General features: G+C 60.9%; 37 protein-coding genes and 1 tRNA gene (2 of these 38 cut by a window edge). 25 read left to right on the top strand and 13 right to left on the bottom strand.

From position 1 onward, the window contains the following. Positions 1-54: the 5' portion of a transcription elongation factor GreA gene (greA, locus tag VHX65_10955; protein HEX3999061.1), read on the bottom strand. Its footprint begins 423 nt before the window's first position; the window shows 54 of its 477 coding nt (coding positions 1-54); its start codon is at positions 52-54; its stop codon lies beyond the left edge, outside the window. A gap of 456 nt (positions 55-510) precedes the next feature. Between greA and VHX65_10960 the strand changes: the two genes are divergently transcribed. The 6 genes from VHX65_10960 to VHX65_10985 all read left to right on the top strand — a co-directional run bounded on the left by VHX65_10960 (position 511) and on the right by VHX65_10985 (position 6,435). Beyond that, positions 511-1,710 carry a GIY-YIG nuclease family protein gene (locus tag VHX65_10960; protein ID HEX3999062.1) on the top strand — a complete coding sequence of 400 codons (1,200 nt, stop codon included), beginning with the start codon at positions 511-513 and terminating at the stop codon, positions 1,708-1,710. 188 nt (positions 1,711-1,898) lie between these two features. Beyond that, a tRNA-Thr gene (locus VHX65_10965) sits at positions 1,899-1,972 on the top strand. A 59-nt stretch (positions 1,973-2,031) separates the two neighbouring features. Beyond that, positions 2,032-3,348, top strand: coding sequence for a DNA-directed RNA polymerase subunit alpha C-terminal domain-containing protein (locus VHX65_10970; protein ID HEX3999063.1), 1,317 nt, complete (start codon positions 2,032-2,034; stop codon positions 3,346-3,348). Positions 3,349-3,508: 160 nt separating this feature from the next. Further along, positions 3,509-3,799 carry a PAAR domain-containing protein gene (locus VHX65_10975; protein HEX3999064.1) on the top strand — a complete coding sequence of 97 codons (291 nt, stop codon included), beginning with the start codon at positions 3,509-3,511 and terminating at the stop codon, positions 3,797-3,799. A 392-nt stretch (positions 3,800-4,191) separates the two neighbouring features. Next, positions 4,192-4,857 carry a hypothetical protein gene (locus VHX65_10980; protein ID HEX3999065.1) on the top strand — a complete coding sequence of 222 codons (666 nt, stop codon included), beginning with the start codon at positions 4,192-4,194 and terminating at the stop codon, positions 4,855-4,857. Positions 4,858-4,962: 105 nt separating this feature from the next. Next, positions 4,963-6,435 carry a hypothetical protein gene (locus VHX65_10985; GenBank protein HEX3999066.1) on the top strand — a complete coding sequence of 491 codons (1,473 nt, stop codon included), beginning with the start codon at positions 4,963-4,965 and terminating at the stop codon, positions 6,433-6,435. Here VHX65_10985 and VHX65_10990 read toward each other — a convergent pair. From VHX65_10990 to VHX65_11000, 3 genes are all read right to left on the bottom strand, one after another. Continuing rightward, positions 6,432-7,292: an alpha/beta hydrolase gene (locus VHX65_10990; GenBank protein ID HEX3999067.1), complete on the bottom strand. Its 861-nt coding sequence runs from the start codon at positions 7,290-7,292 to the stop codon at positions 6,432-6,434. The two genes, VHX65_10985 and VHX65_10990, sit on opposite strands and share 4 nt — an antisense overlap. A gap of 89 nt (positions 7,293-7,381) precedes the next feature. Next, positions 7,382-7,714 (bottom strand): hypothetical protein, encoded by a 333-nt coding sequence (locus VHX65_10995; GenBank protein HEX3999068.1) that lies wholly within the window; start codon positions 7,712-7,714, stop codon positions 7,382-7,384. Between the two features lie 252 nt (positions 7,715-7,966). After that, a complete protein-coding gene (locus VHX65_11000) occupies positions 7,967-10,384 on the bottom strand; it encodes a CARDB domain-containing protein (GenBank protein HEX3999069.1) in 2,418 nt (805 codons plus the stop codon). 805 nt (positions 10,385-11,189) lie between these two features. Here VHX65_11000 and VHX65_11005 point away from each other — a divergent pair. The 3 genes from VHX65_11005 to VHX65_11015 all read left to right on the top strand — a co-directional run bounded on the left by VHX65_11005 (position 11,190) and on the right by VHX65_11015 (position 20,352). Continuing rightward, positions 11,190-12,575: an efflux RND transporter periplasmic adaptor subunit gene (locus VHX65_11005; GenBank protein HEX3999070.1), complete on the top strand. Its 1,386-nt coding sequence runs from the start codon at positions 11,190-11,192 to the stop codon at positions 12,573-12,575. A 269-nt stretch (positions 12,576-12,844) separates the two neighbouring features. Continuing rightward, a complete protein-coding gene (locus VHX65_11010; protein HEX3999071.1) occupies positions 12,845-16,660 on the top strand; it encodes an efflux RND transporter permease subunit in 3,816 nt (1,271 codons plus the stop codon). A 134-nt stretch (positions 16,661-16,794) separates the two neighbouring features. Then, positions 16,795-20,352: an efflux RND transporter permease subunit gene (locus VHX65_11015; GenBank protein HEX3999072.1), complete on the top strand. Its 3,558-nt coding sequence runs from the start codon at positions 16,795-16,797 to the stop codon at positions 20,350-20,352. 295 nt (positions 20,353-20,647) lie between these two features. On the opposite strand, the gene VHX65_11020 is transcribed toward VHX65_11015, so the two are convergent. Together VHX65_11020 and VHX65_11025 are read right to left on the bottom strand one after the other, a co-directional pair. Next, positions 20,648-21,928, bottom strand: coding sequence for a Gfo/Idh/MocA family oxidoreductase (locus VHX65_11020; GenBank protein HEX3999073.1), 1,281 nt, complete (start codon positions 21,926-21,928; stop codon positions 20,648-20,650). 167 nt (positions 21,929-22,095) lie between these two features. Continuing rightward, positions 22,096-23,256, bottom strand: a complete 1,161-nt coding sequence (locus VHX65_11025; GenBank protein ID HEX3999074.1) for a DUF1570 domain-containing protein — start codon at positions 23,254-23,256, stop codon at positions 22,096-22,098. Positions 23,257-23,598: 342 nt separating this feature from the next. Here VHX65_11025 and VHX65_11030 point away from each other — a divergent pair, with 342 nt between their 5' ends. From VHX65_11030 to VHX65_11050, 5 genes are all read left to right on the top strand, one after another. Further along, a complete protein-coding gene (locus tag VHX65_11030) occupies positions 23,599-24,594 on the top strand; it encodes a sugar phosphate isomerase/epimerase (GenBank protein HEX3999075.1) in 996 nt (331 codons plus the stop codon). A gap of 119 nt (positions 24,595-24,713) precedes the next feature. Continuing rightward, positions 24,714-25,196, top strand: a complete 483-nt coding sequence (locus VHX65_11035) for a hypothetical protein (GenBank protein HEX3999076.1) — start codon at positions 24,714-24,716, stop codon at positions 25,194-25,196. Between the two features lie 128 nt (positions 25,197-25,324). Beyond that, positions 25,325-25,936, top strand: coding sequence for a thiamine pyrophosphate-dependent enzyme (locus VHX65_11040; GenBank protein HEX3999077.1), 612 nt, complete (start codon positions 25,325-25,327; stop codon positions 25,934-25,936). Positions 25,937-26,076: 140 nt separating this feature from the next. Beyond that, positions 26,077-27,264 (top strand): aminotransferase class V-fold PLP-dependent enzyme, encoded by a 1,188-nt coding sequence (locus tag VHX65_11045; protein ID HEX3999078.1) that lies wholly within the window; start codon positions 26,077-26,079, stop codon positions 27,262-27,264. A gap of 126 nt (positions 27,265-27,390) precedes the next feature. Then, positions 27,391-27,723 carry an iron-sulfur cluster assembly accessory protein gene (locus tag VHX65_11050; protein ID HEX3999079.1) on the top strand — a complete coding sequence of 111 codons (333 nt, stop codon included), beginning with the start codon at positions 27,391-27,393 and terminating at the stop codon, positions 27,721-27,723. 133 nt (positions 27,724-27,856) lie between these two features. Here the strand turns inward: VHX65_11050 and VHX65_11055 are convergent, their stop codons facing one another. The 3 genes from VHX65_11055 to tatC all read right to left on the bottom strand — a co-directional run bounded on the left by VHX65_11055 (position 27,857) and on the right by tatC (position 36,128). Further along, a complete protein-coding gene (locus tag VHX65_11055) occupies positions 27,857-28,843 on the bottom strand; it encodes a phosphoglycerate dehydrogenase (GenBank protein ID HEX3999080.1) in 987 nt (328 codons plus the stop codon). Between the two features lie 47 nt (positions 28,844-28,890). Then, positions 28,891-34,599, bottom strand: coding sequence for a hypothetical protein (locus VHX65_11060; protein ID HEX3999081.1), 5,709 nt, complete (start codon positions 34,597-34,599; stop codon positions 28,891-28,893). A gap of 401 nt (positions 34,600-35,000) precedes the next feature. Then, positions 35,001-36,128 carry a twin-arginine translocase subunit TatC gene (tatC, locus tag VHX65_11065; GenBank protein HEX3999082.1) on the bottom strand — a complete coding sequence of 376 codons (1,128 nt, stop codon included), beginning with the start codon at positions 36,126-36,128 and terminating at the stop codon, positions 35,001-35,003. A 408-nt stretch (positions 36,129-36,536) separates the two neighbouring features. Between tatC and VHX65_11070 the strand changes: the two genes are divergently transcribed. Together VHX65_11070 and VHX65_11075 are read left to right on the top strand one after the other, a co-directional pair. Beyond that, complete coding sequence (locus tag VHX65_11070; protein HEX3999083.1) at positions 36,537-37,238, top strand: DUF6690 family protein; 702 nt, start codon at positions 36,537-36,539, stop codon at positions 37,236-37,238. Between the two features lie 481 nt (positions 37,239-37,719). Continuing rightward, positions 37,720-39,183, top strand: a complete 1,464-nt coding sequence (locus VHX65_11075) for an MFS transporter (GenBank protein ID HEX3999084.1) — start codon at positions 37,720-37,722, stop codon at positions 39,181-39,183. 153 nt (positions 39,184-39,336) lie between these two features. On the opposite strand, the gene VHX65_11080 is transcribed toward VHX65_11075, so the two are convergent. Then, positions 39,337-39,981, bottom strand: coding sequence for an isoprenylcysteine carboxylmethyltransferase family protein (locus tag VHX65_11080; protein ID HEX3999085.1), 645 nt, complete (start codon positions 39,979-39,981; stop codon positions 39,337-39,339). A 335-nt stretch (positions 39,982-40,316) separates the two neighbouring features. Between VHX65_11080 and VHX65_11085 the strand changes: the two genes are divergently transcribed. The 3 genes from VHX65_11085 to VHX65_11095 all read left to right on the top strand — a co-directional run bounded on the left by VHX65_11085 (position 40,317) and on the right by VHX65_11095 (position 44,723). Continuing rightward, positions 40,317-41,348, top strand: a complete 1,032-nt coding sequence (locus tag VHX65_11085) for a methyltransferase domain-containing protein (GenBank protein ID HEX3999086.1) — start codon at positions 40,317-40,319, stop codon at positions 41,346-41,348. Between the two features lie 203 nt (positions 41,349-41,551). After that, entirely contained in the window at positions 41,552-43,927 is a 2,376-nt protein-coding gene (locus VHX65_11090; GenBank protein HEX3999087.1) for a hypothetical protein, read from the top strand. A 34-nt stretch (positions 43,928-43,961) separates the two neighbouring features. Beyond that, positions 43,962-44,723, top strand: coding sequence for a class I SAM-dependent methyltransferase (locus VHX65_11095; GenBank protein HEX3999088.1), 762 nt, complete (start codon positions 43,962-43,964; stop codon positions 44,721-44,723). A 367-nt stretch (positions 44,724-45,090) separates the two neighbouring features. Here VHX65_11095 and VHX65_11100 read toward each other — a convergent pair whose 3' ends face one another. Further along, positions 45,091-46,062 carry a methyltransferase domain-containing protein gene (locus VHX65_11100; protein ID HEX3999089.1) on the bottom strand — a complete coding sequence of 324 codons (972 nt, stop codon included), beginning with the start codon at positions 46,060-46,062 and terminating at the stop codon, positions 45,091-45,093. A gap of 336 nt (positions 46,063-46,398) precedes the next feature. Here VHX65_11100 and VHX65_11105 point away from each other — a divergent pair, with 336 nt between their 5' ends. The 6 genes from VHX65_11105 (at position 46,399) to VHX65_11130 (ending at position 55,103) form a co-directional block, all read left to right on the top strand. Beyond that, positions 46,399-47,451 (top strand): NAD-dependent epimerase/dehydratase family protein, encoded by a 1,053-nt coding sequence (locus tag VHX65_11105; GenBank protein ID HEX3999090.1) that lies wholly within the window; start codon positions 46,399-46,401, stop codon positions 47,449-47,451. Between the two features lie 10 nt (positions 47,452-47,461). Next, entirely contained in the window at positions 47,462-48,367 is a 906-nt protein-coding gene (locus tag VHX65_11110) for a glycosyltransferase family 2 protein (protein HEX3999091.1), read from the top strand. Between the two features lie 229 nt (positions 48,368-48,596). Then, the gene (locus VHX65_11115) at positions 48,597-50,309 is read left to right on the top strand and encodes a hypothetical protein (protein ID HEX3999092.1); all 1,713 of its coding nucleotides are present in this window, start codon (positions 48,597-48,599) and stop codon (positions 50,307-50,309) included. A gap of 46 nt (positions 50,310-50,355) precedes the next feature. Then, positions 50,356-52,326, top strand: a complete 1,971-nt coding sequence (locus VHX65_11120) for a hypothetical protein (GenBank protein HEX3999093.1) — start codon at positions 50,356-50,358, stop codon at positions 52,324-52,326. A 152-nt stretch (positions 52,327-52,478) separates the two neighbouring features. After that, a complete protein-coding gene (locus VHX65_11125) occupies positions 52,479-54,272 on the top strand; it encodes a hypothetical protein (GenBank protein HEX3999094.1) in 1,794 nt (597 codons plus the stop codon). Between the two features lie 9 nt (positions 54,273-54,281). Beyond that, entirely contained in the window at positions 54,282-55,103 is an 822-nt protein-coding gene (locus VHX65_11130; protein ID HEX3999095.1) for a class I SAM-dependent methyltransferase, read from the top strand. A 183-nt stretch (positions 55,104-55,286) separates the two neighbouring features. Here VHX65_11130 and VHX65_11135 read toward each other — a convergent pair whose 3' ends face one another. After that, positions 55,287-56,213, bottom strand: a complete 927-nt coding sequence (locus VHX65_11135; protein ID HEX3999096.1) for an ABC transporter ATP-binding protein — start codon at positions 56,211-56,213, stop codon at positions 55,287-55,289. A 50-nt stretch (positions 56,214-56,263) separates the two neighbouring features. Then, positions 56,264-57,671 carry the 3' portion of a hypothetical protein gene (locus tag VHX65_11140; GenBank protein ID HEX3999097.1) on the bottom strand. The gene runs 1,019 nt beyond the window's last position, so the window shows 1,408 of its 2,427 coding nt (coding positions 1,020-2,427); the start codon falls outside the window, past its right edge — the gene reads right to left on this strand; the stop codon is at positions 56,264-56,266.

The raw sequence follows: 57,671 nt of genomic DNA on the forward strand, positions 1-57,671 counted from the left end.
CTCGGCCTTGAGCTTGTCGTAGCCGGCACGAGTCATCGGAATCAGGTCGGACATGGTTTCCTCGTCACGCGAGCGCAAAAAAACACGGCCTCCCCACCATGGGGAGACCGAGAGAGATTTATTTTGATCGACCGCGACTGGCCTGTAAAGCGGTGGCCGTAGAGCATGCGGCAATAATTTCTCGGTCAGGCCGGCGCAGCGGGGAGCGGGATCGTTCCGCACAAAACGGATATTCTTCTTGCGAATGGGTTGCCGCCGCTAGCCTCTTCGGGCTTGGCCAGCCGTGCTCTCCCGGGGAACGACAAGCGAGCCGCGGTCGATGGCAAATCGTTTGCCGCGCTCTTACAATGCCGGCACCGCATCGTGTACCTTGTGGAGGCGCAGGCAGGCGCCACGGATCGATTTTCAAACGTCCACGGAGGGCGTGCGGTGTCGCGGCTGGAAGAGAAACAGTTTACAGGATTCGGGCGGTGCCGGCTTTGGCCGCGGATTCGATCGGCGGTGGGCGAAATGGCGCTCGGCGATTCGCTGCGCGATGCGCGGCGAGCGGTGCGGCATCTGTGCCCTTCGCACGCCGGTGTCTACGGCATGCTCGATGCCGACGGCCATGTGATCTACATCGGCAAATCGAAATCGCTGCGCCATCGGTTGCTCAGCTATTTGCAAACGGAGCAAAGCGATCCGCGAGCGGCCCGGATTGTCCGCCACACGGTGCGGCTGGCTTGGGAAACGGCGCCGCACGAGTTGGCCGCGCTGCTGCGCGAATTGGAATTGATCCGCCGCTATCGGCCCGAGTTCAATGTGGTCGGGCAACCGGGGCAATTCCGCCGCGTCTATGTTTGCCTCGGACGGTCGCCCGCGCCGCTGGCGTATGTCGCTCCGCAGCCGAGCTCACGGGCAGAGCATGTGTTTGGGCCGGTGAGATCGAAGCGCATCTTGCGAGACGCGGTGCGCCGGCTGAACACCTGGTTTCGCCTGCGCGATTGCGACGAACGTGTGCCGATGCTGTTTGCCGATCAATTGTCGCTGTTCGACGTCGATCGGGCGCCGCGTTGTCCGCGGCACGAGTTGGGCACTTGTCCGGCGCCGTGTGCGGGCGTTTGCACGCGGAAGGCCTATTTTCGCAACGTCGCCGCCGCCCGCGAATTTTTGGAAGGAGACGACGTTCGCCTGCTCGATCGGCTCGAGCAGCGCATGCGGCGAGCGGCTCACCAGCAGGAATACGTTCGGGCCGCGAATTGGCGCGACATCTGGCTCCCGCTCGCCTGGCTGCACGAGGAACTCGATCGCTTTCGCGAGGCGCGGCGCAATTATTCGTTCGTCTATCCGCTGCGCAACGCCGGCCGAAACTATTGGCTGTTGGTCGACCGCGGGCAGGCGATCCGGGGCTTCCGCGCTCCACACGACGCGGCTTCGGCCGAGCGTGCTGCGATTCGGTTGCAGCAGGTGTTTTTCGACGGAGAACGCGCTGCGAAGCCGGATCTTTCCGCGGAACAAGCGGAATCGCTACAAGCATTTCACACTTCGAACGGCGAACTGGATGTTTACGATCCCGAAAATGTCGCATTGATGATCGCTTGGTTCCGACGTCGCCCCGAAGAATTGCAAGCAACGCTCCAGCCGCTTTCGGCACAAGCCATCTGCCGCGAACTCTCAGTCACAGCGTTGGCCGGCCGATCGCACCCCGCTTTACGCTGCCCGGATGATTGAGTAGACTTGTCCATTTGACAGCCTAATCTCCAAGGGGCCGTTGGTATCACAGACATCCGCCGCTTATCCCGGGGGTGTCGTTTTGGTTTAGAAGGCCAGCAGCTGTCGCAAAGAGGGGGCGGGGCGCTCGGCGGAGAAATGGGGAAAACGGCCATGAAATGCGGTTTTGTTCGAGAAAAACAATATTTGCCAGCGTAGCTTCAATTGGCAGAGCACCGCATTCGTAATGCGGGGGTTAAGGGTTCGACTCCCTTCGCTGGCTCTTGTCACAATCGGTTTTGGTGTTTGCTTCAAAGCGTGGAGATTCGGTCGATGACTCAAATGGCTACGGCAAATGTCAAACAACTCGTGCTCACTCAGGGCACTTTCGGACCACACGAAATCAAGGAGATTTCTGAAGCGCTCAGCGAAGATCCGCAAAACCATCGGGCCCTTCGCGAGGCGGTCAACGAAATGGAGGCCGGCGAAGACCGCAGCCCCGCGGCGGCCGTGCGATTGGGCGTCTGCCAGTATCTGCTCGGCCGATACAATCAGGCTTACGACACGCTGAAGACGGGCGATGGCGGCGCGCTGGCGCACTTTTACCTCGGCAAGACCTACGTCGCGCTTGAGGAATACGAGCCGGCACAGCATAGTTTCACCGCCGCGGCCAAGGCCGGCTACGACGCCGATATCTGTGCCCTGGCGCGAGTGGACGTGCTGCGCACGTCGGCCAGTGCCAAAGGGGCGATGGAGGTGCTCGACAAAATGCATGGGGCCGTCGAGCAAACCGCCGAGTATCTCTACCAGCGGGCCGCGACGGTCGCCGCGCTGCATGGCAGCCCGAGCGAAGTGGTCGCCCTTTATGAGCGCGCCATCGAAGCCGACCCCGCCCATTCCGGAGCGTTGTTCGGCTTGGCGATGGCCAACGATCGCAATGGCAACGACGACACAGCGATGGATCTTTACGAGCGCTCCGTGGTTCGATTTCCCGCGCACGTCGGCTCGCTGCTGAATCTGGGCATTTTGTATGAAGATCGGCAGCAATACGAGCGGGCCCAAAACTGCTACCAGCGGATTTTGGATTCGTTTCCGAGCCATCCGCGGGCTCGGCTGTTTTTCAAAGACGTGCAAGCCTCGCGGAGTATGTTCTACGACGAAGACGCCCAGCGCCGCCGCGATCGGCTCAGCCAAGTAATGAGCGTGCCGGTCACGGATTTCGAACTGTCGGTTCGTAGCCGCAATTGCCTGCAGAAGATGGGCGTCATGACGCTCGGCGATCTGGCCCGCACGACCGAAGCCGACCTGCTGGCGAGCAAGAATTTCGGCGAAACCTCGCTGGTCGAGATTCGCGAGATGATGGCTTCAAAGGGGCTGCAGCTTGGCCAGATGGCGCTGGAGCAGCGCGAACCGGAGCCGCTGTTCGAGCCGGAAACGATGTCGCCCGATGAACAGGCCCTTTTGGAACGGCCGATTTCCGATCTCAATTTGTCGGTTCGTGCCCGCAAGTGCATGGTGCGGCTCGGCATCAATACGATCTCGGAATTAGTCCGCCGCACGGGCGACGATCTGCTGGAATGCAAGAATTTCGGCGTGACCAGCTTGAACGAAGTGCGTGAAAAACTGACCGCCCGCAATCTCAAACTCCGCGGAGACTGAAAGAAGGCTACAGGCTTAAGGCTACAGGCTTGAGACCGTAAGAAAAGCGGCCTTTGGCCGCCGCTTCCCTCAAGCCTTCAACCTGTAGCCTTCAACCTGTAGCCTTCAGCCTGTAGCCTTCAGCCTGTAGCCTTCAACCTGTAGCCTTCAGCCTTTTTCCATGCCCCCTGCCGCTCGCGTTACCGACATGCATGTTTGCCCGGCATTCAACGGGCCGGTGCCGCATGTCGGCGGGCCGCTTCTGCCGCCGGGAGTGCCGACGGTTTTGATCGGCAATTTGCCGGCTGCCATCATGAGCAATAAGGCGGTTTGCGTCGGGCCTCCCGACACCGTCATCAAAGGCTCGGCCACCGTCATGATCGGCGGAAAGCCGGCCGCTCGCATGGGCGACTCCTGCGCCCACGGCGGGACGATCGTCTTGGGATTGCCGACGGTGATGATCGGCGGCTGATGCAGCCGCGCTCTTGCCCCCTCCGGAAACCGCATTTCCACGAATGCCATTTAGCCTTTGCGTGTAGCGCATGCTCCGGTCGTGCTGGGTTTTGTTTCCAAAGATGCTCGATCAGCACACCGGGCCGAAGCGTTAGCGAGGGACGCTGCTGACAGGCGTTATTTCTCTTCGCTGCGGCGTTCGCGGAGATGTGGAATCGAGGACTTGTGCAAAACCAACAAGTGGATGGACCGTGTTACGGCGATTCATCCTCGCTGACGCTTCGGGCTAGTGTTTTGAGACAAAGCCCGGCGCTGTCGGCTGGTGCGGCCAGTGCAGTCGGCTTAGAATGGACGCGCGTTGCAGACGCTTCTTCCAACTGCAAGATCCGCAAATTCGAAAGGCGGCCTACGATGATTCTTCACCCTTGGCGACAATGCGTCCGATCGTGCAGTACGCGCCGCGGCCCGTTGGTCATCGCGGCCCTGGCTGCCGCGATCTGTTGCGGATTTCAAACCGCGAGCGCCGATGAACCGGCGAAAACCCCGGCTCTCGACAAGCCCATCGCCGGCGAGGCGAAAACCGACCATAAGATCGACCTGGCCGATGGGAGGATCGTGCTGACCGCGCCGGAATCTTGGGTACGCAAAACGCCCCGCGTCCGATTCATCGACCACGAATTCGCAGTGCCAGCCGCGAAAGGCGACATGCAGGATGGCCGCGTCACCGTAATGGGCGCCGGCGGAAGCATCGAGGCAAACATCGATCGCTGGATCGGGCAGTTCAAACAGCCCGACGGTTCGGAAACCAAGAACCGAGTTCCCGAAGCCGATCGCAAGCAAAAGATCGCCGGGTTCGAGGTCGAGATGATCGATCTCTCGGGCACTTATCATGACATGCCCGCCCCGTTCGATCCCTCGAGCAAGGCCGTCGACCACGCCGACTATCGCATGCTGGCCGCGATCGTTGTCGCGCCGAAGCTGGGCAACTATTTCATCAAGTTCTACGGCCCGAAGCAGACCGTGGCCGACCACGCGGAAGAGTTCCGCAAGATGATCGCCGGCATGAAAAAAGGCTGAAGGCTACAGGGAAGCGGCTGAAGGCTACAGGCTTGAGGCTACAGCAAGTGAGCAGACGCCCCGGTTGTCTTCGTACCTTCAGCCTTCAGCCTGTAGCCTTCCGCCATGAAAATCCAGCAGTTTCTCGAACATCACGGCATTGCCCACAATCCTTTTGCCGAGGAAGATGCGCAAACCGATCCGGTGTTCAAGGAACATTGCATCGCCAGCATGTACCACCCCGCGTGGGACAAGATCTACGGCAATCCCGCCGATCCCGCCACCTCGGTCGTGTTCGGCGAAAAAGGCTCGGGCAAGACGGCGATCCGTCTGCAAATTGCCCAGCATCTGGCGGAATACAACCGCACGCATCCCGGCGCGCGGCTTTATGTCGTCGAATACGACGACTTCAACCCGTTTCTCGATCGCTTTCAAGACAAGCTCGGCAGTCGGCGCTCGCGGCGCATTGATCGCATGCTGGCCCAATGGCGGCTGTGGGACCACATGGATGCGATTCTCACGATCGCCGTCACTCGCTTGGTCGACGACATTCTTTCCGGCCGCCAACCGTCGAGCGCCGCCGATTGGCTCTTGGATCACCATCAAGCCCGCGATCTTTTGCTGCTAGCCGCCTGCTACGATCAATCGCTTGCCGAAACACGCAAAGGGCGCTGGAATCGGCTGCGCCGGCGCTTGCGGTTCCATGCGTGGCGGGCGCAGTGGGATTTGGCGCTGGGAATTGTCGTGACGATCGCCGTCGCGGCGTTGATCATCGGGCTCGGGAAATGGACTTGGCTCACCACGCCATGGCCATATCTGCTCGCGCTGGCTGGCTGGGCGCCCCGATTATGGCGCACGTGGAAATGCTTGTGGCAGGCGCGCGGGATCTCGCGGCACGTGCGCGTCGGCAATCTCGACTTGAATTCGCTACGACAAATTCTGATGAGCTTCACCGCAGCCGATATCGCCGGCCAGCCGTTGCCGAACAAGGATCGCACCGACGATCGCTACGAACTGCTCGTGAAGCTGCAGGGGACGCTGAAATCGCTCGGCTACACGGGAATCGTCGTCCTGGTAGACCGCGTCGACGAGCCCCATTTGATCAACGGCTCGGCCGAACCGATGCGGGCCCTGCTCTGGCCGATGCTCGACAACAAATTCCTCAAGCATCCGGGGATGGGATTCAAGTTGCTGTTGCCGATCGAATTGTCGCGGTTCGTCGAGCGCGAGGAAAACGAATTTTTTCAGCGCTCGCGGCTCGACAAGCAAAACATGATTCCGTCGCTCGAATGGACCGGCGAAGCGCTCTACGACCTGGCCACCGCGCGTGTGGCCGCGTGCGCCAAACCCGGCGCCAAGCCGACGCTTGCGGAACTATTCGATCCGGCTGTAACGTCGCGGCGATTGATCGAGGCGCTGCGCACGCTGCGCGTGCCGCGGCACCTGTTCAAATTCATGTATCGCCTGCTAGTGGCCCATTGCAACGCGCACACCGACGACGATCCGGCCTGGCAGATTTCGGGCGAGATGTTCGAATCGACGCTGGCCGTTTACCGCCGCGAACAAGACGCATTCGACCGCGGCGTCGGAGTGGTTTAGCGCGGGTTCGGCTGCGAGCAATGTTCGACGATGAAATTGACGATGGGCGTCGGATCGTCGAGGCCGTGGGGATGGTGGCCGAGGCCGTGTTTGATCATCACGATCGCGGTGCCTCTGAGTTTGTCATAGCGGGCTTTTGCCACCGCTCCGTTTTCGAGATACGGCACGACGTCGTCGGCGTCGGCACAAAGCAGCAACAGCGGCACCCTGGCCTTCGCCAGCGGGGCTAGATTGTCGATTGGATTCTTGGCGTATGCCAGCGCATCGGCTTCCGACGCGAAGTGGTAGTCTTGGATCAGTTTTCGCCAATCATCGGGGCTGCCTTTACCTTTGCCCTTGCCGGCCGGCCAGCTTTTGAAATCCAACACGCCGTTGTCGGAGTAAATGCAGCCGACCTGATCCGGATTGGCGGCGGCCCAATTGAAGCAATAGAGCGCTCCGCGGCTGAGCCCCTCGAGCGCCGGCTTTTTCGACAAGCCATACTTCTCGGTCAGCTCCTTGTAGAACGCATTCCAATGGGCCATCGCATTCGGGCAACCAAAAGTGTTCCCGACATCGAGAAACGCGAGATGATAACCCTTCGCCAACAATGCCAGGTCGGTTTCAGGGCGGTGATCGAAGAACTCGGCCCGCCAAATCCACGGTTTGCCGCCGGCGGCTTCGTGCGGGCGCACGACGATCGCCCGGCAGCCATCGACGATGAAGTCGTATCGATCGAATCCGTGGTAGGAAGATTTCTCTCCAGCGAAACCGTCGGCCGGCGCAGGCGAGACCGAAGAGACAATGACAATTGCCGCAATCCATGCCACCAGCAATCGGTTTCGCGCGATACGGCGCGACGAATCGGCGTAAATCATCGTTGGCCTGCGGAGCATCGGGCCCTTGGAACGAACAACAGCAACGTTCGTTTTAGCTTGAGCCTCGGAGCAACGCAACGGGCCCGATTTCAGGCCGCCGCGCGGGGCACCAGCGGCACGACTTCGAGCAGATCCGCGCCGGCGGCGAATTCCACGCGACGAACACCATGCGCATGCACCAATTTCAATAGTGCCGCCAGGCGCTCGACATTGTTGCCGTCGAGCAATGGCCCGATCTCCGCTTGCTCGACATGGCGCCAACCGCGGGCGTGCCAAACGGGCACCGTGCAAGCATCGAACACATTCGGCGAATGCCGCAGCAAGCCATACGATCCCGGATATGCTTCGGCAAACAGCCGCAGTTGTTCGTCCAGGCGCTCGATGTTGTTGCCATGATGCGGTTGATGGGCAATTTGCTGCATTGGTAGCTCTCCACGAAAGACGGTTGGACTCGAAAGGATCGAAGATGATAGCCGACAATCGAAAATCGAACTACCCGTCCTTGTAAGAGTTCGGGTTGATCCACAGGCGAACAACGGGTGGATTTGGGCCGCTTGAGATACGGCAGCACGCGCGAAACCGCAAGCGAGCATCGCTACCAAGCGGCGGCCCGAAGCTCGCACGCGGTTTCGCGCGTCGGCCGACAATGCCGGCTCGGGGGCTCGTGCGGATCGTTACCGCCGCGTTCCGGCCGGCAATTGCGGCTGGTCGGAAGTGCCGGGCGATTGGGTTGCCGGATCGGGATTGCGGCGGGCGATCGCTTGATTGCCGCTTTGCAGATCCGAACCGCCGTCATTCGGATAGATCATCGTCTCTTCGGCGCTGACCAGCTTGGTGCTTAGCTCGCCGCACTCAACTTCCGCGCGAAACACTTGCTTGCCGTGTTTATCGGCTCGGGCGTGGATGCGATAAACCACCTCGCCGCCTACCGCGAGCGTGGCAAGCGGACGGAAGGCCACCACTCCGTTGGCAATATCGTGCGTGCCCCCTTCAGCCGAAATCGGTTCGATCCCTTCCGAAAAGTAAGCCACGACGCCCACCGATTCGGCACTCTTGGTGCCGCGATTCCGGACCCGCAATTCGTAAACCATCTCATCGCCGACCGCGATCGGGCCGGCCGGATCGGTGACATCCAGTTTCAAATCGGCCAAGGCTTCGACATTGGTGATGATGTCGGCCATGTCGTTCAGATCGCCGGCGGCGGTCGACATGACTTGCAATTTGTTGACGCCCGGTGCGGAAAGCGTGCAGCGAAGCTCGAGCATGAGTTCTTCGCCCGGCCGGAGCGTGGGCAGCGTCCAAACGACTTTTCCCTGTTCGGGCTTCCACTGGCCTCCTTGAGTTGCGGAGGCGAATCGAGCTTCGGGCGGTAGGGCCGCGAACACGTGCACATTTTCGGCCGGGGCGTTGCCCGGATTGGAGACTTTGATCGAGTAGCCTGCCATGGTGCCGGCGTAGCGTGATTTCGCTCCATCGACCGACACGGCGATCGACGCCCGGCGTACGAGCACATCTTGCGTCGCCTCGACCTTCAGTCCCGGTTCGGCGCTAGCGGCGGCATGGATCGTCACGGTGCCGCCCTGGCGAGCGGTGAGTTCCAATTCAATGACTTTGCTTTCGCCGGCCTTGAGCGAACCGAGCGGATGGCGCGACGGAGCGGCCGTCGAGTTGCCGACGGGCCACAAGTCGATCGCCACATTTTCCGCCTTGCCCGTCCCCGGGTTCGACAGCGTCAGTCGATAGAGCTTACTTTGGCCGTAGAGCACTTCATCTGGCCCGGCGATGTTCATCGTCAGCTTCGGCTCTTGCACGTCGACCATCGTTTGCGAAGCGGTCGGAGAGAATGTCCATTGCACGGCGAGATCGAACGGCCGGCCTTTCCGCGGCACGAGCCGGAGCGTCAGCGTTTCTTTGCCATGCGCTTCCAGCCGCGGAATTCGCCATTGGAATGGCTCGGTACCGTCGGCCAGCGACGGGCGCGTGGTCCCCGCCGACGATTGCGAACCGACCACGTCGGTCCAATCAGGAATCTTCACGCCGACGACCAAATCTTGTGCCGCAACGTCGCCGCCGTTGCTGAGGGTGACCGTATACAACGCTTCTTTGCCGATCACCACCGTGCGCGGGCCGGTCGTTTCGACGCTCAAGAGCGGGCTCTGCCGCTTGAACAACACGTTGTCGGAAGCGGCGGCGGTCGGCTCAGGTACGGCCAAATCTTCAGGGTTCACCACGGTTCGGCGAGACGACCGCAACGGCGACGAATGGCTCGAAGGGCTCGGTGCCGGCGTGGCGAACGAGTCGGACCGCGCCGGCGAGGCTTCCGCTTCCGGGCTGACGGGGGCCAAGTTCGGAGCCGAGTTCGCATCGCTGATCGCCAGCGGATGCGTCACCGCATCGTCGTCGGCAACGGCTTGCTGCCGCCGCGATGAAGGAGCCAGCACTGCCGGTGCAGCGCTCGGTCCTGCCGCCGATTCATCCCACGAATCGCTTTTTCCTTCGCTCATGGCCGGCTGCCGAAGCGCTTTGAGGCGCTGGGCAAGCGGCCGTGTGTCACGCGGAGCGATGTCTTCGGTGGGCTCGGCGACAGGGTCGGCCGCGGCCGCAACCGACGGGCCGGCGGCCGTGCCGCGCGTCACTGTCGGCTGCGAGGCGCTCACGCCGGCTTGGATCGAAACATTCATCGAGCCGCCGGCGGCCGGGCTACTCTTCGGAGGTGAAATCGAGACGGCATGGACCGGCTTCGGCGAAGACGGAACTGGTTCGGGCGTGCCGAGATGGCGGCGGACCATTTCGTTCGCCGACATTGGCTGCTGCACGGTGGACGCCGCCGAACTATTGGCGCCGGTCGTCGAGTTCGAATGTGCCTGGCTCCCACTGACAGACGAACTGCCGCTTGTGGATCCACTGGAGCTGCCGCCGGTTGGATTGTAGAGCGGAGCATCGTCGGTGAAGCTTTGGACGACGATTTCGCTGTCGACCGCCGGCGGCGCAAGCGGCTTTGCGTCCGGCGCGAAATCGCTGGCGGCGGCCGAGCCGCAAACCAACAAAGTGACCACGGTCAAAGCCGACCAACTCTGTCGTTTCGTAAACATAGGTAAGCTCATTTGGACTCGCTAGCACTTTCTAACTGGCCCGCTGTCTGTCTATATCGGCTAGCGAATCATTAGCTGATAAACCAATGATATTGGTTGTCGCAAATTAAATGCTTGCAACGATGGCCCTCCCCCGTGCGGAGAGGTTGCCGCGAACCGCAAAAGACTTGGAATCCTGTCCAAGCGGAACGGAGAATCGAATTCTCAATCAAAAACGGCAGTTTTGCTTGGTTTCAACACATTACCTGCCTTGCGAGGGGGGCATGGTTTCTCTTTCGATCGGCTCGGCTCCGGCCTCTGGGGCTAGTGAACGCAAAAAATTCGCGTTGCGCATCGAACGGCAACGCTTTGATGAAAGCGTGAATCTAAATTCAAGCCGGCCGAAGCTTTTGGTCGCCGCGAAAAATTACTCGAGCGGGAACAAAACGGATTCGTTCCCGCCTTTTTTGCTGCGCTAGCGAAACTCGGCAGCCCCGGCTGGTGTTTGGGTTTACGGGAGACCGCATAATGCGGTAGGCTTATCGCACGGATGCCGAATCGCCCACCACCCCCCGCCCAAGCCCAGGGAAGGCCGCCCTCGCCCGCCACTTGCGAAAACGTTCGACGGCCTTCCCTCGGTTTTCGGTCCACTCTGCGAAGACAAATTTTCGAGAACACGATGAATACAGAATGCTTGAACGCCGACGCGGCGAGAGAAATTGGAGTTCGCCCGGTGCGCGGTCCCAGGGAAGACCGGCAACACGGTGTTGAATGGGAAAGGGATAATTGGCCTTCCCTGGGCTTGCGGAGTTTGGGAGCGCGTGCGGTGGTGGCCGCGTTTCTGTGCGCGGCAGTTGCCGCGTGTGGCTGCGCGAAGACGCAGGGACAAGTCGCGGCGCCCGAGCCGCCGGCGATTCCTGTTGCCCATCCGGCGACGCACGAAGTCACCGACTTCGTCGATTTCACGGGGCAAACGGCGGCGGTGCAAACGGTGACGATCGTGCCTCGCGTTACCGGCTATCTCGAAAAGGAGCCCTTCAAGGAAGGGGCCGAGGTGAAGGCCGGCGATGTCTTGTTCGAAATCGATCCGCGCCCCTACAAGGCCCAGTTGGACCAGGCGCAAGGACAAGTGATTCTCAATCAGGCGCGACTCAAAGAGGCACAAGCCGACAATGCCCGAGCAAAGGCGCTGGCAAAAACCCCCGGAGCCATCAGCCAACAAGATCTCGATCGCTATCAAGCCGCGGAGGAAGAGGCCGAAGCATCGCTCGAAGCGTCCAAAGCGAGCCTTGAGGTTTACAAGCTCAATCTCAGTTTTTGCCAGGTCAAATCGCCCATCGATGGCCAGGTGAGCCGCTACTTCATGACGCCCGGCAATCTGGTGAATCAAGACCAAACGCAATTGACCACGATCGTGTCGCTCGATCCGATGTATGTCTATTTCAATATGGATGAAGTAACCCTGCTGCGGATTCGCCGCGCCATCGACGAAGGAAAAATCAAGCCGTATCAGAGTGGGCAGTTTCCTGTTTATATCGGCTTGCAAGGCGAAGATGGATTTCCACACGAAGGACGGGTCGATTTTTTCAATAATCAAGTCGATTCGACCACCGGCAGCATTACGGTCCGCGGCGTGCTGCAGAATCCGCCGCCGAAAGTCGGCCATCGGCTGTTTTCGCCGGGGATGTTCGTGCGCGTTCATCTGCCCATCGGCCAGCCGCACTCGGCGCTGTTGGTCATCGATCGCGCGATCGGATCGGACCAGGGGCTCAAATATGTCTATACCATGGATCCGAAGACCCATGTGATTCAACAGAAGACCGTCGATACCGGACCGCTCGAAGACGACGGCCTCCGCGTGATCGAGCCTGAACCAAAAGGCAAGGGCCTGACGGCCGACGACTGGGTTGTCGTCGGGGGCATTCAGCAGGTGCATCCGAAGACGGAGATTCGTCCCGACTTCGTGCAAATGCCGACGCTCGGCCCTAGCACGGCCACGGATTCAGGAGCGGCGGGCGGCGCGGCGACTTCCGGTACAGCGACTTCCGGTACAGCGACTTCCGGTACAGCGAATTCGCCGTCGAACGCGCCTGCCTCATCCGGTACTTCAACGGGGGCGATCAAAACACAGCAAAACGCCGAAACCCCTTCTCCGCCGGCCGAAAAAGCTCCGGCCACGCCGCCCTCGGCCACGCCGCCGCCGGCCCATTGACCGGCCGCAAATGAGCGGCAAGGCGCTAGCCGCCGGTCGTGGATCAAGTGGGCTGTCCACCGGCCCAAGCTTACCCAACGCCGAGAAAGACTAACCCGGTTTATTCGTGGCACCAGGAATTTTGTGGCGGGCTGCGAAATCGTAGCCCGAAGTGTTAGCGAGGGCGGGTCGCCATGGCTGCCTCGCTTACGCTTCGGGCGAGTGTTGCCACTTCCGATGAGTCGCTCGAATCACGCAACTTTGACGGACACCGCTGATCGCCGGCCATTATGATTTCCCGATTCTTCATCGATCGCCCGATCTTTGCCGCGGTGGTGTCGATCGTCATCACGCTCATCGGCGGGATCGCGCTCTACTTTCTACCGATCGCGCAATATCCGCGCATCACGCCGCCGGGCGTAAGCATCTCGATCAGTTATCCCGGCGCGAGCGCCCAGGTGGTCGCCGACACCGTCGCCGCGCCGATCGAGCAGCAGGTAAACGGCGTCGAAGGCATGCTCTACATGTCGTCGCAGATGGGCAACGACGGATCGTACACGCTCACCGTGACATTCGATATCGGCGTCGACCTGAACACGGCGCTCGTGATGGTGCAAAACCGTGTCGCACTGGCGATGCCGCAACTTCCTTCGCAGGTGCAGAACCAGGGAATAACGATCCGCAAGCGAACGCCCGACATCCTGCTGATCGTGAATTTCTATGCCGACCCGGATAAGCCGCAATACGACGACATCTATCTCAGCAACTACGCCACGATCTATTGCAAGGATGAACTGCTGCGCGTGCCGGGCATTTCGGACATGAGCTATCAGGGCGAGCGCGACTACAGCATCCGCGCTTGGCTCGATCCACAGAAACTGGCATCGCGCAACATGACGGCCCTCGACGTGGCCGCCGCAATCCAAGCTCAAAACGCCGATGCCCCGGCGGGCATGGTCGGCCAGATGCCGGCCCCGAACGGCCAACTCTTCACGATGCCGATCGATACTTTGGGCCGGCTTAGCACGCCCGAACAGTTTGGTGACATCATCGTCAAAGCCATGCCCACCGCTCTTCCGGTGCGAGCCACGGCTGCGGCTCCGCCGGTGATCGGAGCCGCGGGCTCGACGAGTGGCACGGCCGGCAGTGCATCGAGCAGTTCGAGCAGTTCAACATCATCGACCCCGACGACGGCCAGCAGCACGACACTGCTTCCGACTGTCGGTTCCACATCGTCGACGATCACGGGAACGACCGGCGGTAGCAGCAGCGGCATGACAACCACTTCCGGTTCTTCCGCGACGACGACCAACCTCGGCACAACCGGCGGCGCTACGACCGCCGGCGGCAGCACTACCGGCGGCGCGGCAACTGGCGGCGGCGGAACGGCGGCCGGCGGCGGCACCACCGGCGGCGGAGCCATGAGCGCCGGCGGCGGCACGACCGGCGGCGCTGGCGGCGGCGGCACGACTAGCGGCGGCGGGGCGACTGGCCCCGCGCTGAACGCAGCCGGAATGCCAATCACTGCCCAAACTCCTGGCGGCCGGCCCGCCGCCGGAATCGTTCGCCTCCGCGATGTCGCCCGGCTCGAAATGGGGGCGGCAAGCTACACGCAATCTTGCCTCTTCGATGGCAGGCCCTCCGTCGGCCTCGGCCTCTATCAGCTCCCGGGCACCAACGCGCTCGATGTCGCCAATCGCGTCCGCGCGAAAATGAAAGAGCTCGAATCTCGTTTCCCCGAGGGAATTCATTACGACATCGCGTACGACACCACGCCCTTCATCCGCGAATCGATCAACGACGTGCGACTGACATTTCTCGAAGCGGTCGCGCTCGTGGGAGTCGTGGTGCTCATCTTCCTGCAGAATTGGCGGTCGGTGATTATTCCGCTGATCGCCGTGCCCGTGGCAATCGTCAGCACATTCGGAGTGATGGCCGCCCTCGATTTCAGCTTGAACAACATTTCGCTTTTCGGCTTGGTGCTGGCAATCGGAATCGTCGTCGACGATGCGATCGTGGTGGTCGAAAACGTCGAGCGTTGGCTGGATCACGGGTTCAACCCGCGCGATGCCACGCGCAAGGCGATGGATGAAGTCACCGGCCCGATCGTGGCGGTGGCGCTGGTGCTGTGCGCGGTGTTCGTGCCGTGCGCATTCGTCGGCGGCATTACGGGGCAATTCTTCCGCCAATTTGCGGTGACGATCAGCGTGTCGACCGTCTTTTCGGCGATCAATTCGCTGACGCTCAGTCCGGCCCTCGCGGCCATTTTGCTCAAGCCACGCGGCGCGCGCCGCGATCCGCTGTCCTGGTTCGTCGATTCGATCGGCGGCTGGTTTTTTCGGGCGTTCAACGACGTCTTCGGCATGGTCACTACCGGCTATTCGTGGTCGATCCAGCGCATGATGCGTCTCAGTGGGGTCGTGCTCGTGGTGTACGGGCTGCTGATGGTGTTGACCTACGTCGTGTTTGTGAGCGCGCCGACCGGCTTCGTCCCGCAGCAGGATCAGGGGCGGTTAATCGTCAGCGTGCAATTGCCCGATTCATCGTCGTTGCAGCGGACGATGGCCGCCCTGCACAAAGTGGCCGACATCGCCATCCACACCAAGGGCGTTGCGCATTGCGTCGGAATCGGCGGCCTGTCGTGGATTGCGCAGGCCACGAGCCCGAATTTTGCCTCGATGTTCATCGTGTTGAAATCGTTCGACGAGCGGCGGCGGACGGGCCGGCCCGACACGGCCATCATGGCCGACTTGCGCCGCGAATGGTCGCAGCAGATCAAAGACGCCGTGGTGACGGTATACGGCGCGTCGCCGGTGCCCGGATTGGGCGTCGCGGGCGGATTCAAAGCCATGATCGAAGATCGCGGCGGGCGCGGGCTCGATTCGCTGCAACAGCAAACCGACACACTGCGGCGGAAACTTCAGCAGGGCGTGCCGGGATTGATCGGGGTCAACACGCAATTCCGCTCGAACACGCCGCAGTTGTTCATGGACATCGACCGCAAGAAAGCGGCCGCACTCGGCGTTTCGCTGAACGATGTGAACCAGACGCTCGACATCTATTTCGGGTCGCTCTACGTCAACAGCTTCAACGATTTCGGCCGCCATTGGCAAGTCACTGTTCAAGCGGAGGGCCAATTCCGCAACCGCATCGAAGACGTCAATCTGTTTCAGGTGCGCAACAATCTGGGGCAGATGGTACCGCTGGGCACGATCTGTACGGCCCACGAAATCGGCGGCCCGCTCATGGTGACGCGCTACAATCTTTACGAATCCGCCGCCCTCACCGGCAATTTGAAGCCCGGCTACAGTTCCGGCGAAGCGATCGCCGTGGTCGACAAGATCGCCAACGAATCGCTGCCGATCTCGATGCGCGCCGACTGGACGGAGCTGATGTTCATGCAGAAACGCGCGGGCAATACGTCGATTTATGTATTCGGGCTGTCGGTGATGTGCGTGTTCTTGGCGCTGGCGGCGCTTTACGAAAGCTGGTCGCTGCCGCTGGCGGTAATCCTAGTGGTGCCGCTCTGTTTGCTGTGCTCGGTGGCCGGCGTGCTGTATTCCAATCACGACGTGAATATCTTCGTGCAGATCGGGTTAATCGTGTTGGTTGGATTGGCGTGCAAGAATGCGATTTTGATCGTGGAGTTTGCCAAGCAGATGCACATCGATGAAGGCAAGCCGGTTTTCGAAGCGACCGAAGAAGCATCGCGGCTGCGATTGCGGCCGATTTTGATGACATCGTTCGCGTTCATCTTCGGCGTGATTCCGCTGGTGATCGCCAATGGCGCGGGCGCGGAAATGCGGCGCTCGCTCGGTTGGGCGGTGTTCAGCGGAATGTTGGGTGTAACGCTGTTTGGAATTTTCCTCACGCCGGTGTTCTTCTACGTGATTCAAGGACTCGGCGAGACGCGGCTGTTCGCCTCGGCCCGCGCGCATTGGATCGGATCGACCTTTGCCGGTGGATTGCTCGGCTTGCTGTTGGGTTTTCTGCTCGCCGCGATCCACATTGGCCGGACGCCCTGGATGCCAATCGTGCTCGGCAGTGCGGGCGTGTTGCTTGCGCTAACCCTTTTGGAAATGCGTCGGAGAATAAAAAGGCTGTGAGGCTGTGAGGTACGAAGAGACCTTCACGCCACACGTTGCCACCACAATCCTCGCAGCCTCACAACCTCACAACCTCACAACCTCACAACCTCATAGCCTCATAGCCTCATAGCCTCATAGCCTCATAGCCTCTTATGATTGCCGAATTTTTTGTCGATCGGCCGATTTTCGCGACCGTGATTTCGGTCGTGTTCGTGCTGGCCGGCCTCGTGGCGGTGTTTACGCTTCCCGTGGCCCAATATCCCGACGTCACGCCGCCGACCGTGCAAGTGACAGCCCTCTATCCCGGAGCGAATGCGGAAACGGTGCGCGACACCGTGGCCGCCCCGATCGAAGAGCAGGTCAGTGGCGTCGAAGGCATGATGTATATGTCGTCGCAATCGACGAACGACGGCGCCTACAACCTCACGGTCACCTTCAAGCTGGGCATGGATTCCGACATGGCCCAGGTGTTGGTGCAGAATCGCGTGTCGCTGGCGCTGCCGGTCATCCCGGCGCTCGTGCAGAACGAAGGGATCAACGTCCGCAAGATCTCGCCGAACACGCTCATGATCGTGAACCTGATTTCGACCAATGGCAACTACAACGACCTGTTTCTCAGCAACTACTTCACGATCGATGTGAAAGACGAGTTGGGGCGGCTGCCGGGCGTCGCGGGAATTTCCTACCTCGGCGAGCGCGACTACAGTTTGCGCGCCTGGCTCGATCCCGACAAGATGGCCGCGCTCAAGCTCAATGCGATGGACGTCGTCAACGCCATCAGCCAGCAGAATATCCAGGTTGCCGCGGGGCAGGTCGGCCAGCAGCCGGCCCCCAAAGGCCAGCAATTTCAATTGACCATCAACACCCTCGGGCGGCTGACCAACCCCGAGCAATTCGCCGACATCATCATCAAAGCCGGAACGCAAGGAAGCAGCACTGCCGGCTCGGCCGCCTCCGCCACAAGCGCGACGGGCACCGCCAGCAGCATTGGCACGTCGCCGGGCAGCGGAGGCGGCGGAGGAAATTCGATGGGCGGCGCCGCGCCGCCGTCGACCGCCATCGTGTATTTGAAAGACGTGGTCACGCGCACGGCCGACGGCAAGCCGCGCGTCGAACTCGGCGCCCAGCAATACGACCAATCGTGTACGCTCGATGGCCAACCGTCGGTGGCGCTCTCGATCTTTGCCCTGCCCGGGTCGAACGCGCTCGACACGGCGCGCAGCGTTTACGACAAAATGCACGAGCTCAAAACCCGCTTTCCCGACGGAGTGGATTATCGCATCGTCTACGACACCACCCCTTTCATCAGCGAATCCGTCGCCGAGGTCGGTTATACGCTGCTCATCGCCGTGATCCTCGTGGCCATCGTCGTGCTGGTGTTCTTGCAGGATTGGCGGGCGATGATTCTGCCGATGATCGACGTGCCGGTTTCGCTGATCGGCACGTTTGCCGTCATGGCCGCGCTGGGCTTTTCGCTCAATAATCTCACGCTGTTTGGCTTGGTGTTGGCGATCGGCATCGTGGTGGATGATGCGATCGTGGTGCTCGAGAATATCGAGCGCCAGATCGCCACCGGTCTCGATGCCCGCGCGGCGACGATCAAAGCGATGAGCGAGATCACGGGCCCGATTCTCGCCATCACCTTGGTGCTTAGTTCGGTGTTCATACCGTGCTGCTTTTTGGGCGGCGTGACCGGACAATTCTTTCGCCAATTTGCGGTCACGATCGCCGTCTCGACGATCATCTCGGCGATCAACGCCATCACCATGACGCCCTCGCGCGCCGTGGTGATCTTCAAGACCGAGGAAGGCGCCGACGGGCATCAACACCGGAAGGAAGCGCTCCCCTGGTGGTTCTTCGGCATCATCGGGGGGTTGCTTTCGGTGTGGCTCGGCGAAAAGTTTCTGCCAGGGCAATTCGGGATTCCCCCGCTTCCCGGCGAAGATGCGCCGCGCTGGATGCCATGGGCCGTCCACGCCGCCTATTTCGTCCCCGGCGCGATCGTCGGCGGCGTCCTCGGCTGGATTGTCATCAAACCCGTCAACGCCGTGTTGGGCTCGTTTTTCCGCGGCTTCAACCGCTTATTTGACCGGGTGATCGCTGCCTATGGCCGCACCGTGGGCGGACTGCTCCGCATGAGCGCGATCGTGTGCATGGTGTATGGCGGGCTGTTGCTGCTCACATATGTGCAATTTGTCCGCACCCCGACCGGCTTCATACCGCAGCAAGACAAGGGTTATCTGCTGCTCAATATTCAGCTACCCGACTCGGCATCGGTCGAGCGCACGCAACGGATGATGGGACGGATCGAAGAAGTCGCGCGGAATACCAAAGGCGTCGACCATACGGTCGGAATCTCCGGCCAGTCGCTGATCTTGAATGCCAATGCTCCGAATCTTGGCTCGATGTACGTGATGCTGAAGCCGTTCGACCAGCGGAACAGTTCCGATCTGACGGCCGACGCGATCGCGCGCAAGTTGACGGCCGCGGCTCGGAAGAATGTTCGCGGAGCCGTCGTGTCGGCCTTCGGCGCTCCGCCGATCGACGGTCTCGGCACCACCGGCGGATTCAAGCTGATCGTCGAAGACCGCGGTAACCTGGGCCTGGGGCAGTTGCAGGAAGTGAGCCAGCAGATCGTGGACCGCGGCAACCGTACCCATGGGCTCAAAGACATGTTCAACAGCACCGGCGCCAATACGCCCTGGCTGTATCTCGATATCGACCGCACCAAGGCCGAGGCGCTCGGTCTGTCGGTCGGCGATGTGTTCAACACGCTGCAAGTCTATTTCGGCTCGTATTACGTCAACAATTTCAACGAATTTGGCCGCACATGGCAGGTCAATGTTCAGGCGGATCAAAGCTTCCGCGCCAAAGTGCCCGCAGTGAAAAATCTTCAGGTGCGGAATAGTCAGGGGCAAATGATCCGGCTTGGCACGCTCTTGGATGTGCGCGACACGAGTGGGCCCGTGGCCGTGATGCGCTACAACCTCTACTCCGCCGCCGCGATCACCGGCGATGCCGGGCCCGACACCAGCTCCGGCCAGGCCGTCGATCTCGCGCAGCAAATTGCCGACCAGCAAACGCGGATGAAGCGATCGATGGTCACCGAGTGGACGGATCTGGCCTTTCTGCAAAACGAGGCCGGCAATTCGGCGATGTATTTCTTCGCGCTGGCCGTGATATTCGTGTTCCTCGTGCTCGCAGCGCAATACGAAAGCTGGTCGTTGCCGCTGGCCGTGATCTTAGTGGTGCCGATGTGCTTGCTCTGCTCGGTCTTCGGCGTGCAGATCGCGCACAACGACGTGAATATTTTCACGCAAATCGGCTTCGTGGTGTTGGTCGGGCTGGCCAGCAAGAACGCGATTCTGATCGTCGAGTTTGCGAAAGAGAAACGCGCTGCCGGCGAATCGGCCCGCGAGGCGACGCTCGAAGCCTGCCGCCTGCGATTGCGGCCAATTTTGATGACATCGTTCGCATTCATTCTCGGCGTCGTGCCGCTGGTGATCGCCGCGGGGGCCGGGGCCGAAATGCGGCGCACGCTTGGCGTGGCCGTGTTCAGCGGAATGCTCGGCGTCACGCTCTTCGGCATCTTCCTGACGCCGGTGTTCTTCTACGTCATCCAATGGTTCGCCGATCGCCGAAAGCCGGCCAATCATCGAACCGTGGAAAACGGCGACAACGGGCACAATGAGCTCAACCGACACACGTAAACATGTTGCCGCGTAAACATGGGGCGATGTCAACAGTGCCGCCGCTGCAACGCCGGTTCCCCTCTCCCCCTTCGTGGGAGAGGGGCTAGCCCGGTTATCCATCATGCCGCGAATTCGCGACACGCTGCGAAACAGTAGCCCGAAGCGTTAGCGAGGGTAAGCCTCGTTGGCTCCCTCGCTTACGCTTCGGGCTACTGTGGCGCCATGAATAATCCGGGCTTGGGTGAGGGGGGAAATCGCCGATCGACTCGACCCGAAAGAACAACGCCCGCTACCGTCCCGGCCGGCCTGTTGCTCAGGCAAACTTCGTCTTGCCCGGCATGGCCACTGGGGCGACCGGCAGCGGGCCCCATTCATATTTTGGCGGCGCCAGGTCTTCCTTGCTCGCCATTGCCTCTTCCCACGAGATCTTCTGGCCCGTATAAGCGGCCATCCGGCCCATGATTGCCATCATCGTGCTGCGGGCCATGTAGAGGCTGTTGTCGATTCGCCGGCCGGCACGGATCGCCGCAAACAATTCGTTATGCTCGACTTGATACATGTTCGGGCTCGGACCGGAATACGTCCATTTGTTCGGACCGAGAATCGAATTTTGCATCAATTGAGCCGAGCCCTTCGTGCCGATGACGTGATCGCTCACGTCGTCTTTGCAATCGGCCATTTGCCGGCAACTCGAAAACACCTTCGTCCCATTGGCGTATTCGAAGACGATCGCGAAATGGTCGTAAATGTTACCGAACATTTCATCCGTGCGCACTTGCCGGCCGCCGACGCCGATCGCGCTAGCCGGCGGCTCGTCGTGCATCACCCAAACCGCTTTGTCGAGGCTGTGGATGTGCTGTTCGGTGATGTGGTCGCCTGAGAGCCACGTGAAATAGAGCCAATTGCGCACCTGATATTCCATGTCGCTCCAGTCGGGCTTGCGGCCGTGATGCCAGAGCGTGCCGGTCAAATAGGTCGAATGAATCGCGGTGACATCGCCGATCGCACCGTTGTGGATGCGCTCGACGGTCGCCCGCTTCGGCGGATCGTAGCGCCAGCACAAACCGGAAACGAGATTGACGCCTTTTTTCTTGGCCTCCTCGGCCGTTGCCAAAACGCTGCGCACCCCGCCGGCATCGACGGCCACGGGCTTTTCGCAAAAGATATGCTTGCCCGCTGCAACGGCTGCCTTGAGATGCAGCGGGCGAAAATGCGGCGGCGTGGTGAGGATCACGACATCGACGCCCGCCCCGAGCACGCCCTGGTAGGCATCGAAGCCGTGAAAACACCGCTCCGGCGTCACGTCGACCTTCTTTTCGAAACCGCGCCGCAATTCGCGGAGGCTCGATTCCAGCCGGTCGGAAAACGCATCCCCCATCGCCACCAGTTTCACATTCTTGTCGGCATTTAGCGCTTGCGACGCCGCGCCGGTGCCGCGGCCGCCGCAGCCGATCAGGCCGACTCGTAGCGTATCGTCGACCGAGGCGTGCGCGCTACGGGCAATGCCGAGCGAGCCAACGAGCGAAGCCCCGGCGGCTGCGACGCTCGTGGTTTTCAAAAAATCGCGGCGATTGGGCGAGGCTGGATTCGGCATGAAATGTTCTCCGGAAATGCTTGTTTGGGGCGGAATGAATCGCGGGGTGGAAAACTCAAATCGTGGATCTATCAAACACAGCACACTAGCCCGAAGCGTTAGCGAGGGAAACGTCAAGCTGCGGCGCTCCCTCGCTAACGCTTCGGGCCAGTGTCGCCGGTCTCTCACTATCGCATCCGCTGCATATATTTCACGAACTCGGTATCGAGGCGGCCCAGATCGTTGCCGAAGGCGAGTTTGAACTCGGCGAGCCGTTGCTCCGGCGTTACCGTGAACAGCGCCTTCTTGGCCGCCATCGTTTCCACGAATTCCGTATACTGCTTCGGTTTTTGGTGGACCAGGAAATACGTCAGCGCCCAAGCTTCCGCATAGGCATCAAGGGCTTGGCGCGCGTCGCGAAAGCGATGGTCGTTTATCATCAGCGATTCCAACGACTTGGTCGGCCGCTCGCGTAAATACTGGCGAAACCGATCCAGCCGGGGGCGATTCACCGCGCCGACGGTTTGCCAGCCGCGTGAATTGTGCAGATCGGGCGTTTCGAAATAGAGCGCGATTCCCTCGCTGACCCACAGCGGCACATCGGCAAACCGCGCTTGCAGACCGCGATTGAACGCCAATTGGTGCGTCGCTTCGTGGATGATCGTGGCCACCATCGCCGCGGCCTCGGGCTGGGCAAGGAGCTGATTGATTTCGCCGGCCGAACCGCGGTGGCCGCCGAGCCGGCGCACCGCTTCGACACCGGTCAGATCGTACATCGTCACTCGGTTGCTGCGCAGGCTGTAGAAGCCGATGATCGATTTCGTCGCCTCGCCGATCTCCGCCTTGGCGTGCGCGGCATACGATTCCTGGTCGGGAAAAACGAGCACCACCAGCGGCAATTCCGGATCATGCAGCTTGACGCCGTGGCTCGGCCAATAGGTCGCAAAAGCGTTGTAAAGTCGTTCGTAAAGCGCCCCGACCCACTGGGCATACACCCGGCTCGTGCCGTAGCAGATGACGTAGTGGGCCGTTGCAAGAACCTGGAAGCCGGGCAGTTCGGCTTGCACGCGCTTGCCCGCCTCGGCGGCGGACAGCGGAGCAAACGCCTGATTGTCGTGCGTGTGGCTGACGATTTCGTTCGGCTCGATGTTCCAGAGCATTCCGTCGGGCGACAGGAGCATCAGCCCGCCGTCCTGCGCAGTGACCAGAAGCTTTCCGCCGATGGTTTGCTGCGATTTATCGCGCAGGAAAGTCACTTGGTCGTCGCCCGCCGCATTCCCATTTGCAACCGGCGCAAGTGCCGCAAGAAGGATCGCCGCGAGCACAAAATGGAATCGTGCTAGACGCATGCAGACGAGCCTGACGAGGCGGGAAAGCGGGGAGAGAATTTATGATCGCTAAATTATTGTAGCCGCCCGCGCCATGGGATAAAAGCGATTGGCGAATCTGCGCGGGTGGGATTGCCGGCGCAATCGGCACTTTCGTCCGCCTCCGGACGACAAAAGGCGCGAAATCTTCCGAACCGGACCGTTGCCATCCGCCGCGGATTTGCCACAATAGCCGGAAACAACGCCGCGGGCTCAAGCCTACAGGCCGCAAGCCGAAACGCGCCGCGCATGTCCTAATTGAGCCCGCCGCCCTCGTGCCTGTAGCCTTCCGCCTTCAGCCTCAAATCCCCGGAGCAAAATCGCATGACTCGCCCTATCACCTTGTTTACCGGCCAATGGGCCGATCTGTCGTTTGAAGACATGGTTCGCAAGGCAAGCGATTTTGGATATCGCGGCCTGGAATTGGCCTGCTGGGGCGATCACTTCGAAGTCGACAAAGCATTGGCCGACGACGGCTATTGCGCCGCCAAGCGCGATCTATTGGAGCGCTACGACTTGGAGGTGCATGCGATTAGCAACCACTTGGTCGGTCAGGCGGTGCTCGATCCGATCGACGAGCGGCACAAGTCGATTTTGCCCCCTTACGTCTGGGGCGATGGCGATCCGGCGGGCGTGAATGCCCGAGCCATCGAAGAAATGAAAAACACGGCCCGAGCCGCCCAGAAGCTCGGCGTGAGCATCGTCAACGGCTTCACGGGCTCGAGCATCTGGCACCTCAACTATTCCTTCCCGCCGGTGCCGCAGAAAATGATTGAGGCGGGTTTCGAGCTGCTCGCCGAGCGCTGGAACCCGATTCTCGACGTGTTCGGCCAGTGCGGCGTAAAGTTCGCCCTCGAAGTGCATCCGACGGAAATCGCGTTCGATCTCTACTCGGCCGAGCGGTCTTTGGCGGCCCTCGATCGTCGCGAGGAATTCGGCTTCAATTTCGATCCAAGCCATTTGCTATGGCAAGGCGTCGATCCGGTCGAGTTCATCCGCGCATTCCCCGATCGGATTTATCACGTGCACGTGAAAGACGCGATCGTGACGCTCAACGGAAAGAGCGGCATTTTGGGAAGCCATCTGAATTTCGGCGATCCGAGGCGCGGTTGGGACTTCCGTTCGCCCGGCCGCGGCGGCGTCGAATTCGAAGAGATCATTCGCGCTTTGAACCAGATCGGCTACGACGGACCGTTGTCGGTCGAATGGGAAGATGTCGGCATGGACCGCGAGCACGGCGCCCGCGAGGCCTGCGAATTCGTGCAGCGGCTCGACTTCACCCCGAGCAACGTCCAATTCGACGCCGCATTTGCGGAATAGGCTGCGAGGGGCGCGACGCTGTGAGGCTATCGGCCAACACCGTCCCGCTGGCTTCTACCGGCGGCCCATCCGCTTGCGCATCTCGAACCCCCTAACGCTAGCCCCCCTAACCCGAACCTATGCTCCCCGCTGCCGAAGTCGCTGCCTTGCTGGCCGAATTGGGAACGACGCATGTCGTGTGGCTTCCCGATTCGGGGTTAGGGCCATGGGAAGCGGCGCTCGAATCGTCGTCGGCATTTCGATTGTTGCGGGTTTGCCGGGAAAGCGAGGCGTGGGGATTGGCGGCCGGTTTGCTGCTCGGCGGTGCGCAGCCGATGATCGTGATGCAAACCACCGGCGTTTTCGATTCCGGCGATTCGTTGCGAAATTTCCTCTTCGACCTACGTCTGCCGCTGTTTGCCATCGTCGGGCATCGAAGTTACTTGGTGGAAAACACGACCGACACCGCCAAATATTTCGCCGAGCCGATTCTGCAGGCGTGGGGACTCGACTATGTGCTCTTGCCGCGAACTGACCAAACGCCGCAACTGCGCCACCACATTTTGAAATGTCGCGCGGCCGGAAAGCCCGGCATCGCGCTGTTGGCCGAAGGACGGATGTAAGCAGGCTGTAGGCTACAGGCTGTAGGCTGCCGGACGGATGACAGCACGGGGGTCTGCCAGGCGGACTCGGCTTGTTGCTCGCCTACGGTTCGCGCGTTGCTGAATCAAACCAAGGCCGGAAGCCCATCATGCAAACTTCGACCTCTGTCCCCGCTCGCCGCCAAATGCCACTGGTCGCCGCGCTGCAAGTTGTGCAGCGTCTGCGAACCGACGAGATTGTCGTCACGACGATGGGCACGGCTCGCGAATGGCCGCGGCTCTCGCACCATCCGTTGGATTTGCACTATCTCCCCTCGTCGATGGGCCAGTCGCCGACGGTTGCACTCGGACTGGCCATTGCCCAGCCGGCCCGCGAGGTGATTGCTTTCACCGGCGATGGATCACTGTTGATGAACCTCGGTTGCCTGGTGACGATCGTTGCCGCGGGAGCAAAGAACCTGACGTTGATTGTGATCGACAATGGCGTTTATGAGGTGACCGGCGGACAGCGGACGGCCGCCGCAATTGCCGGCGTCGATTTCGCCGCGATGGCCCGAGGAGCGGGGTTTGCGAGCGTCGAGCACTTCGATGATCTGGCCGTCTGGCAGGAGCAAGCGACAGCGGTTCTCAAGCGCCCCGGCCCGGGCTGCATCGTGCTTGCTGCGGAGCCGGTCCGCGGCGACTATTTTCTCAATGTCCCCGGGCCGATTGGCCCTCGGCTAGAAAAGCTCCGCGCGGCGCTGAGCGCGCCGCTTCGCTAGGCTGCCGCTGAAAAATAACTTCGGCATCTGAAATTCGGCGCGGGTGCGGAACCGTTCGGCACCGCCGGCAAGCGTATAATGCATTCGCTCATACGCGCGCACTTGTCCGATCCGTCTGATTCGCGTTAAGGTTCGTCCCGATGCAATTGCCTGTCTACATGGACAACCATTCCACGACCCGGGTCGATCCGCGGGTAGTGGCGGCGATGTTGCCCTATTTCAGCGAGCAGTATGGCAATGCCGGCAGCACCAGCCACAGCTTCGGCTGGGAGGCAAAAGAGGCCGTCGATCGGGCTCGCCAGGCGATCGCGGCCGCCATCGGGGCTCAGCCGCGCGAAATTGTCTTCACCAGTGGCGCCACGGAAAGCGACAATCTGGCAATTCGCGGCGTGGCCCAGCGAAATCGTTGCAAGGGAAACCACCTTATCAGTGTCGCCACCGAACACAAAGCGGTGCTCGACACGCTCGGGCATTTGGCGCGGCACGACTTCGAGACGACGCTCTTGCCGGTCGAACCGGGCAGCAGCGCTCGCCCCGGATTGATCTCGGCCGAGCAAGTGGCCGGCGCGATTCGCGACGATACGATCCTCGTGTCGGTGATGCTTGCGAACAACGAAATCGGGGCGATTCAGCCGATTGCCGAGATCGGGGCCGTCTGCCGCGCATCGGGCGTGCCTCTGCATTGCGACGCCACGCAGGCGGTCGGGCGAATTCCGGTCGATGTCGAAGCGTTGCAGGTCGACCTGTTGAGTTTCTCGGCGCATAAGATTTACGGGCCGAAGGGGATCGGAGCGTTGTACGTTCGCCGCCGGCCGCCGCTGCGGCTTGAATCGCAAATCGACGGCGGCGGGCAAGAACACGGCTTGCGCAGCGGAACGCTCAATGTGCCGGGGATTGTCGGCTTCGCGGCGGCGGTTGAACTTGCGTTGGCCGAGATGCCGACCGAAGCGGTTCGTCTGGCCGCGTTGCGCGATCGGCTATTCGCGGGGCTGCAGCGCGAACTGAGCGGCGTGGCGTTAAATGGCCCTGCCCTCGACCGGCCTGGGCTGCGGTTGCCGAACAATCTGAATGTCTCGTTGGCCTATGTCGATGGCGAGGCACTGTTGTTGAGCATGAAGGATCTGGCCGTCAGTTCTGGCAGCGCTTGCACCTCAGCCAACCCCGAGCCGAGCCATGTGCTGCGAGCTCTGGCGCTCGACGACGATCTCACTCGTGCCAGCTTGCGTTTCGGCCTTGGCCGGTACAACACCGATGAAGAAATCGACTTTGCTGTGCGCACGGTGGTTGAATCGGTGGTCCGATTGCGGCAGATGAGTAGTTTGGCGTAAGATGGATGACTGATCCGGTGGCCGACCCAGGCAAATCCGATTGTTGACTTGCTCCGCCGAATCCGGGTATATAATTTCGTTACTAGGGCGGTAGGTACGATCCAATCTCCTTTTGAGAGAGCCAAGATGTCAGTGATGCTAACCGAACGGGCCGCGAAGGAAGTTCAGAAGATCGTTGCAGACCAGAAGATGCCGGCCGAGACGATGCTCCGCATCGGCGTGGCGGGCGGCGGTTGCAGCGGATTCCAATACGCCCTCGGCTTCGACGACAAGTTCGACGCCAAGGAAGATGCAAAAAAGGACTGCTTCGGCGTCACGGTGGTCGTCGACAAGAAGAGCGACCTCTACCTCGACGGCACGACGGTCGACTTTTTCGAAGACATCAGCCGGCGCGGTTTCACGTTCGACAATCCGAACGCACAAAAGAGCTGCGGCTGCGGCAGTTCGTTCCACGCGTAAGCTGATCGGCAGCGCGAACTGCGTTCCACCGCGGTTAGGTGGCGGCATCAATCTCGCTTCAAGCCCAACGAAGGCCAGTAGCGCGGTCGCCAATGGCACGTGCGTTATGGGCTTTCGCTGGGCTTTTTTGTGGTCACCATTTCCAGCGTGGCCGGATTTCGTTGTTCACCACGCAGCCTTCGGGCCATCGGTTTTGGTAGAGCGCGACCAAGCCTTCGGCCGCCCGAGTGGCCATCGCCACGACCGACTCGTCGTCTAGCCCGGCCATGTGCGGGCAAAGCACGACGTTTTCAAGATCGAGCATCGGGTTATCGGGCTGCGGCGGTTCCTGTTGAAACACATCGAGCCCAGCCCCGAATAGATGGCCGCTTTTCAACGCCGCCACAAGGGCCGTTTCGTCGACCAGCCCACCGCGCGATGTGTTCAAAAGCACCGAGCCGGCCTTCATTCGCTCGAGCGACTGGGCGTTGATCATGAGCGCCGTCTGCGGCGTGACGGGGCAATGCAGGCTGACGATGTCGGCCGTGGCCAATAGCGTGTCGAGCGGCACGAGGCGCACACCCAATTTTGCGGTCGACGCAGCCTCAGCAACTGGATCGTGCGCGATCACGTTCAATCCCAGCCCGATGGCGCGCGGCGCGAGAGCCCGGCCGATTCGCCCAAGGCCGACGATGCCAAGCGTTCGACCGGCCAGGCGGGGCAAGAGCCGGCTTCGTTCCCATTTGCGAGCCCGCATCGATCGATCGCGAGCCGGCACGCCGCGAAACACGGCCAGCAGCAATGCGACCGTTTGCTCGGCAACGCAATCGTGATTCGTGCCCGCGGCAATCACCACCGCGACACCATGATCCGTCGCCGCCGCGACATCGATCGCATCGTAGCCGACTCCGTGCCGGGCAATTGCGCGCAGGCGCGTCGCGGCGATCACTTCGCGCGAATATGGTTCGACCGTGGCGAGCGTTCCGTCGATGCCATCCAGCAAGCGGATCAGTGACGCCGGCTCGAATAGCTTCGCGCCCTGGGGAAGATAAACGACCTCCATCCCAGCCGTTTCGAGCAGATCGCGATAGGGCCCCGGCGCGTGTTGAAGAATCGGCGAGGTGATTAGGATGCGAGGCATTGGAATCCAAGGGGAGAGATGCGACGGGACAACCGCAATCCATCGAGCTACTTCAGCACGATTTTCACCGGCTTCGGATTCAAGCCTGCTTCGACCGTAATATCCTCGTCGGTCTTGCGCTTCTTGTTGTGGATCAAGCCGGCGGCGGAGAGCTTGTATTTGCCGGGCGGCACCGTGGGAAACGTGAAATTGCCATGCTCATCGGATTTCACCGGATCGATTTTCACTTTCGGATCGCCGGTGAGCGTCAACGTGACGGCGGGAATCGGATCGGGACCGAAAAACACCGTGCCCGTCAGCCGCGATGTTTCGCTCGAGTCTTGTGTTTTCGCTTGATCCAGGGTGATCACATGGCACTTCACTTTCGTGAAAGCGCTTTCGTTTCCGACCTCGTCGGTCGCGCGAATCAAAAGCGTAACATCGCCCGGGTTGAGCAGTTTGGTCGGCAGCTTGGTCGTCCAATAGCCGGCACTATTGCGGTCCATCAGCACGGCCGGGGCGGTGCCGCCGAAATGCCCGGTTCCCAGCGGATCGAATGCCGCCTCGATTTTCGAAACCCCGCTCAACTCGTTGTCGGTGGCCCAAACCGAAACCTCTTCATCTTTCGGGCCGATCACGACCACCGGCGGCCGTAACTCGACGCGCTCGATCTGCGGCGGCGAACCATCGAGCACGATGTCGACTGGGTTGCTCCATCCAGGTTTGCCGCCCGCGAAAACGCGGCCCAGCAATTCCACGCGGGCATTGCGCAGCCCGGGCACCGGCACGGGGAACTGGTGGAAGTCGCCGACGCGGGCCTCGAGCGTCAGCAGGCCATCGGGCGCCACGCGGTCCAGCCCGATCGCAACTTGCCGGTCATTGTTCAGCCGAACGGTGCGGTCGCCGCGCAAATCGCGCTGGCGATTCACGTCGATCCCGATCTCCACCATGTCGTCCGGGTTGTCGAACGCCCCGAGCGGCGAATCGACCTCGAAATCGGCCGGCAAACTGTCGATCGGCGCCTTATATGCCGCACCGGATAACGGCAGGAGAATGCGAAATTCTCGCAAGTCGAGCGACTCGGCCACGTCAGGCGATTCCATGCCGATCGGCACCTTGAACACAAACCCACGCGGATAACCATCGATCGAAATGCGAACCGTCAAAGTCTTGCCGGGTTGGGGCACGACGTCGGCATACAGATTCGCCTCGTAGTCGGGGGCGAGCAGGTCGCCATCCAATCGCGTTTGCGTTCCGGCGGGCGGCGCCGGAACCAAATCGGCATGCACATGCACGATGCCTGGCGGCAGGAGTGATTTATCCTGCGGTTGGACCCGAATTCGCAGCCGGCCCGCGTCGAAATCGTAAGCCAGGTGGGCATGAACGAATCGCCGCGGCCGCTGCGGCGCGACATCGAGCCAGCGGACCGTCGTCAATTGCGTCTGATGATCCATGATTACCGCCACCAAACCGTGTTCGAGCGGCGTTCTGAGTGGCGCAAGCGGAGCGGGCGCGGCCTTGGCGTTGTCGCCGCCCGCACCGCCCTCTTCGCCAGCGGGCGGTGCGGCGTCGTCGGGCTTTTTCTCTCCCGGCGTTTTCGGCGGCGGCGGAAACGGAAGCGCAACCACGCGGCCACCCGTCGGCACTGCTATCTTTTCCAGCGACACCAGCGGCACCGTCGTGCCGAATCGGCTGAGCACGATTGCCGCGTCGCCGGCCGAAAGGGCCGTCGGCGGCGGGAGGACAACCGGGGCGTGTTCCGCACTCAGCAATTGCACATCGACCGTGCGATCCGTCAAACCTCGGTTCACGAGCCCAAGTCGATAAATCGTCTTCCGATTCGGGAATGGATTCAACTGCACGCGTGTTGCCGAGGGCGTCCATGTGCCCGGTGTGCCTTCAACCGCCAATTCCAAGGTTTCGGGCGGCGGGAGGATCACTTCAATCTCGTGCCGCAAATAGGCATCGGCGGAAATCGCTTTGACGATCAAGCGCGTCGACTGCCGGGCTCCCGGCTTGGCGCGAATCGTCAATCGGAACGGTTCGCTATCGCCGGCATGCAGCAATAGGCTCGACGCCAAGCCGAGGCGATCCGGTCGCAAGGGAAGTTGCTCGTCGGCGGCCGGACCCGTGGCGAGCGGCTCCGCCTCGAGTAGCGGCTGCTGATAAATTACCGGCTTCGTCGGCGGCGCCACCTCGATCATGTTGGGGTCGTAATCGACCATCAGCCATACCGGCGCCGTGTCGGCTCCGGTGCGGCGGACTACGATATCGGCGACTTGCTCCGGCATGGTGGTCAGGCCGACCGTTGTTGGACCGGTCAACTGCAGCGGCATGTCGCCCAGAATCGGCAGCGGCGGTTGATGCGGAATTTGCTCCGCTTGCAGACGATACGATCGAGCGGCGTCGGCGAGATAATCGGAATCGGCCGAAGGTGCATCGGCCGCGGCCGCCTCGAGCCGTTGCTCCTCCCATGCGAGAAGATCGAACATGTCGGTATTGCTCAGCGCGGCGATCGGGTTGGCATCGCTCAATTGCTTTACGTCCCGGGCATCGACCAGCTGCAGCGCTCGAACGGATTGGCGAAGTGTCGCAAGCCGCGTGGGGCGGCTGGCTCGGAGCGAGAGATCGGAATTTGCATCAATCGCAGTTTCGATTTGCCCAGGCAAGCCGCGATCGAATTCGCGCATCGCGGCGCCAAAATGCCGCGCTGCGAGCCACACCGCGTCGGACGCCTGTGCGGCGGATTGAGCGGCATCGGTGGCCTTCGCATCAGAGTGCTCCGCGCCGGCTGGATTTCCGGCGACTGGATCCTCGGCCGAACTAGCCGAACTCACTAACGGGTCGGCCGACGCCGCGGCGAGCGATTGGATCGCGGTGTGCAGCGCGGCGTAGGCATCTGCGAGCGGCGCGATCGCCTTTGCGGCCGGCGAATCGGCGGACCCGGTTGTTTCGCTCGCGCCCGTCGCCAACCGCGCGAGCATCAGCTCCAATCTGGCTCGCGATTCGACTTGACGCCATTGGTCGGGCGTCGCCGGCGGCGGCGGCTCGATTTCGCCTGGAACGAGGGCCGGACGGTAGCTTTTTGCAAGGCGCGTATCCGCGTCGCTGAGAGCGACTAGAAGTGTCTCGCGAATCTCGGCGTTCGGCAGCGGCGTAGAAAGCAGCGATTCGATGCGGCTCAGGCGACCCGCGGAGCCACGGCTCGCCAATGCGGCCACCGCGATATCACCGAGCCCGCTTTCTACTTGCTCCACCAGCGGCGTCATCTGAGCCGTCAGATTGCGAATCTGATCCAGTTGGGCGGGATCGGCCGAATCGAGCGCGGCCGACAGAGCCGCCATATCGTCGAACAAGGTGAGCATGTCGGCCGGATGCGGCGTTTCGGGCGACGGCGCAATCACGATCGGATCGTACCAAGCCACGTAGTACGGTGCGCGGTTCAACAAATCGTTCTGCAATTCGATTGCACCGGCCACCACCGATGCATCGTCGGCAGCCTGTTGATACAAATTGATGGCTTGCCGCAAAAGGCTACTGCCCCGCTCCTGTCGATCCGTGCCGACGCCGTCTTCGAGAATTCGCTCGCCGGCCAAACGAAGCCGATCGGCCGTTTCGACGCGGTGATGAATCCACGGCAGCAGCGACGCTTCGATCGTGACCACCTGCTGCGCCAGCCGCTCGGCGTGCAGCGCCAGTTGAACCGCCGGCCAATTGATCTCGCCGGATGGGGCCTTCGCCGCTGTCGACAGCGAACGCGCCAAACGCACTTCGGCGAAGCGATCCAATTGGGGATTCAATTTGGCCACCCAGGCGGTGAACTCGGGCAATGTGCCGTCTTGGCTGAAACGGTCGATCGCCTGGCTTGCGGCCACAACGTCGGGCGTGAGCGGTTCGCTGCCGCGATCGGCGTACAGCCGCGCCATAGCAAGCGAGTTGGGGCCATCGACGCCCGCGGGCAACCGCGGCGCGAATGCTGCGATTTGCGCGGCAAAATCCGGCGGCTGATCCTCATCGAGCGGAGCGACGCGAGGCAACTGGCCAAAGCGTGGCAGCAATTTCCGCAGCCGCTCGGCCATTGCATCCTGGTCGGTTTCCCCGCCCGCCATTTCGAGATGTTCCTCGGCCAGCAACCAGGATTGATATTCATGCCAAAGTTGCGGTGCATAGTCGACAGGGCGAGGCTCATCGTCGGCGGCTTCCGATCGGTCGCGCCATTTCCAGCAATCGAGCAGCAATTGAGCGGCTTGTTCCGATGAATCGTCGGTGGAAACGGGGGGCGAAGCAGTCTTTGAGGCGGGAGACTTGCCGCTATCGGCACTCGCCGGCGCTGGGCTGCTTGGCGTCGCGGCGGCGGTGCCGGCACTTGCGGCGGCGCCATTCTCTGCGGTCGCGGCCGGCTTCTCGCCGGGGTTTGCGCCGGAATCGGCCGGCGGAATCGCCGCGGGTGCTTCGGGTGGGCCGGCACTTGGTGTTGCGTTCGCTGCTTTATCGCCCCCGGGGGCGGCGGTCGGTTGGGCCGGTTGTTGGCCTCCAGCGGGCTGATTTGCCGGCGCGGCGTGTTTTGCTCCCCCTTGCGCTGCTTGATTGGGACCCTGAATCTCCTTGGACACTTTCTTGCCGGTCTTGATCGAGCGCTTGGCTGCTTTCGCGCCTGGCACCTTCTTCGTGGCCTTTTTCGAGGCAATCTTTGCCAGCGGCGAAAGTTCATGGTGCACTTCCGAACCATAGGGAGAATTTGCCAAGCCGCCGGAACCGCCCGGCGAATTTGGCAAATGCACGCTTGCTGCAATGTCGTACGGCGCGGGCATCAGCACCGGCGGATCGACTTGCGACCAATCCGCTCCACCGCCCCATAGCAGTATCGGTGTTTGCGCTTCTCGTCCGCCGCTCGCCTCACGCACCCAGGCGGCCGTGTTCGTAGCGACGTAACGGAACAATTCGTCGAGATCGATGCTATGATCATCGTTTAGATCGGCCGCCCCGCGCAATCCGCGCACCACGAAAAAGCTGAACACCGAGCGCTCGAGCGACCATGACACATGCGACCGCTGAAATGCGGCATTCGAATCGAGCACCCACAGCGATGGATCGCCGGTCGCCACGACTTCGTGCTGCAAAAGCCGCGGAAATTCATTCACCAACAGCCCCAGCCGCGGATCGCAGGGAATCCGGCCGGAGTCGAGAACCAGGAGCTTCACCGATGCCGTGGATGCGCTAAGCTGTGCGAGCAGATCGCGAACTCGATAACGCCCGGCGGCAGGGTTGGCCGGATCGAAATTGCGGCAAAGCAGATATGGCACTCCGTCGTCGGACACGCCGTGCGCGTCGACGTAGACCATCATCACGCCGTCGCCGTTCGGCACTGCGTCGGCAATCGCCGGCCCGAGCGAGCCCATCGCCGACGGACTCTGCAGATTTCGCCAAGCCAACGGGCCGGTTTGCGAACCTTGCCGCGCCAGAAACGGGCTCACTCCGTTGCGGCCTTTCATCGCCTCGAAATCTTCCAAGGCAAACGGCACCGGCGGGGCTTCGAGCGCGTGGTAATCCGTGCCGCTGAGAAATGCCATCTGCGCGTTCGTGTGAAATAGCGGACGAAACACCAGCCAGCCGAACGCCGCGATCATCCCCAACAGAAGCAATGTCACCAGCCCGCGACGGACATATCGCGTCCGTGCCCAAGCGGCCAATGGCGGGGCCCGCCATGTGCTTCGCCCGAGCGGATTTCGAGACCGCGACGCGTGCGGGACCGTGATTGCTTGCGTTTGATCCGTCATGTGCGACCGTTCACCAGAGAGAGCTTGTGAAAGAATGGCGACTGGCTCCGAACCCGGTCGAAAAAACCTCGAAAAAATGGTTTCCGTGAGGTGCCCGTCCCCATTCTTTCACATCCTCAAAGTCCGTATCTCAGGTATAACCCGCCGACCGATTCCAGGGCAACAGCGATCATTGCTCGGACCGCGCTCCACGCGGCGGTGTGGCACTGGCGAGCGCAGTCTGCCAGTGGCGGCGCGCCGTTTGAGGTGGCGAATTTTTGCCTGGGGCGGAGCGGCGGCGATTTGTGGCGCTTCCGCGCGCTTGCGGCGATTCCACTGGCAGACTTCGCTTGCCAATGGCACACTGCCTTCTACTGGATAAGCCAGCAGTGACACCCAACCGTGCCGTATGACCGAGCCGGCTATTCGCCGCCGAGGCCTGCCGGGCGGCGGCCGCTGGTGTAGGCACAGAGCGCAATCCCGCCAAAATAGAGCAGCGACATCGGCACTGCCAGAAGGGCCATACTCGAAACGTCGGGTGACGGCATCAAGATCATCGCGATCACGAAAATCGCCAGAATGGCGATCCGCCATTGCTTTCGATACGCTTGCACCGACACCAAGCCGATCCGATTCATGAATAGCATCACCAGCGGCAATTGAAACCCGACGCCAAACGCCAACGGCAAAAACAGCACGAAACTGAAAAACTCCTCGATGCGCTGCTGCGGATTGATATTGAGATATTGATTGAAGCCTAAGAGGAACTTCAATACGATTGGAAACGCCACGAAAAACCCCATCAACACTCCCGCCAGGAACAACCCGATGCTGAACGGAAGAAAAATATAGACGTAACGCCGCTCATGCGGATACAAGCCGGCGGCAACGAATAGCCACAATTCGCGAAAAATCATCGGGCTGGCGAGGATCACGCCTGTCAGCATCGCCGCCTTGAGATAAATCATGAACGGCTCGATCGCATTGAACGACTGGAGCTGCACGCGCGGGTCGTTCTTGCTCTCGCGCCAAATCATGATCGGCAGCAGCTTGGCATCGTTCGGCGAGGGAGCGGCGGCGCTGGCAGCGGCGCCGGTCGGCTTTGCGGCGTCGCCGGGTGGTTTTGCCGCATCGCCTGGCGGATTCGCGGCATCGCCGGCCGGCGGTTTCGCGTCGCCGGCTGATTTTGACACGTCCGGCAATTTTGATAATTCCGGAAATGTGTGCGAAAGCTCCTTGAGCACCACCGTCGGCTGAATGTACACCTCTTCGCTGATGAAGCCGTCGTTGATTAGCCGCTGGTCGAGTGGCGGAAGCTCTCCCTTTGCCAATAGCTCGGCACGGGCTTTCTGCTCATAGAAATTCGCCAGCGCATTTTCCATCGGGGCTTCGATGAGCTGGATGACCCATTGGCCAATGACGAAGCCGATGATCACGCCGAAAAACAACCACATCGCCGCGCGAAACAGCCGGGTCCGCAGTTCTTCGAGGTGCTCCCCGAAGCTCATCGAACTGTGGCGGAACAGGTCGTCTTCGTTTAATTCGGCCATCTATTGAGCAACAGATTGAGATTTGAACAACTGCGACCCGAAACGTGAAAATGCCAGGCTCCCGCTTGGTCGTCCTGTTCAATTGGCAATCCTACCCTCAATAGGAAAATTAGCTTCCGCGGGAGCCGATGCGACGGGGCAGGCGCGGAAAGAGGTGGGAACCTGGGAAGGAAGCACCAATGATACCACCAGGAATGGCCGCGAGCCATAGAGCCCTCTCAGCCGGGCCACCACGACACCCCTGGGTAATACAGCGCGGCCTGCCGCTCCGCGAATGCAGATTCTAGCGGCAGCGCAAGCCTGTCCGCGGGGAGCGATCGCCCGGCGGTGCGGTTTCGGCGGCAAGTTGTCGGCGACCGGTTGCCGATTTCAGGCGGAGGACGACCGATCCTTGTGTGAGATCAAAGCATGTTTCGCCGCGGGATGCTGTTTTTCGTCGCGATGTGTGCCGCGGTCGGTGTTCCCTATGCGGCGAACGAATGGGGCAAACCGCGGCAAGTTGCCGGACAGCCCAATGGGGCCGCGGCAAACGGTGGCCCAGCGAATCCGGCCGGATTTCCCGGTGCCGCGTATCCGACAACCGCCGCCTATGCGAACGCTGCCGCATCGCTCGACGGCGTTGCCCCCCTGCCGTCGATCGCCGGGCTGCCGGCCACGGATGCGGAAATAAACGCTCCGCCAGTCGTCGAAATGTCGGATGCGCTGCGATTCGACGTAACCGCGTCTTGGATCTTGGGACGCTGGCCGCGAGTCACGGCCGGGCTGCCCGACGCGGGCCTGCAGGGCTTTCGCGTGGCGTTCATGTCGGGCACTCAACAAGACGATGTTGCCGGCTCGCTCACCTACTATTTCAACCGCGAGCACCTGTGCCAACGAATCACATTTCAAGGCACGACGGGCGACGCCCGCAAGCTCATTACGCTGTTGGCAAGCCGCTACGGTTTCGTAAAGCAAACGAGCGACGATCCGGGCATGTGGCTGTATCAAATTCGCTGGAACGGCCGAGCAACGAGCGAGTTGCAAATTCGCCCGGCCCGGATAATCCGCGCCGACGCCCCGAACGCCCGCTTCGAGGTGCTGTTGGCGATGAACGACGCCTCAGGGCATTAGAACCCGGTGTTTTCATTGCATTCCTTGATTGGGATCCATGGATGACGACCTCCCTGGCGGGGAACCATCGTCAACTTATCCGAGCAATGCAGATTGCGCCAGTCGATTTTGCGGCACCCGCCCTCGATCAAATTGGCACACGCAATTCCGAAAATCTGCGGATTGCCGCGGCTTCCGTTGCTTGGGATGGCTGGGAATCGTAAGCTGAGCCGGCAACCGTGCGATTCCCCCAGTTTTCTCAGCCTTCCGCCGTCGTGCTGATGGACCTTCTCACGACGGGCTTCGTCCGGTATGATCCGCCGCCCGCTTTGGAAACCGAAATCGGATTTCAGTTTTCGGACGCGGTCTCAACCTCAACCGCAATTCGGTTCGACCGGCAGTCCGCGAGCGATGCGAACCATTGCGGGCCGGCCAATGTCCTTGCTCGTGTTGAGATCGTCTCGTGGATATTCCAACTCGATGAACACCGGGCGATCTTTCCGTGGCTTGTGAGATAGAAACAGCCGAGTGTATTGCGGCGACGGGCGTCTGCATCGCGCCGTCGCCAGTTACGTCGCCGTCGCCAGTTTCGCCCAAGCGCCAGAGCGAGACGCGGCGGAATCTTCGCATCAGCGTTGCCGACGGGCTGGCTTGCAGCATCATGATCGGCATCGGCGAGACGTATTTGCCGGCGTTCGCGCTGGCGTTGGGCACCGGGCAGGTTCTGGCCGGCTTGATCGCGAGCGTGCCGATCTTTGCCGGGGCGATGTTGCAATTGATTTCGCCGGCCGCGATTCGCTGGCTCGGCTCGAATCGCCGTTGGGTGATCGGCTGCGTGACGGTGCAGGCGATCAGCTTCTTGCCCATGCTGGCCGCGGCGCTGGTCGGCCATATTTCCACGGCACTATTGTTTCTGCTCGCGGCGGTGTATTGGGCTTCGGGAATGGCGTCGACGCCTGCGTGGAACCATTGGATCGACACACTAGTCCCGCAGCGAATTCGAGCCCGATACATGGGCCGCCGCTCGCGATTCCTGCAAGCCGGAATCCTCGCCGGCTTTGTCGGAGGCGGGCTGGCGTTGGAATTCGGCGAGACGCTCGGGCGGCCGCTATGGGCGTTTGCCATGCTGTTTCTCGTCGCATCGATTTGCCGGTTCATCAGCGCGGGTTTTCTGTTAGCTCAAAGCGAGCCGGTGCACGTCGGCGCCCAGGGCTCGATTGCCGGGTTGCGCGGCGCCTGCAGGCGGTTGCGGAAAGATCGCGAGGGGCGGTTGCTGGTCTATCTGTGGGCTCTGCAAATGGCGGCACAAACGGCGGGCCCGTTTTACGCTCCCTTCATGCTCGGGCTGCTGAAGTTTTCCTATCTCAAATACATGCTGATCGTTTCGGCGGCATTGATCACCAAGGCCGTGGCGCTGCCGACGCTCGGAAAGGTGGCCCATCGTTTTGGGGCCCGGCGGCTGTTGACGTTTGGCGGAATTGCCGTGATCCCGCTATCGACGCTGTGGATCCTTTCGCAGGGAACGACGTACTTGCTGAGCGTGCAAGTGATCTCCGGCGTATGTTGGGCGGCCTACGAATTGGCAACACTGCTGATGTTTTTCGAGGCCGTCGAGCGGCGGCAGCGAATCGGAATGCTGACGCTCTACAACATCGGCTATGCGGCAGCGACCGTGGCGGGCGCATTGTGCGGCGGCGCGGTTCTGGCGTTCGTCGGCGAGCCGGGCGGATATTTCGCCGTATTTGGCCTCTCGGCGATCGCGCGCTTCGCGACGATGCCGCTATTGCTGCGCATCGGGGCCGCGGCACCACCGATCATCGCCGACACCATTTCCGACGCGCCCGCCGAAACGGCGGCTGCTGAATTTGCCGACGAGGAAGTCGACCTAGCGGCGCCCCCGCAGGTCATCGAGATGATCCCACCCTTCGCGGCCGTCGAAGATCTGAGCGGCAGCCAAGTGGCATAGGCGTGCGGCAAACCCCAACGGGGTTTCGCTCCACAGCCTGGGGTCGGCCGCCTCGGCGGACTACCCCGGGTAGAGAGCATAAGATTCGGCCCTACCCCAACGGGGCTTGGCCAAAGCCGCAACCATCGCGCACACCGGCGCCTAGCGCCTTGCTTATGGCAAGTGGAACAGCCGCGGCCACCATGCTTCGGCGCGCAGATAGGAAACCAGTTCGCACAGCACCGGCAGCCACAGCCAGCGACTGGTTCGCATCGCTTCCGACCACAAGCCGCGTACGCTCACGATGAGCTTTTGGGGAGTTTGCAGCAATCGAAACCGCGGCCAGAACCGCGGCACACGCTGGCAATACTCATCGAACGGTTGGCCGAATTTCTCGCGCAGCATCTGCTCTTCCGTCAAGACGGTGATCGACAAGTAGTAGCCCGACATCAATATCAGGCCCAGCCCAAGTGTGAACGATTCAAGGAAGAACACGACGGCAAGCGACATGAACAGCGTGCCGACGTACAGCGGATTGCGGCAGACGGAATACGGGCCATCGGTGACGATCATCCAATGCTTTCGGCCGCCGATGTAGATCGTGGCCCACCAGCGCCATCCGGCGCCGACCATGAACAGAAACCAGCCGATGAAATCGCAGCCCAGATCGCCCCAAGAGCCCTCGACGGCGGGCGGCTTGGAAAAGACGCAGCCGATCGCAAATGGGGCGATAATCAGCAAACTGACCCAGGCCCGCGAACGCACCAACCAATTCCATCGCATTGGGGTGCGATCTTCCACCATCGTCGTCGTGGCCATAACACTTGTCCCGGTCGAGTCGTCGGACCCAGCTAGCGGCAAAGGACTCACCGCCTGATGCGGATTCCCGCAGGCGCGAGAGCCTACCAGGGGATTTGGATTGTGTCAAAGCCAGCACGACAACCGGCGATCGGCCATGCGGAATGGTGAAACGGCGTAGCCACGTGCAACGGCCGAAACGGGGGCGTTCCTTCCGCCGTCGAAGGCAATGCTACGGCTGTTCGCCGATTTTCTGGACTTAGGCTACAATCGATGCTTACCCGGAAATCTGAAATCCCACGAATTCGGCCGATCGGCGTGCGATCGAGTCGGCCAACTCCTTGTCCGGCGGAACTATGAGACGTGAATTCGTCGATCTGCTTTGTTGTCCAAACTGCCTCGCCGATTTGCGGATCGACGAAAGTCATGCTGATGCTGGCCATGTGATCGACGGGTCGTTGGCCTGCAGCAACTGCGAAACCCGATTTCCGATCACCCGAGGCGTCCCGCGCCTCTTGCCGGACGATGGCAACCGCTCGCAGATTCGCGAAAACACTGCCGAGCGGTTCAGTTTCGAATGGCACCATTTTGCCGACTTCGACGTGGCCGTCGAAGAACAAAGCATGTCGACTTGGATGAGCCCGAGCCGATTGGATGATTTAAAGGGCCTCACGGTGCTTGACGCGGGTTGCGGCATGGGTCGTCATGCCGTGATTGCCGCGGCCCACGGCGTCGGCCGGCTCGTCGGTCTCGATCTTGGCAATGCGGTCGATGCCGCGGTTGCAAACACAAAGCATCTGGAAAATGTCTGCATCGTCCAGGGCGATATCTACCATCCACCCGTCAAGAACGGCGCATTCGACGCCGCCTATTCTCTTGGCGTGCTGCACCATTTACCCGATCCGCAATGCGGCTTTAAGGCATTGGCGCCAAAGGTGAAGCCGGGTGGATGGATCCATGTCTGGCTATACGGTCGCGAAGGGAATCGGATGTTGCTGCTGGTGCTCAATCCGATCCGGCGGGTTACGTCGCGGATGCCCTTGGCGCTGCTGAAAATTATTTCAGGCGTGACCGCTGTACCGGTTGCGCTCGCCGCGAAGACGCTTTACCGGCTGCCGTGGCTTGGTGCGCGATTGCCGTACGCGGCGTATATGTGTTGGCTGGACCCGGCATCGTTCGCGAAAATCCATGCCATCGTTTTCGACCAACTTTTGGCCCCGGTGGCGTATTACATGCGCCGCGACGAGGTATTGCGATTGGCCGACATACCAGAATGCACGGTGCGGGCTATCGAGCACAACCGCGGCATGAGTTGGGGCCTTACGGTCCAACGAACGCCGAATGGAGAATCCGGCAAATTGCACAAGACTGAATCTGCCGCACGGTGAATCCAATAACACCGCGTTTGCTGGCGGCCCGGGCGAGTGAATCCGCGCGGTCTCGCCATCTCAAAAACCCTTGAAAACAATCGCCGTTGGCCGTACCCTGGAGATTGCGGCAAGTTGCACCAACGGATGCTGCCGTAGCTGGAAACGGTTTTTCTACCCAGGTCGCGCTCGGCGGCCAGCAATGCAGCGGCGTGAATGCGAACATGGCCGAATCGTTCGATCCTTATCTCCGCTGGCTTGGCATTCGCGAGGCCGAACGACCGCCGAACCACTATCGCCTACTCGGCTTGGATCTTTTCGAAAATGATAGCGACGTTATCGCGGTTGCGGCCGACCGGCAGATGGCCCATGTGCGAACGTTTCAAACCGGGCAATATGCCCCGTTGTCGCAACGCCTGCTCAACGAACTGGCCGCTGCCCGAATTTGCCTGCTCAAGCCCGAAAAGAAGGCGGCCTACGACGCCCTGTTGAAGCAGCACCTGGGTGCGGTGCCCGTTGCTGCGCGGCCGAAAGGGCCGGCTGTCGCTGGGAATACGGCAGCGAACGCGAATGCAGCGTCTACGACTTCGCTGCCTCGGGCCCAAGCCGTCGGATCAGGGGCCGGCGCCAAGAGAGCCAAGGCAGTCGCTGGGGCTCCCCAGAAAGCCGAGCCCGTGGATGGGGCTGCTCCCGCCGAAGCCGAGGCAGCGCCGGACAACGACGTTTTGGACCTTGGTTCGTTCGCCCCAACGGCCGGCATCGGCCATGCAGCGAGAAAATCGTCGAGACCGGCAGCTAGCAAATTCGGGCCCGCGCGAAAGCGTAAATCGCTTCTCCCCTGGATCGGCTTGGCCGTGGCTGCGGTTTTGCTCGTGATCGGCGTGATTATCTTCAAGTCTGCGAACGAACCGGCTCAAGTGGCAAATGCCGATGGGGCTGGCGCTACGACGACGCCGTCCGCCAGCCCGCCGAATGCCAACCCGGCCCACCACACATCGCAACCGAGGGCGGTGATATCCGATAAATCCGCCACGCGTTCGCCGCCTGCAAGCAACCCCACGAGGGGCGCAGACCACAATCCTGCCGACCGTCCACCAGTTCAAGCCGGCACGGGCACCGAGGATGCCGGCGGTCCGGCGGAAACCGAGAGGCCGAGCAAGTCGCCCTTGGCAAAAAATTTGCCGCCCGAGCCGCCGGTCCATCCGCCGCGCGATGTGGCCCTGGTCGAGAATCCGCCGCAGCATGATTTGCCGGATAACCTGCCCCCCGCGCAATCCGAACCCCAAACCCCGAACCCCAAACCCCGAGCCCCAAACCCCAAACCTCGGACCGAACCGCCGCCCAAGGCCAAGCTGCCGCCGGTTCCCGACAAGGAAGCGCTGGCCGCTGCCGAAAAAACGATCCTGTCGGTCTACAAGACCGACATCGAGCAGGCGAACCACGGCGCCCCCGACGCTAAGGCGGCCCTAGCCAAACAATTCATCGCGCGCGGCATGGAAACCGCCGACAATCCGGCCGCCCGTTATGCACTGCTAACTCGCGCTCGCGATTTGGCCATCGCGGGCGGCGATGTTTCGACGGCGACCGACGCTTTGAAAAAGATAGCGGACGCGTATGCCATCGAGCGGCCAGACGACCAATTGGCCACTTGCTTTGCCGCGCTCGCGAAAACCGTGCGCACGCGCGAAACCGCGGATGCCTTGCGTGTCGCTGCGGAATCCGCTGCCGAGCGAGCGTTCGCCGCCGACGATTTTGAAATCGCCGGCCGGTTCACCCGCTTGGCGTTGGGCATGGCCACGAAGCTGAAAGATCCGATGGCCGTCGCCGAATTGAAATCGAAGCTGAACGAAATCGAGCTGTGCAAGAAGGAATTCACAAAAATCTCCGATTTGCTAACCCAATTGCAAACCGACCCCGGCAACGCCGCAGCAAATCTGGCCGTCGGCCGCTTCTACGCATTCGTCAAAGGCGATTTCGATAAAGCGCTGCCGTATCTGGCAAAATCAAGCGACGCGGCGTTGAAAGACGTTGCGGACAAAGACTTGGCCGCCCCCACCGCGGCCGCCGACCAAGCGAAGCTCGGCGACGCATGGTGGGCCCTCGCGGAATCGAACCACGAGCCCGCAAAATCGCATCTCCAATCCCGCGCCGCGGATTGGTATGCCAAAGCAGCCCCGAATCTGAAAGGCCTCGCGAAAGGCGAAGTTGAGGCGCGATTGAAAGAAATCGAGGCAATGGGGCGTGTGGCCGGGCTGACACCTCGGTCCCTAATCGTGAGAATGCTAACCGAAAATGTGTGGACCATCCACTTTGACGGCAATCCGGACGCTCACCGCCAGCCGGACCTGGGGGGCTTCAATTACCCACGCTACCACTTTTTCGCGGACGGAACTGCGAAGCCCGAGGGTCAACCGGCACTCGGTCATTGGGCCTTGGAAGGGAACGTTGTGACGGTGCGCTACGGCGAGGCATCGCCCGGCGACGGCTGGGCACAGCTTGTCCACACGTTTCGTATCACCGGCGATACGCTGCACGCGGAGCAGTACAGGCTCCCGAACGTTCAGTTGATCAACAAGGGAATTGGCGAAAGGGTGAAGTAGGCCAAAACCTCAATCCATACACAAGCACTACCACATGAGAGCCGCAACGTACGCCGCCGAGGCGGAAGTCGAGGAATACCACTGGTGGTTCGCAGGCCGCCGCAAACTGTTTGCGCGAATCATCAAGAAAATGGCAACGCCACGGGACGCGGCCATCCTCGACGTCGGATCAAGTACCGGCACGAACCTGCGCATGCTGCGGGATGCCGGTTTCACCAGTTTCCAGGGCGTCGATATCAGCCCGGAGTCGCAATATTTTTGCAACGCAAAAGGGCTCGGGCCCGTCGAATTGGGAAGTATCCTCGACCTGCCCCACCCCGATTCGTCGTTCGACCTCGTGCTTGCGACGGACGTCATTGAGCACATCGACGACGATCTTGCCGCGATCGGCGAACTGCGCCGGGTTTTGCGGCCCGGGGGCCTCGCGCTTATCACGGTGCCTGCCTTCGAGTGCTTGTGGGGGCCGCAAGACGTTGTAGCGGAGCACAAACGTCGGTATCGGATTCACAATCTTCAGGATACGATTAAGCGTGCGCGGCTGGAGATTGTGGAACGATATTACTTTAACTTCATACTCTTCCTGCCAATTCTCTTTGCTCGGAAAGCGCTCCGGCTGCTGTCGGTGCCGATCCGGAGCGAGAACGACCTGAACTTTGGGCTGATGAACGCCGTGCTTCGCGCCGTGTTCGAAATTGACACACGGAGCGCAGCGGCAATTAACCCACCGTTCGGCGTTTCGATTCTGGCGCTTTGCAGAAAGCCGTCGTTGCCCGCCGCCCCGACCAATCCGACTTGATAATGCTTCCCGGTGCCTTCGGCCAATCGGTGAACTTGTCACGATTGGACACGGGCCGCTAGCAGCCTTCCGAATCGGAGTGTGAGCCAATCCGGCCGACGCCCTCGAGCGGGCAACCCCTCGAAGTCCGCTGGAGGTCGAGGGGATCACTACCATTACTATTAGCTCCTCGGCGGCGGAACTGTAAAGATTGAGGCCACCCCCTCCCGCCAATGGACGCTCGACAGGCGTAACGTGCGCAATTGGGGAACTGGCGTGGCGATTGCGGCTCGGAAGGCAGTCGGACCGTCTCGCCGAAGTTGCGGCGCAACAACCGCGAGTAAACGACGCGAACCCACGGCCAGTTTGAACTGAACGGTAGGGTGAGTCATCTTGGCGTCAAGTGGCGGATTTCTTCCGACCAGCCGTGCGCACCGTCCGGATCGGAACCCGCGGCGGTCGATGGCCTGGTTGCCGCTCCGACAACCTGGAGGCCGGCCCGGCCGAAGCCAGGCAAACGCACGACCAAATCATCCAGGCGGGTTGCTAACCGCGTTAAAGCACGAATTCCTGGAAGGAATCGAAACCAGCGATTGAAAACCAGAACGTCGCTATTCTCGAACAGACAAAAACCAAAAAAACCATACGTCTGCCATATTCCCAGTTCGAAGCCGGCTGCCTGGAGCAAGGGAACCGTCTCCTCCCATCGTAGCGGCCGCTCGGTGTCGAAATCGAGTGCCGGCGAGACCTTGTAAATCACGTATCGCAGCCAGCGCCAGAGAAAAAAATCGCTGACCGGCTCCCGCCATATAAATCGGCCACCCGGCTTGAGGATTCGAAACACCTCAGAAAACAGCCGCCGACGATCATTGACGTGATGTATGCCGCCGAACATGAATACATTATCGAATGCCCCGCTGCGCAACGGCATCGCCGTCGCGTCGCCTTGAACAAAGAGGTAGCGGTCCGGCCCGAGATCGGCCCGCGCAGCCCGCAACATATTCAGCGACACGTCGAGCCCGATGCCACGCTCCACGCGATCCCCCAGCAGCCGGAACGCCTCACCGCGGCCGCAGCAAATTTCGGCCGCGGTGCCGAGGTTGTCCGTCTTGAGTGCGGAGATAAGCGCCGCGTCGAGATAGCGATGATATTCCTCGGTGTGCGGATATTTCAGATTTGCCAGATACGCGGCCGCGATGCGATCGTAGTGTTCGCGCTGAATCCTGCCCTCTGCGGAGCAAAACTCGTCGGCCATCACGGGGATGCCGGCGTCACAAACGGCATAGCGGTGGGCACCGGACTCGCTGACGAGCGCGGTTCCCGCCGCGTGCAACGGTTCGCCCGACGCCGGGCACCGCATAAGCGCGATGAAACCATCGATCGGTCGGACGGACGGAACGAGGTCCGGTTTCTGTGGAGGGGTTTCTTGGCTCGAACACATTTCGGTGGTAATTGAGGATAAAGGCCTTCTATCGGGCTAGCCCCAACCGGCACATTTCGGGCGGCGAAGGGCAAGAAATGTCCCAAGTGTTCGTCGCGCGGTGCCAAGCGCCTCGCGCAATCAAATTGCAAGTTGGTAGTATACTAGAATATCCGTTTGCGGGCATGACGGGAAAAACTGCTGTCGCTGGGCACCCGCGGTAGATGTCCGGCCGAAAGACAGATCTGCGAGGCTGCTTTGGAATTCCGTCAAATCTTGATTACGGGGGGGGCGGGTTTCGTCGGGTCGAATCTTTCGGTCTCGTTGAAGGAGGCCTTTCCGTCGGTGGCGGTGACCGCGTTCGACAACCTGAAGCGTCGTGGCAGCGAGTTGAATCTCGCCCGGCTTCGCGGGCATGGAATCCAGTTCGTGCACGGCGACGTTCGCTGTTGGGAAGACGTCGAGCAATGGCCGGCGTTCGATCTGCTCATCGATTGCTCAGCCGAGCCATCGGTGCAGGCCGGGCTCGATGCCTCACCGTTGCCGGTGATTGCCAACAACTTGATCGGCACGATCCATTGCATGGAAGCTGCCCGGCGAAACAACGCCGCGCTGCTTTTCCTGAGCACCAGCCGGGTTTACCCGATCGCCCCGCTGAATCGCCTGGCCGTCTTCGAAGAACCCACGCGGTTTCGCTGGACGGGCGAGGAGTCGTTGCCGGGCTTTTCAGTGGAAGGCATTGCCGAGGAGTTTCCGCTCGACGGACCCCGCTCATTGTATGGCGCCACCAAGCTGGCCAGTGAACTGCTCCTCCAAGAATATGCCTTTAGTTATCGAATGCCTGTGCTCATCAATCGATGCGGCATCTTGACGGGTCCGTGGCAGATGGGCAAAGTTGATCAAGGGGTGGTCACGCTTTGGGTCGCCCGGCACGCCTTCGACCGCGAGTTGACCTATTGCGGCTACGGCGGTCATGGCAAACAACTGCGCGACATGCTGCACACTTCGGACTTGTTTGACCTGCTTTGTCGCCAGCTAGCGCGGCCTTCGGCCTGGGACGGGCGTATTTATAACGTGGGCGGTGGTCGCGCCGTTTGCGCATCGCTGATGGAATTGACCGCCGTGTGTCGCGAACTGACCGGCAAAACCATCGATATTCGCAGCCGACCGGAAACCTCGCCGGTCGACCTGCGGATCTACGTTACTGACCATCGCCGAGCCACTGCCGATTTCGGCTGGCGCCCCCAGCGAGCGGTACACGATATTCTGTCGGACATCTACTCCTGGTTGCAGGCGCGCCGTAGCGACCTGCGTGATATCCTTGCGTGAGGATTTGCCCATGTGCCGTCGCAAGTTGTCGGTCGTAATTCCTGCCTACAATGAGGACGGCACGATCGCCGCCACCGTTGAGGATTTGCGGAGCGCATTGGTCGAGGAGGGGATTCCGTTCGAGATCATCGTGGTGAACGACAACAGTACCGACAGCACCGCGGCGGTAGTCGAAGCGATCGCCGTGTGCGAGCCGCGAGTGCGAATGCTGCACCGCAGGCCGCCGGGGGGATTCGGCCGCGCAATCCGAACCGGGCTTGATGCCGTCTCCGGTGATTTCGTCGTGATCTACATGGCCGACTATTCGGACCATCCGGCCGATGTCATCGCCTATTATCGGAAGCTCGAAGAGGGCTACGACTGCGTCTTCGGCTCTCGGTTCATCAAGGGCAGCCACGTCGAAAACTATCCATGGATGAAGCTTGTTGTGAACCGCATCGTGAACAAGATGATTCAGTGGCTCTTTTGGTGCCGCTTCAATGACCTGACGAACGCGTTCAAAGCGTATCGTGCGGAGGTGATCCGCGCCGCGGGGCCATTCCGCGCCAGCCACTTCAACATCACAATCGAGATGTCGCTCAGCGCGCTAATTCGAAAATACCACATCGTTCAAATCCCCATTTCGTGGAGTGGCCGGACGGCTGGTGTCTCAAAATTGAAAATGGTCGAAATGGGCCGCCGCTATCTAAGCACGCTGGCTAAAGTGATGGCAGAGCGATTTTTGATCGGCGACGATGTGCTGGCGGAGCGACTGGCGCTGCATGCCCAAGAGGCCGATGAAACGGCGTCGTTGGAGGATCGGGTGCGGGCGTTGGAAGACTGGCAAGATGCATCCCTGCGGCGCGAACGCACGCAAGCGAGCGAGGATTGCAATGCGGACTTGAAAACGAATCTCTTGCTGACAAAACCCCGCTAGTACGGTTTCGCAGCCCCAACCATTGGTCTGGATGGTGGGTTTAAATCTGGCTCGTTCGAGTCATGCGCATGGTAGATGGTCCGGAGACGTAGCAGTGCAAATCTCGCAACCTGAAAGCCGGCCGGAAAACCGCCGCGTCCTGTCTTGCTGGCTTATCGTCCTCGGCTTGATTTCGATCCAAGGAACGCTTGCGCTATCGCACTTGGATGGGCTCAGAGCGATCGCCTCCATGGATACGGCCCATTACTATGTGGTCGCGAAAAATATTTCCCACGGCGACGCGAAGCCGGATAATGTGGTTTGGCATTATCTCGGAAGGCCGACGTCGGTGGAACGGCCCGCAGGAGATTATTGGGGCGCCGGTTGGCCCTATGCGCTGGGATTCCTGATGCGATGGGTTGGAGATAGCCGCATTGCCTCGTTTCGCATTTGCGCTGCATTATCGCTCTTCATGCCGGTGCTGGTGTTTTTGTTGTTGCAGCGGCTCACGTCGCGCTGGTGGTTGGCAGCATTTGGCGCGGTTTTGGTCTGCCTGCAGACGAAGCTCTCTCAGGTGATGGTGACGCCGGACGTCTCGTTGAGCTATGAACTCACCACGACCGCGGGATTCGTGTTGTTGCTCGGCGCCTTGAAAGGCCACCCCAGCCTGATGCACTTTGTTCCGAGTGCTTTCGTCCTGACGCTGCCAGTTTGGCTTCGTGGCGACGGCTTCGTTCCCCTCCTTGCAGCAACGATTGGCATTCTGACGGCCCCTTGGCCATGGAGACAGCGGTTGCGATTGGTCGTCGGATTCGCTGGGGTAGCCGGAATTTGTTTGCTTCCCTATGTCGCCTACAATATTCACTTCTTCGGCCGCATCAGTCCCGAGGCCCGGTCGTTGACGCCCCTGATGAGCGATTACAAGCAGCTGTATGAGTTCGTGACGCAGCCATCGTCGGCGAGCTACTGGCAACTGGGGCTCAAGGGAGTCGCAGGTTTGCGCGTCGAGGCGACAAAGATTTTTGCCGATTTTTTTATTGGGCAACAAGTGCCCTACGTACTTGTGCTTGTTGCGACGTGCGGACCGGTCGTGCGACGGATCGCGTTTCGTCGGGCGGCGCGGCGTACTTCCGGCCGATCCATTGGAGTTTCCAACGCAAACTTCTCCGCGCCATTAACCGCCGGTGCAACGGCTGTCTCGCAACCGGACGGGGGCCGCGCGGCCGGAATTGTTTGCCTGTGGAGCTTCACGGTCTTGTCCGCCTTGGTGCCGATCTTGATTGCCCCGATCGTCAATAACCCTAGTCGATTCTTCACGAATACCGCTCCCGTTTTGTGTGTGCTAGCCGTATGGACGATGGAACCTTTGCTGCGCTGTCGTTGGATCGTGAATTTGGCCTTGCTACTCGTGGCAACCACACTGCTCGCCTACGTCGGCTGGCCATTTCATCCGCTGAAGCCGTGGGCGACATCGTGGAAACGTTCATGGATGGACATTCCAGCATGCTTGTCGCCGGGAAATTATCCGGCAATGAACGCCGATGACGTCGTGCTGACCGAAATGCCATGCCAGCTATCGGCGCAGTTGAACGTGGCATCGATCAATATGCCGCAGGACGATACGATGTTTCGTGGAAGCGGCAGCGCGTCGATGCGCGCGCGATTCGTACATACGGCCGGCCTCAAGGGAGCAGTCGTCTCCGCGGAGTCTTGCCGCCAAGTAATCGAACGCTACCATCCGCGATTCATTCTTGCGATTGAGGGGTCGAACCTCGAGCAACTCGTGTTGCGTTTAAGGGATCTGCCCCTCCGCACCGTCGCGCAGGGACGGAACCAGGACGGCCGCGGTTATACTTGGTTCACAATCGGTGAAACCGCCTCGTCCGCTCCGGCAACGTCCGGTTCGCCAGATTCCGCTCGGATCGACGGCCATGTCACAGGACCGGCCAAACAGCCGCGGTGAGTCGCGCAAGAGGCGAATTCCCGGCATCCGCCGGCGACGCACGGCCATGAATATGCTTTTTGAAAGTAGTCCATTGCCGGTCGTCTTTACGCTCCTCTGGTTCGCGGTGCCCGGCATTTGGCTGGGGGCAAAAGCATTTTGCGAGTTGCTGCCGGCCGACCGTGCAGTCCGGCGCGTGTTGCAGCCGGCAGTGACGCTGTGCGGATGGATTCTCGCGGTTGAACTCGCCTCTGTCGGCTTGCATTCGTTTTGGCGTGGTTTGCCTCTCGGAATGATCGGCCTGTCGATGCTAGGGCTGACGCTTTGGTGGCGACGCCGCCCGTTGCCGCCGTTCGACGACCAACAAGAGACCGGATTTCACCGGGGGATGTGGCTGGGAATGGTTTTAATTACATTTCCCATCGCCATCCTAGCGTTCAAGGGATTTATGGGAGATGACCTGATTCCGAATGGCCATCTGAGCACAACAGCCCAACTGCAAAACGACTATTTTCCACCAAGATTTCCTGGCTACCCAGATATTCCATTACGCTACCACTACGGGTTCGATTTGGTATGCGCTGGATTAACGGCATTGACACGTTGCCAGATTGAGGTCGCGTTCGGCTTAGCGACTACGTTTGCTTGGGCCTATTCATGGTGCTTGCTTTGGGTGTTGGGAGAGCGCCTTAACGGTAGTTACCGCGGTGGCCTGTGGACCGCAATTGCGACGCAGCTTGGAGGAGGTGCCGCGATTTTCGCAGCACCCTTTCTCGGAGCGCATATTCCTTGGATCAACCGTTTGCTTGGGCTCGTTACATTAGGCACCGGTCGCAGGCTCAATGGTCCCCTGGTTGAATACATATTCCAACGCCCTTTCTCACTGGGACTCCCCTTGGGTTTGGCGGTGCTGGTCTTGGCGCTTGAGCCGCAGGCCGCGCGAGGTCGAAGTAGCTTAAGTGACAGCGCACGCCTAGTTACTCTTGGAGGGCTTCTGACCGCGCTGTCCGTAACGCAAGTCGTGCTGTTCGTCACCCTTTCCGCCGCGGTGGGATTCACGGAACTCGTGCTGGCCCGCCGATGGCGATTTCTGCTTTCACTAATCGGCGCGTGGGCCGCCGCTTGGCTAATGGGCGGACTACTTTTTACACGAATCCCTGGCAGTCCCCACGGACTATATTTGCGATTCTGGCCACTAGCTGTGCCGGAATCGGCATATCAGCCGACGAGTCACTGGGCACTGCGAATCCTTGGCTGGTACGCATTAACGATCGGAGCGTTATTGCCGTTCGGCCTGTGGGGATTCTCGCGATTGCGGCCACCGCTACGTGTGGCACTCCTGCTGCTGGCCGTTGGAGGTCTGACGGTCCCGATTTTTGTTGGATATCGCTTCGCTGATTCAATCGTAAAATTCTTTGAAATCGCGTCTTTGGCTTTGGGAATTCTCTCGGGCGGAGCATTGACTTGGCTAGCAACTCGGAATGCGAGCCGCTGGCGGCCAATCATCGTCGTGTGCCTCATGGCCCTGACCGCCACTCCAATTTGCTTTATCAGTGCGATGCTCTGGCTAAAAATGGGACCGCACGCGGAGGGTCAGCCGGATGTCAGCCCCGCTGCAGCGACTTTCCTATTCAAACCAGTGCCGCTGGGCGAAGACGACCAAAAAGTTGTCGCTTGGCTGCGAACGCATTCGAAGCCGGAGGAGGTGGTTTACCGGTTGCCGAGTATTGCGCTCGGTTACATTCAGTTGGGCGGCCTGTCGTCCACCCCCGAGACTGTCAAGCTGTCGTTGGCCTTCGGCGTGTCGCCGGCTCGGATCGCGTCGCGGGACGAACTAATTGCCGCGCGGCCGCCAGATCTCGCGCCCTATTTAGCGGCTGGAATAGCTTGGTTCGTCGTCGGACCGGATGACCCATTGATGGAGCGCCAAGTGCAGAATTGGAAGCGGAATGGGCGCGTTCACCTTGAAGCGACGTTCGGCGGGTTGCAAGTGTTCAAGATCGATCACGCCCCAACGGCATCATCCGGACCGAAATGAGAAGCATGTCTTGGTCGTTTGTTGGTGCCAGCCCTCTGCCGCTGACTTTACTCTTGCTGTGGCTTACGCTGCCCGGAATCTGGCTTGGTGCCTGTGCATTTACGGAGATGCTTCCGACGGATCGCGTGGCACGCCGCGCGTTGCGGCCGGCAATGGTCATCTCGGCATGGATCGTCGCCGTGCAAATCGCGTCGATGGCAGCGAAGTCCTTCTGGTTCGGTCTGCCTGCTGGCATGATTTTTCTGTCGGTGGCTGGTTTTGCGCTATGGTTAGGGAGGCGAAACAATGGCACGCCGGTCGCCGAAGAATCGCCTATTGCTGTATCGCGCGGAATGTGGCTTGGGATGTCCGCCGTCGCCGTGTTGGCCGCGCTGCTGGCTTTCAAGGGCTACTTCCACGACATGCTGCTACCCAACAACGGACATATGGACATCACGGCCCAGTTGCAAAACGATTATTTTCCGCCCCGTTATATCGGATTCACCAACGTTCCCCTCCGCTACCACTACGGATCTGATCTTCTAGCGGCAGGATCGACAGCCCTGGCGCGCTTAAGGGTCGATTGGGCAATCGACATAGTGCTGGTCTGCGCGTGTTGTTATTTTTGGTGCCTTTTGTGGTTGCTAGGGCAGCGTCTCACGGGCACGAGCCGTGGCGGGGTTTGGACAGCCTTGGCGACATTGTTTGGCGGCGGCGCGACGGTCTTCTTTGCCCCGTTTCTTTCCTCCATTCCATGGATAGACCGGCTGATCGGTACTGAGACGTTCGAAGCGGGCATGGCCGTGAATCCCCCCCTCGCGTCGATCATATTTCAGCGGCCGTTCACTCTGGGCCTGCCGCTAGCGACCGCGGTTCTGCTGACCGCGTGCAAACCACTGGCGCAACAAACGCCCTCGAGGCAGGTGTCCCGACAGGTTCTACTTTGGCTGCTGCTCGCAGCGCTATCGCTTTCACAAACAGCGCTGTTCGTTTCGCTTTCGGCCACGCTAGCGTTCACCGAACTGGTCTTGGCTCGCAGATCACCATTTTTGCTGACGCTGGCCGCTGCTTGGGGAGCCGCTTGGCTGATGGGTGGAATGCTGTTTACACATGTCCCCAATGGTGGCAGCTTCGGATTCGATTACGGATTCTGGCCGAACGTGATTCACAACTTGAAAGGCGATTCGATAGCGGTTTCGGCGGTCCGAGTATTCGCTTGGCACGTTGCAACGTTCGGTGCCCTGCTTCCGCTGGGCGTGTGGGGCTTATGGCACGTTTGCCGCATGCGCGCGGCGCTTGTGCTCCTGGCCATCGGCGGTGTCGCAGTCCCTTTGTTCGTCGTTGTCCATCCCTACATGAAGAATATTTCCAAGTTTTCGACCGTGGCGGCGCTTGCCTTTGGAATCTTGGCAGGTGCCGCATTGACCTGGTTGGCGAACCGACAGACGCTGGGGCGACGAGCCGCGCTGGTCGCCTGCGCGATTGCATTGATGGCAAGCCCCGTCGTCTGCCTCGGCACAACATTATGGATATTGTTTGTCGGCAGGGAAGTTCCCAAGCCCACGGAGGTGCTCGCAATTCGAGGCAGCCCTGTTTTATTGACGGAGGAGGACCAGCAAGCGGTAAGGTGGCTTCGCCGCCACGTCCTACCCGATCAAATTATCTATCGTTTCCCCGAGACGGCCATCGGTTACTGCCAGTGGGGTGGCCTTCCGGCGACATCGGCCGTGGTTCGCTTTGCGCCCGCATTCGGAATTTCGGAGGATCGGTTGGCGGAACGCAGGCGATTGCTGGAAGACCTCCCGGCGAATCTGGACGCGTATATTCGGCAAGGGATCGTCTGGTTCGTTGTGGGCCCAGACGATCCGCGAATGGAGCGGAATGTTCGAAATTGGCGGAACGCTGGCGAGGTTGTCGAGAAAGCCGAATTCGGCGCGTTGCAAATTTACAAAGTCCCCGCAACCTGATTCGTTCGCATGGAATCGATTAGCTGCCTGATCTGCGGCGCTGACAAGGGCCGGCCGATCTTCGACCGAGAATCGCCGCGGCATGTTATCTGCCGGCGTTGCGGCTTCGTGTACGAAAACCCGCGGCCGAGCTTTGCGGAGATGCTCGCGTACTATCGGTCAGGCTACTACGAATCGCTCCCTCCCGCCGATCCGACGGCTCGCAGCGAGCGCGGCGAGGCGATTTGCAGTTGGGCCGGAGATCGAATTGGCCCGGATGATTTGGTCGTCGAAATCGGCTGCGGCCACGGTGCGGCGCTGAACCACGTGCGGCGGCAATTCGGTTGCAAGGCGATCGGGATCGAGCCATCGGAATCGCAAGCGGCAGTTGCGAGAGCCACCTTCGGCCTCGACGTCATTGGCGGCGGATTCGAAAACGCCGATATCGGCGAAGGAAAGGCGAAGCTGGTGTTTCTGTTTCACGTTCTCGAGCACCTGCACGACCCCATTGCCGCGATTCGCAAGTGCGGCAGGGCCTTGGCCGACGACGGCGTCCTTTTCATCGAAGTGCCGAACGTGCTGAATCCCAACCGGCGCAAGCGGCTGTCCGCGTGGTTTTCGCTGGAGCATATTTGGTACTTTTCTCCGGCGACATTGACCGCCGTCGCTGCGATGGCAGGCTTCTCACCGCTGAGAATCGAGGCAACGAACGCGGTACGGTTGCTGGCGCGCAACGGCGGTTCGCCTGTAACGATCCCAAATGAGTTCGGGAGCGTCCGTCGCGCGCTATGGAGACACGACGCGGTGTATTGGCCAAGGAAAATCATGGCGAAGCTGCTTGGCCGCGGCTAGCTTACCGGCATGGCTTGCCTGAACTTCCGGTTGAGACATCAGGAGCGGATGCAGCATACTGTCGCTTTCTTCGGACTGAATGACGATCACGGTGCGCCCGGATGGCGACTGGGCAACGAAATCGGGATGGATTATCCCGCCGCGGTCCCACGTGAGATGCCGTCGTCGCCCGGTTCGAGATCGCTACGCCGTGATTCCTTTCGTAAGGGCCATGAACGCCGTTTCGAGGTTCATTTCGTCTTCTTTCAACAACGTTAGCTTCTGGCCGGCGGCAGAGAGGATTGCGGCGAAATCGCTGTAGTCTTTCACGCCCTCGCGGAGCGTTACCGTCAGGCCGCCGTGGGCGAGTTCGACTTTTTCGACGCCCGTATGTTGCTCCAGAAGTCGAGCGGCCGGCTCCTGGTCGCCCGCCACGCGGATGCGCAGCACGGTTTGATGCCGCACCAGCAACATCACGTCGGCCACGCTGGTCGACACCTCCATCTTGCCTTTCTCGATGATGCCGATCTTGTTGCACATGTCGGCCAACTCGGGCAGGATATGGCTCGACACCATCACGGTCTTACCCATTTCGCCGAGATGCTTGATCACGCGTCGAATCTCGATCCGCACGCGCGGGTCGAGCCCGCTCGCCGGCTCGTCGAGCAATAGCACCTGCGGATCGTGCAGCAGCACGCGGGCCAGGCCGAGGCGCTGCGTCATGCCGCGCGAAAGGCTCGTGGCCAGCGCGTCGCGCTTGTAGTCGAGCCCGACTAAATCGAGCACCTCATCGCACACCTTGCGGCGTTTCGGCCCCTTGATGCGATACGCGGCCGCGAAAAATTCCAAATACTCGATCACCTTCATGTCGTCGTAAACGCCGAAGAAATCGGGCATGTATCCCACGAGGCGGCGAATCTCTTTCGGCTTGGTGTAGATCGAATAACCGCCGACATAGGCCTCGCCCCAAGTGGGATTCAAGAGCGTGGCCAGCATGCGCATCGTCGTCGTCTTGCCGGAGCCGTTCGGGCCGATGAATCCGAACACGTCGCCCGGCTCGAGCTTGATATCGAGCGACTGCACGGCGAACAGATCGCCATATTTTTTCGTGAGGTCGCGAGTTTCGATCACGTTGGGGGCGAGGGGCAACAGGAAAGGGCCGAGGGACGAAGAAGAAGACGCTATGGCTGAAGTTGGCGGCTGGTGGGAACGATCGGGCGGCCGGTTGATTGGACAGCGCGGACGGGGATGAGGAAGCGATAGATGGCCAGATGCGGGGCCGAGGCGGCCGCGAGGATCGGATGGCCGTCGATGGCCAATTCCGACGCCGGCGGGCCGATGCCGATCAAGATCGCGCGGCCGAGAACGAGTTGTCCACTCAGGTCGAGAAAATGCTGGTAGCGATTCAGCAGGCCGACATACTGCAGACCGCCGGCCGCGCGATAGAACATCATGATTTCGAGAATCCGCGCTCGATCCTGCCCGGTGCGATCGTAGGGACCGGTCTGATCTTTTTCGCCGACGATCTTGCGGCGGGTGAAATACGTGTCGGCCGACTGTGATTCGAGCGAATCCACGTCGATCGGCTCGGCGGCGGAAAAGTGTGGAATCAGATAGGCCCCACGATCGTAAAACAGCACGCAATCGTTCAAGCGGAATTCGTCGCCGCGCCCAGCCCCATGGCTCGCGCCCGCCGACACCCGGATGTTGCCCGTCAACTGATGATCGGGTTGTTCGAGCACGTCGGCGTCGATCAACCGCGCATGGCCGCTCGTCCAGCGGCCGGTGAAACAGCGGCTTGAGCACGCGGCGAGAGGAACGGGACCGATCGAAGCATTTTCGTCCGGCTCGCCATCGCCGGAAGCTGGGCCGTTCCGGGGCAAAGCGATCGGATAGGGCCGGGTAAAGAGCGACAGCTCGGCAGTCGCCGCGCCCGGATTGATTCCAGCAGCTTGGCCGGCCGCGAGCCCGCCGTCGCCCATTCCACCCAAGCCAGTGCCCGGCAGGCCGAGCCAGCTCAGTTCCGTTTCCGATTCGCCGGCGTGTTTGCCGAGCAAGCGTGGCTGGAGCGAAATCAGGTGCTCTTCGTTCGCGGGGCTGAAGAGGCTGAACCATGTGTCGCCGCGCATCAGGCCGGATTGAAGATCGAAGTCCACCACCTCGGCCTGGTTCAGCTCGACCCGGTCGCCACGCGAATTTCGCCACAGAAGCCAGACGCCGGCCGACATGCCCACGACGACCACGGCAAAGCGAATCCAGGGCCAAACGGGCGAGCCGGCAAGCGCCGCGCCACGGCCATGGTGCTCCGCCGCGGCCGACTGCTTCCGTCGCCGCCGCGCCCAATAGTCGAGCGGAAACAATAGCAAGATATAGCCGCCCGCCAAGACGGCGATCAGCGAGAATGGCGTAAGATGCACGCCCGGAAACTGATCGAGGGCCGACCGCAATTGGCCCGACAGATCGTTGTAGCCAAGATGGGTCGCCGAGGTTTGGATTGGGGGCGATTGTCCGCTTGTGAGATTTCGGCCCAAGAGCGCGGCCAGCAGTTGCGGTAGCGCCGCCCAATGGTCGAGCGGCGGGGCTTTCAGA

Source organism: Pirellulales bacterium, assembly GCA_036267355.1.
GTDB lineage: Bacteria > Planctomycetota > Planctomycetia > Pirellulales > DATAWG01 > DATAWG01.

Coding starts and splice junctions, on each gene's coding strand:
- VHX65_10990 (HEX3999067.1), bottom strand. CDS start 7,292: ATGATTTACGCCGATTCGTCGCGCCGTATCGCGCGAAACCGATTGCTG.
- VHX65_11050 (HEX3999079.1), top strand. CDS start 27,391: ATGTCAGTGATGCTAACCGAACGGGCCGCGAAGGAAGTTCAGAAGATC.
- VHX65_11045 (HEX3999078.1), top strand. CDS start 26,077: ATGCAATTGCCTGTCTACATGGACAACCATTCCACGACCCGGGTCGAT.
- VHX65_10975 (HEX3999064.1), top strand. CDS start 3,509: ATGCCCCCTGCCGCTCGCGTTACCGACATGCATGTTTGCCCGGCATTC.
- VHX65_10980 (HEX3999065.1), top strand. CDS start 4,192: ATGATTCTTCACCCTTGGCGACAATGCGTCCGATCGTGCAGTACGCGC.
- VHX65_11125 (HEX3999094.1), top strand. CDS start 52,479: ATGGTCATCTCGGCATGGATCGTCGCCGTGCAAATCGCGTCGATGGCA.
- VHX65_11080 (HEX3999085.1), bottom strand. CDS start 39,981: ATGGCCACGACGACGATGGTGGAAGATCGCACCCCAATGCGATGGAAT.
- VHX65_11000 (HEX3999069.1), bottom strand. CDS start 10,384: ATGTTTACGAAACGACAGAGTTGGTCGGCTTTGACCGTGGTCACTTTG.
- VHX65_10995 (HEX3999068.1), bottom strand. CDS start 7,714: ATGCAGCAAATTGCCCATCAACCGCATCATGGCAACAACATCGAGCGC.
- VHX65_11055 (HEX3999080.1), bottom strand. CDS start 28,843: ATGCCTCGCATCCTAATCACCTCGCCGATTCTTCAACACGCGCCGGGG.
- VHX65_11025 (HEX3999074.1), bottom strand. CDS start 23,256: ATGCGTCTAGCACGATTCCATTTTGTGCTCGCGGCGATCCTTCTTGCG.
- VHX65_11060 (HEX3999081.1), bottom strand. CDS start 34,599: ATGACGGATCAAACGCAAGCAATCACGGTCCCGCACGCGTCGCGGTCT.
- VHX65_11040 (HEX3999077.1), top strand. CDS start 25,325: ATGCAAACTTCGACCTCTGTCCCCGCTCGCCGCCAAATGCCACTGGTC.
- VHX65_11010 (HEX3999071.1), top strand. CDS start 12,845: ATGATTTCCCGATTCTTCATCGATCGCCCGATCTTTGCCGCGGTGGTG.
- VHX65_10985 (HEX3999066.1), top strand. CDS start 4,963: ATGAAAATCCAGCAGTTTCTCGAACATCACGGCATTGCCCACAATCCT.
- VHX65_11070 (HEX3999083.1), top strand. CDS start 36,537: ATGTTTCGCCGCGGGATGCTGTTTTTCGTCGCGATGTGTGCCGCGGTC.
- VHX65_11130 (HEX3999095.1), top strand. CDS start 54,282: ATGGAATCGATTAGCTGCCTGATCTGCGGCGCTGACAAGGGCCGGCCG.
- VHX65_11020 (HEX3999073.1), bottom strand. CDS start 21,928: ATGCCGAATCCAGCCTCGCCCAATCGCCGCGATTTTTTGAAAACCACG.
- VHX65_11120 (HEX3999093.1), top strand. CDS start 50,356: ATGAATATGCTTTTTGAAAGTAGTCCATTGCCGGTCGTCTTTACGCTC.
- VHX65_11095 (HEX3999088.1), top strand. CDS start 43,962: ATGAGAGCCGCAACGTACGCCGCCGAGGCGGAAGTCGAGGAATACCAC.
- VHX65_11085 (HEX3999086.1), top strand. CDS start 40,317: ATGAGACGTGAATTCGTCGATCTGCTTTGTTGTCCAAACTGCCTCGCC.
- VHX65_11035 (HEX3999076.1), top strand. CDS start 24,714: ATGCTCCCCGCTGCCGAAGTCGCTGCCTTGCTGGCCGAATTGGGAACG.
- VHX65_11115 (HEX3999092.1), top strand. CDS start 48,597: ATGGATACGGCCCATTACTATGTGGTCGCGAAAAATATTTCCCACGGC.
- VHX65_11100 (HEX3999089.1), bottom strand. CDS start 46,062: ATGCGGTGCCCGGCGTCGGGCGAACCGTTGCACGCGGCGGGAACCGCG.
- VHX65_11090 (HEX3999087.1), top strand. CDS start 41,552: ATGGCCGAATCGTTCGATCCTTATCTCCGCTGGCTTGGCATTCGCGAG.
- VHX65_11015 (HEX3999072.1), top strand. CDS start 16,795: ATGATTGCCGAATTTTTTGTCGATCGGCCGATTTTCGCGACCGTGATT.
- VHX65_11030 (HEX3999075.1), top strand. CDS start 23,599: ATGACTCGCCCTATCACCTTGTTTACCGGCCAATGGGCCGATCTGTCG.
- VHX65_10970 (HEX3999063.1), top strand. CDS start 2,032: ATGGCTACGGCAAATGTCAAACAACTCGTGCTCACTCAGGGCACTTTC.
- VHX65_11110 (HEX3999091.1), top strand. CDS start 47,462: ATGTGCCGTCGCAAGTTGTCGGTCGTAATTCCTGCCTACAATGAGGAC.
- tatC (HEX3999082.1), bottom strand. CDS start 36,128: ATGGCCGAATTAAACGAAGACGACCTGTTCCGCCACAGTTCGATGAGC.
- VHX65_10960 (HEX3999062.1), top strand. CDS start 511: ATGGCGCTCGGCGATTCGCTGCGCGATGCGCGGCGAGCGGTGCGGCAT.